This window comes from Micromonospora sp. NPDC050784 (assembly GCF_044456765.1).
GTDB classification, from domain to species: Bacteria; Actinomycetota; Actinomycetes; order Mycobacteriales; family Micromonosporaceae; genus Micromonospora; species Micromonospora foliorum.
In genome coordinates this window covers 305,257-362,927 of record NZ_JBITGG010000003.1, presented here as the reverse complement: position 1 = coordinate 362,927, position 57,671 = coordinate 305,257, and the positions used below count along the sequence as shown (strand labels likewise).

The following is a 57,671-nucleotide window of genomic DNA, read 5'->3' as shown; positions in this document are numbered from 1 at the left end:
CCGGGGCGATGTTCACCGGAACCGCGGTCTTCGACCTGCTGCTGCCGGGCGACTCCAGGTCGCTCAAAGCCAAGAGATCATATGTACGGCCGATCGTGGCGGCGCTACGCCGCTTCGAGGTGTCGGCCGCCGAGGTGGGTGCGCTCGACCTGCACGGTCGAGCGCAGCTCGCGGTGGCCGTCGTGGCCGCCGAGACGGCGCACGTCCGCGAGGTGCTCGACTCCTGTGAGCGCCTGGTGGCCGGTCGCCCCGAGGTCGAGTTGCTGTCGGTTCGGCGCCGGCTCTACGGCGTGGACGACGACTGAGCACGGTGCCGGCTGGTGCCGGGCGACCGGAGCGGCCCCGAAGGTAATGTTCGAGATGTTGGCCGGTCGGCCGGCGGCCTCCGGGCCGCCGGCTCGACCGGAAGCAGGACGCCGTGGAGGTGGCGAGATGTCTGATCCGGCCAAGGTACGCCGGCACGCGGAACGGGTGCGTGAGCTGGTCGCGTCGGTGGTGCGGAGCCAGATCAAGGACCCGCGGCTCGGGATGATCACGATTACCGACGCCCGGATTACCGCTGACCTGCGTGACGCGACGGTTTTCTACACCGTGCTCGGTGACTCGGTGGCCCAGGCGGACACCGCGGCGGCGCTGGAGAGCGCCAAGGGGCTGCTGCGCAGCACGGTCGGCAAGGCCCTCGGGCTGCGCCACTCGCCGACCCTCACGTTCGTCCTCGACGACGTGCAGGATCAGGTCAAGCACATCGACGACCTGCTCGCCGCCGCCCGCAACGCCGACGCCGAGGTGCAGCGGCTCGCCGCCCAGGCGAAGTACGCGGGCGAGGCCCAGCCGTACCGGGTGGATGACGAGGACGACGAGACGGACGAGGCCGACGAGGCCACCGACGTCAAGGAGACCCCGCGGGGTGGGGAATCGCGGTGACCAGCACCGCCAGTGCCCCGCCCGCCGGGGCAGCCGGGCTCGGTCCCGCCGAGGCGGACTGGGCCGCGGCCGAGGCGTTGGTGCGGGCTCTCCCGCCGACCGCCCGGACGCTGCTGATCTGCCACATCAACCCGGACGGCGACGCGCTGGGCAGCATGCTCGGCTTCGGTCTGGGCCTGCGGCAGTTCGGCGTACGCGACGTGCAGGCGACCTTTCCCGGGCCGCCGGAGGTGCCGGAGCCGTTCCGGGGGCTGCCCGGGCTGGACCTGCTGGTCCCGGCGGACGCCGCCGACCCGGCGCCCGATCTGGTGATCTGCTTCGACGCGGCCAGCGAGTCCCGCCTTGGCGAGTTGGCCGGGCGGCTGTCGTCGGCGGGTGCGGCGCTGGTGCTCGACCACCACGCCTCCAACCCCGGTTTCGGCACGGTCAACCTGGTCGACCCGGGCGCGGCGGCCACCTCGGTGGTGGCCGAACAGCTGCTGGCCCGGCTCGGGGTGGTGGTGGATCCGGCCATCGCCGAGTGCCTCTACGTGGCGCTGACCACGGATACCGGCTCGTTCCGGTTCGAGGCGACCACTCCGGCGGTGCACCAGATGGCCGCCCGGTTGCTGGCGACCGGCATCTCGCCCGGTGACATCTCCCGGCGGGTCTTCGACACCCGACCCTTCGGCGCGGTCCGCCTCTTCGGTGAGGTGCTCGGTCGGGCCCGGCTGGAGCCGGCCGCCGCCGGGGGCCGAGGGCTGGTCTGGACCTTCGCCACCCTGGACGACCTGGCCCGGCACGACCAGCGGCCGTACGTGCTGGAGGCGCTGATCGACTCGGTGCGCTGCACCGCCGAGGCGGATGTGAGCTGTATGGTGAAGCAGACCAGGCCCGCCGAGTGGGCCGTGTCGATGCGCAGCAAGGGTGCGGTGGACGTCAGTCGGGTCGCGGTCGCGCTGGGCGGTGGCGGGCACACGTTCGCGGCCGGGTTCACCGGTCGGGGCACCGTCGAGCAGGTGGTCGAGTCGATCCGCGGTCAGCTGGACGCCGCGCTGATCGGCTGACGTCGCCCTTCGAGCGCTATCGATCGGTCGGTCCGGAAGATCAGGGTCAGCTCCGGGGAGTGTTGGTCTTCCCGCGTTCCGTGATACCGGGAAGAATTGCGGGATGGAGCAGCCGCACGACCTCACCGTGGAGGCCCCCCGCGCCTGGGACCGGCCCGCCGTCTCCGTTCCCGTCCTCGTCTGCCTGTCGCTCGTCGGCGGCCGGTTCGCGTCCTTCTCCACCGAGGCGAATCTGCTCACAATCGGCACCGGTGGGGTGCTGATCTGGCTCGGTCTGAGCAACCGGGTGCCCCGCCGGCCGGCACCGCGCCGGCTGGGGGCGGGGGCGGCCTGGTGGGCGGTGCCGGTGGTGGTCTTCGGCGTCTTCGAGGGCGCGACCTTCGTGCTGGCCGCCGGCGATGACTTTCCCACCTTCTCCCGGTTGGCCGATCCTCTCCTGGAGGATCACCTGACCCGGTCGGCGGTCTGGTTCGCCTGGTTGGCCGCGTTCTGGGGCCTGGTGCGGCGATGATGCGAGCGCTCGCGATCGGCGGCTTCCTGGCCGCGCTGGTCCTCTTCGCGGTGGTCGAGTGGATGGCCCGGCGGGAGGGGTCCCGGATCCCCACCCTGGGCGAGGTCTGCGCCTACGTGATGCGCTACGAGGTCGGCCCGGTGCCGGTGGGCCGGATCGGTCTGTTCGGGTTCTGGTGGTGGCTGGGCTGGCACTTCCTGGCTCGCTGAGCCGGGTTGGCGACTGTCCAAATGGCGGGAACCGTAAGCAGTATGTGGACCTGAACGATAACTTGGGAGAAGGCCGGTGCCGCCTGGCGGTGCAGGTCATGGGCGGTGGCGCCACACCCCGTGCCGCCTCCCTCCAGGGTCGGATCGACCCGGGCTCACGCTGCCCAGTCGGCTGCTCCGGTAATCCCGGACCGCCGTGGGGCGCTCAGCACGACCGCCCGTGAGGGTCGCCGCGTGTCGGCGACTCGCGCCCTGGGAAGAGGAGCGCCACCATGCCGAACAAGCCCAAGCCCGAGACCACCACCGACGACGCCCGCGAGCAGGCCCGCCGCGCGCTGCAGACGTCGATGGACACCCGGCAGTGATCCGACCCGTCCGGCGGTAGGCACAGCGCGGGGCCGCGAGGACCCCCGCGTGCCACCCGCCGATGGGTAAGCGGTCTGCGGGATTGCGATCCTTACCGCAGCCGTGCCAGGATCGGCGGCGATGAGCCAGACCGCCGCCACCGCCCACCGACCCGCCTCGCCCCGGCGGATCGCCGGCCTCGCCCTGCCGGCCCTCGTGGTCCTCGCCGCCGAGCCGCTCTACGTCCTTGTCGACACCGCCGTGGTCGGTCACCTCGGTCGGGTGCCGCTCGCCGCGCTCGCCGTCGGCGGCACGGTGATGACGCTCACCGCCTGGGTGGGCACCGTGGTCGCCTACGGCACCACCGGGCGCGCGGCCCGCCGCTTCGGCGCGGGTGACCGGGCAGCCGCGGTCGCCGAGGGCGTCCAGTCGTCCTGGTTGGCGTTCGGTGTCGGTCTGCTGATCGCGATCGGCATGCAGGTCGGCGGCGGCGCGCTCGCGCGTACCCTCGCCGGTGGCGGTGGCGAGGTGGCCGACGCCGCCGCGCAGTGGCTGCGGATCGCGGCCCTCGGCGCTCCTGGCCTGCTGCTCGCCGCCGCCGGCAACGGCTGGCTGCGCGGTGTACAGGACACTCGCCGCCCGTTGTTCTTCGTGCTCGGTCCCAACCTGCTCTCCGCGCTGCTCTGCCCGCTGCTGGTCTACCCCGGCGGGCTGGGTCTGGTCGGCTCGGCGGTGGCGAACGTCGTCGCGCAGACGCTCTGCGGGGTGCTCTTCGCCGCGGCCCTGGTCGGCGAGCGGGTGTCGCTGCGGCCCCAGCCCCGCGTGATCCGCCAGCAACTGGTGCTCAGCCGGGACCTGCTGATCCGTGGGCTGGCGTTCCAGGCCAGCTTCCTGTCCGCGACCGCCGTCGCCGCCCGCTTCGGCGCCGCCGCCGTCGGCGCCCACCAGATCGCCCTGCAACTCTGGTTCTTCACCGCGCTGGTGCTCGATGCCCTCGCCATCGCCGCGCAGTCCCTGGTCGGTGCCGCGCTCGGCGCCGGCGACGACGCGGGGGCGCGGGCGCTCGCCCGCCGGATCGGGCTGCTCGGCGGCGTCTGCGGCGTGGGCTTCGCGCTGCTCGTCGCCGCCGGCGCCGGCGTCGTGCCGTCGTGGTTCAGCTCCGACGCGGGGGTACGCGAGCAGGCCATGGTGGCCTGGCCGTGGTTCGTCGTCATGCTGCCGCTGGCCGGGGTGGTGTTCGCCCTCGACGGCGTACTGATCGGCGCCGGCGACGTGCGTTACCTGCGCAACCTCACCATCGTGGCGGCGCTCGGCGGCTTTCTGCCGGCCATCTGGCTGGCGTACGCGCTCGATCTCGGGCTGGGCGGCATCTGGGCCGGGCTCACCCTGTTCGTGGTGATCCGGCTGGTCGCCCTGCTGCTGCGACTGCGCAACGGCAGTTGGGCGGTGACCGGCGCGGTCCGCTGACCGGGTCGCCGGGCCCGCCGGTCAGCAGCGTGTGGTGGTCGGCACGGGGGCGTCGAGGTCGAAGATGGTGCCCGGGTCGCCCGCGGGTATCCGCTTCCCGTGCAGGTCAGCCAACCAGTACTGCTCCCGGACCCAGCCCTCCCGCAGCTGACCGCAGTCCGCGTTCCAGGTGATGGCCTCCGCCGAACCGATCCACAGGCCCGTGGAGGATGCCTGCACGTCGCCCGGGTGCGGCACCTGCCACACCACGCGGTCGCGCAATGCCACGACGCTGGCGCCGGCGGGCGCCCGCAGGTCCACTTTGAAGGGGTACGCCCACACGAACTCCGTGGACACCTCCAGCAACCGGATGCCGTTCTCCTTGGTGGCCCGGTAACTAACCCGACCGTCGGCTCGGGCGCCCGGCTCCCACTCCGACGGCGATGCCATTCGGGTCGCGTACCGCAGGAAGGTGTTGCTGGTGAAGTCCGACCGGAGCCGCTCGCGAGCGTCCGGGGCGAGCAGCGCCAGGAACGGTTCGGGATCACCCATGAACATCGAGGTGTCGAGCCGGCTCTTGATCAATGCCTTGCGCACCGACTCCAGCGCCGTCCGCACCTGGGTCGCGGTGAACGGGCCGGTGCCCTTGGCCGCCGGCATCCGCACGGCCTCCTCACCCGGCGCGAAGGAGGCCGCGGGCGACCCGGCGAATAGGTCGCGTGGCTCGCCGACTCTGCTGAGCGGCGGTGTGGGGCTCGCCGTGGGGGTGGCCGCGGCGTCTGCTTGGACGCCATCGGCTACCCGACCGACCAACACCACCCCGCCGATGACCATCAGCAGTGCCAGCACCAGCCCGAGGCCGAGCAGGAGCGCCCCGTTGTGCCGGGCCGAGAAGAAACGGACCCGGTCCCATCCGGTGGGTTGGTGCTCGGTCTGCGATGCCCGTAGCCACTCCGGTAGTTGCACCGGGTTGACCTCCGCGACCGCCGCGGGCGGCGGTGGTGGGTCGACCGGCTCCGGCGACGTGTGCTCCATGGTTCCTCCATCAGTATTCGCTGCTGGTGGCCAGCGCGAGCAGGTAGTAGGTGCCGGTCACCAACGTGGTCCCGAGGACGACGGCCACGACGAACGACAGCACGGCGACGAGGTGCGGGTGCGACTCGCTCCATCTGGTCCGGCCGAGCCAGTGCCACACCGCCCGGCGGGCGGTCCGTAGCGCAGTCCTGGTCTCGAGGCGACGGCAACGGGCGGATGATCTTCGCATCCGGGAGGTCGGTCAGCTGTCCCCGCCTGACAAACCGCCGAATGGACGCCTCGTCCCGACAAACCGGCTCAGCCCTCGCTGCGGAGGCTGGGGTCACGCCGGGCGTGCCCACGCACTGCGGAGTACGGGCCATCTGGCAGGCTTGGCCGACGTGAGCACCGATGGTCTGATCGTGGTCGACAAGCCCGGCGGCATGACGTCGCACGACGTGGTGGCACGCATCCGCCGACTGGCGAAGACCCGACGGGTCGGGCACGGCGGCACCCTCGACCCGATGGCGACCGGCGTGCTGGTGATCGGTGTCGGCCGGGCCACCCGGCTGCTGACCTACGTGATCGGCGCGGGCAAGAGCTACGCCGGCACCATCCGGCTCGGCCAGACCACCGTCACCGACGACGCCGAGGGCGACGTGACCGCCACCGTGCCGGCCGGGCAGGTCACCGACGACGCGATCCGGTCCGCGCTGGCCGGGCTGAGGGGCGAGGTCGACCAGGTGCCGAGCGCGGTCAGCGCCATCAAGATCGACGGGCAGCGGGCGTACAAGCGGGTCCGCGACGGGGAGAGCGTTGAGCTGCCGGCGCGGCGGGTCACCATCTCCCGGTTGGAGGTGCTCGCGATCCGCCGCACCGAGCCGGACGTGGTGGACGTGGACGTGGACGTGACCTGCTCCTCCGGCACGTACATCCGGGCCATCGCCCGGGACGCGGGCCTGGCGCTCGGCGTCGGCGGGCACCTCACGGCGCTGCGGCGCACCGCGGTGGGTGGTTTCACCCTGGCCGAGGCGGCGACCCTCGACGAGTTGGAGCAACGCGCCCCGGACGTGGTGAACCTGCCGCTGGACGCGGCGGCCGACCGGTTCTTCGCGCGCCGGGAGGCCACCCCCGACGAGGCCCGGGTGCTCGCCCACGGCGGGCCACTGGACCCGGCCGGCCTCACCGGGCCGTACGCCGTCTTCGGGCCGGCCGGCGGCCTGATCGCTATCGTCAGCGAGCGGGACGGACGGGCTCGGGCGGAGATCGTGCTCGCCCCGGCCTGACAGCGGGGCGCAGGTCCGCCGGCCCGCAGCCGGCGGTGTCGACCCGCCGGCCGGCGGGACAGCAGAGAGGAACGGCATGCAGCGGTGGCGGGGCTACGACGCGGCGCCCGGCGGGTGGGGACGCTCGGTGGTCACCATCGGCGTCTTCGACGGCGTGCACAAGGGGCACCAGGCGACGATAGGGCACGCCGTGGCCCGGGCCCGCGAGCTGGGCGTGCAGTCGGTGGTGGTCACCTTCGACCCGCACCCGGCCGAGGTGGTCCGCCCCGGTTCGCACCCGGCGGTGCTCACCGAGCCGGCCCGTAAGGCCGAGCTGATCGAGGCGCTCGGCGTGGACGTGCTCTGCGTGGTGCCCTTCACCCCGGAGTTCTCCCGGGTGCCGGCCGAACAGTTCGTGCACGACGTCCTGGTGGAGCACCTGCACGCGGCGTTGGTGGTGGTCGGCAGCAACTTCCGCTTCGGGCACCGGGCCGCCGGCGACGTGGAGTTGCTGGAACGACTGGGTCAGACGTTCGGCTTCGGCGTGGAGGGCGGTCCGCTGGTCGCCGAGGCCGGCACCGTCTTCTCCTCCACGTACATCCGGTCCTGCGTCGACGCGGGCGACGTGGGCGCGGCGGCCGCCGCGCTGGGCCGCCCACACCGGGTGGAGGGCGTCGTGGTCCGCGGTGACCAGCGGGGCCGGGAGCTGGGCTTCCCCACCGCCAACCTGCTCTGCCACCGGTACGCGGCGGTGCCCGCCGACGGCGTGTACGCGGCCCGGCTGATCCGCCGCGGCCAGCACGAGCCGCTGTTGGCGGCGGTGTCCGTGGGCACCAACCCGACCTTCTCCGGCCGGGAGCGGCGGGTGGAGGCGTACGCGCTGGACTTCTCCGGCGACCTGTACGGCGAGCGACTGGCCCTGGACTTCGTGGCGCACCTGCGTGGTCAGATCCGGTACGACTCGATCGAGCCGTTGATCGCCCAGATGAATCAGGACGTCGAGCGCACCCGGCGCGTACTGGCCTGATCGTGGTGGGGTGACCGGCCGCCACCGAGGCCCTTCGCCGGGCGTTACCGGCGAGTGCTGGTAGTCTTGCCGGGACGTCGGGTGACCGGCGTGGGGCCTCGCGTGCCTGCTCGACGCCGCGGGTGCGAGGTACCGGTCCGTTCCCGGTCCATCGGGACGACGGACACCCACTTGATCAACCCATCGAAACAGGGAGAACATGGCGCTCGATCAGGAAGCCAAGGCCAGCATCCGCGCGGAGTACGCGACCGCCGAGGGCGACACCGGTTCGCCGGAGGTCCAGGTAGCGGTCCTCACCAAGCGGATCGCCGAGCTGACCGAGCACCTGAAGGTGCACAAGCACGACCACCACAGCCGCCGTGGGCTGCTGCTGCTGGTCGGCCGGCGCCGTCGGTTGCTCAACTACGTCCAGAAGAAGGACATTGCCCGATACCGGTCGCTCATCGAGCGGCTCGGTCTGCGCCGGTGACGTGACGGGGGAGTGGCCGGACGGCCGCTCCCCCGTACCGCGTCCCACCTGAGGAAACACGGGCCGCGCGACCACACGAGAGGGAGCCGGTCAGCGTACCGGTCTCCGGTAGTGGCCCCCGGGAACCCGGCATCATGCCGGCCACCCGGGCGCTTCGATCGAAGACCGGCCGGCTGAGCAGCTCCCCGATGTCGTGGGCCCACGACGCGAAGGAGCACGACAGCACATGACCGAGACCAAACTCGGCACCGAATCCCGCACCGCCGTGATCGACAACGGGTCCTTCGGCACCCGCGAGATCACCTTCTCCACCGGTCGGCTGGCTCGCCAGGCCGCCGGTTCCGTCATCGCCCAGCTGGGCGAGACGGTCGTTCTCTCCGCCACGACCGCCGGTAAGCACCCGAAGGAGCAGTTCGACTTCTTCCCGCTGACCGTCGACGTCGAGGAGCGGATGTACGCCGCGGGCCGCATTCCCGGCTCGTTCTTCCGCCGTGAGGGTCGGCCCAGCGAGGACGCGATCCTCACCTGCCGGCTGATCGACCGGCCGCTGCGCCCGTCCTTCGTCAAGGGCCTGCGCAACGAGGTCCAGGTCGTCGAGACCATCCTCGCGCTCGACCCGCAGCACCCGTACGACGTCGTGGCGATCAACGCCGCCTCGATGTCGACCAAGCTCTCCGGCCTGCCGTTCTCCGGCCCGATCGGTGCGACCCGCGTCGCCCACATCGACGGCCAGTGGGTCGCCTTCCCGACCCTGGAGGAGCTGGCCCGCGCCACCTTCGACATGGTCGTGGCGGGCCGCACGCTCGAAGACGGCGACGTCGCGATCATGATGGTCGAGGCCGAGGCCACCCCGAACGCCGTCGCCCTGATCTCGGCCGGTGCCACCGCCCCGACCGAGGAGGTCGTCGCCAGCGGTCTGGAGGCCGCCAAGCCGGCGATCCGTGAGCTGTGCCGCGCGCAGAGCGAGCTGGCCGAGGTCGCCGCGAAGCCGGTCACCGAGTTCCCGGTCTTCCTGGACTACCAGGACGACGTGTACGACGCCGTCGCCGAGCTGGCTCGCGCCGACGTGGCCGAGGCGATCACGATCGCCGGCAAGGCCGACCGCGAGGAGGCCCTGGACCGGGTCAAGGCCCGGGTCGCCGAGGAGCTGGGCGCTCGGTTCGAGGGTCGGGAGAAGGAGCTCAGCGCTGCCTTCCGGTCGCTGACCAAGTCCGAGGTGCGCAACCGCGTGCTGCGCGAGCAGGTCCGCATGGACGGGCGTGGCCCGCGCGACATCCGGGCGCTGACCGCCGAGGTCGGCGTGCTGCCCCGGGTGCACGGTTCGGCGCTGTTCGAGCGGGGCGAGACCCAGATCCTGGGCGTCACCACGCTGAACATGCTCCGCATGGAGCAGATGGTGGACACGCTGTCCCCCGAGAACCGCAAGCGCTACATGCACAACTACAACTTCCCGCCGTACTCGACCGGTGAGACCGGCCGGGTCGGCTCGCCGAAGCGTCGCGAGATCGGCCACGGCGCCCTTGCCGAGCGCGCGCTGATTCCGGTGCTGCCGTCGCGCGAGGAGTTCCCGTACGCCATCCGGCAGGTGTCGGAGGCGCTCGGCTCCAACGGCTCCACCTCGATGGGTTCGGTCTGCGCCTCGACGCTGGGCCTGCTCTCCGCGGGTGTCCCGCTGAAGGCGCCGGTCGCCGGCATCGCCATGGGCCTCATCTCCGACGAGGTCGACGGCAAGACCCAGTACGTGACGCTTACCGACATCCTCGGTGCCGAGGACGCGTTCGGTGACATGGACTTCAAGGTCGCCGGCACCCCGGAGTTCGTCACCGCGCTCCAGCTCGACACCAAGCTCAACGGCATCCCGTCGGACGTGCTGGCCGCCGCGCTGCAGCAGGCCAACGAGGCCCGGCAGGTCATCCTCGGGGTCATGAAGGCGGCGATCGAGGCTCCGGCCGAGATGTCCGACTACGCGCCGCGGGTCACCACCGTCAAGATCCCGGTCGACAAGATCGGCATGGTGATCGGCCCGAAGGGGCAGACCATCAACGCGATCCAGGACGAGACCGGCGCCGAGATCTCCATCGAGGACGACGGCACGATCTACGTCGGCGCCACCAACGGCCCGTCGGCCCAGGCGGCCGTCGACCGGATCAACGGCATCGCCAACCCGACGTTGCCGAAGCAGGGCGAGCGGTTCCTCGGCACGGTGGTCAAGACCGCCGCGTTCGGCGCGTTCATCTCGCTCCTGCCGGGCCGTGACGGCCTGCTGCACATCTCCAAGGTGGGCGACGGCAAGCGGGTCGAGCGCGTTGAGGACTTCCTCAACGTCGGTGACCGGGTCGAGGTCGAGATCGCGGACATCGACGCCCGCGGCAAGATCTACCTCGACAAGGTCCGCCCGGAGGGCACCGAGGCTCCGGCCGCCGGTGAGGCCGCCGCAGGCGACCGGCCGGCTGGTCGGGACCGGGGCGACCGGGCTCCGCGTGACCGCGGCGACCGTGAGCGTGGCGGCGACCGTGGCGGGCGTGGCCCGGAGCGCGGCGGCGAGGGCGGCAACGGCGGCGGCGGCGAGGGTGGCGAGGGCGGCGAGCGTCCGCGTCGTCGGACCCGGCACAGCTGACCGTCGTACACAGCATCACCCACCCCTCGTCGAACCGGGAGCAAGTCGTGAGTCGGGCCATCAGCGCGCCGTTTCCACCGGATCGACGGGGGGTGGCCTCTCGGGACACCGGGGCGGGCCGCTCCGGCGGCACCGCCCGCGCGGTGACCCGGACGCTCAGCGACGACCCGCTGGGCGGCACGGTACGACGTACCGTGCTGCCCAGCGGTCTGCGCGTCCTCACCGAGGCGATCCCGGCGATGCGCAGCGTCTCGTTCGGCATCTGGGTGGCGGTCGGCTCGCGTGACGAGACCGGCCCGCAGGCCGGTGCCGCGCACTTCCTCGAGCACCTGCTCTTCAAGGGCACCCACAAGCGCACCGCACTGGAGATCTCCTCGCAGATCGAGGCGGTGGGTGGCGAGACGAACGCCTTCACCACGAAGGAATACACCTGCTACTACGCCCGCGTGCTGGACGAGGACCTGCCGCTGGCGATCGACGTGATGTGCGATCTGGTCGCCGACTCGCTGCTGGAGCCGGCCGACGTCGAGACCGAGCGTGGCGTGATCCTGGAGGAGATCGCCATGCACGACGACGAGCCGGGTGACGAGGTGCACGACCTCTTCGTCCAGGCCGTCTACGGCGATCACCCGCTGGGTCGGCTGATCTCCGGCACCGCGGAGACCGTCACGCCGATGACCCGCCGGCAGATCCAGAGCTTCTACCGGGGCCGCTACACCGCGCCGCAGATCGTCATCGCCGCCGCCGGCAACCTCGACCACGCCGCGGTGGTCAAGCTGGTCCGGCAGGCGGTGCGCGGTACCCCACTGGACAGCGACCCGGCCAGCCCGGCGCCGCACCGGGCGGCGACCCCGGCGGTACGCACCAAGCCGGCGACCACCCTGGTGGAGCCGAAGGAGACCGAGCAGGCGCACGTCATCATCGGCTGCCCCGGCATCGACCGGCTCGACGATCGACGGTTCGCCCTCGGGGTGCTCAACAACGTGCTCGGCGGCGGCATGTCCAGCCGCCTGTTCCAGGAGATCCGCGAGCAGCGCGGTCTCGCGTACTCGGTCTACTCCTACGCCAGCCAGTACGCCGACAGCGGCCTGTTCGCCGTCTACGCGGGCTGCGCGCCGGGCAAGGTGGACGAGGTGCTCGCCCTGACCCGCGCCGAGCTGGCCCGGGTGGCCGCCGAAGGGTTGACCGAGGCCGAGGTGGCCCGGGGCAAGGGGATGAGCAAGGGCTCCTTCGTGCTCGGCCTGGAGGACACCGGCTCCCGGATGAGCCGGCTGGCCAAGGGTGAGCTGCTCTACGGCGACCTGATGCCGGTCGACGAGCTGCTCCGCCGGGTCGACGAGGTCACTGTGGAAGACGTGAACGTTCTCGCCGCCGAGCTGCTCAGCCGCCCGATGTCGCTGGCCGTGGTGGGCCCGTTCGGCGCCGGCGACTTCGCGGTCTGACCCGCTCGACGGGCCGCCGCCCGTGTCGACTCATCGACGTCGTTGCTCGCCTTCGATAGGCTGCGACGCGTCGAGACGAGCTGCGGGGGCTGGCGTGGACGTACGAATCGTGGTGTCTGGTGAGGACCAGCTGGCCGCACTCGAGTCACTCCAGGAGTGGCTCGTCGACAACGGCGAACTCCGCGGCCGGGTCACCGGGCACGAGTCTCCGCCGCCCCCCGGCGCCCTGGGCCCGGTGCTCGACTCGCTCCTGTTGGCGCTGGCCCCGGGCACCGTGGCGACGGCCCTGGCCACCACGCTGATCTCCTGGATCCGGCACCGCGGTGGCGCCGTACGTGTCGAGATCGAACTGCCTGACGGTCGGCGGGTGAAGCTCGAAGCGGACCGGGTCCGCGAGCTGACCGATGCCCAGGTGCGCGCCCACGTGGTCGATCTGGTCGCCGTGCTGACGTCCGACGCGGAGGTCCCGGTGCCTTCCAGCCCCGCCACGGTCCCGGTGGGCACCGACGCGGTCGCACCCCCGGCCAGCCGGGCCGGCGTCGACGGGCCGCCCGTGACGCATGGGTGATCTCACCGGCCGGGGCGTACGGGTCCTGGTGATCGGCACCGAAACCCACCACGGGGACGGGCTGCCCTCGGTGCCGGTGGTGGGTCGTACCTTCACCGCGTTGGTTGAGCGCCTGCGCACGCGGTGCGGGGTGCCGGCAGGGCAACTGCGTGCGGTGCACGACCCACCGGACGCGGTCACCATCGCCCGGGAAGTCACCACGGCCGCGCAGCAGGCCACCACCATCCTGCTGATCTACTTCGTCGGCCACGGTCTGCGTGGGCCCGGCGGCGAGCTGTACCTGGCGGCCAGCGGCACCGACCGACTCACCCCCGGTCTCGCGGCGCACCAGGCGTACCCGGTCTCGGACCTGCGCGAGGCACTGACGGCGTGCCAGGCGCCGTCCGTGGTCGTGGTGCTGGACTGTTGCTTCTCCGGGCGGGCCCGCCTGGATCCGCCAGTCGCCGATCCGCTCGCCGGGCTTCCCCCGGTGCACGGTGTCTACCTGCTGAGTTCCGCCGAGCAACTCGCGTCGGCCGACCCGGAACGCGAGCACACCGCCTTCACTGGCGAGCTGATCGGGTTCCTCGACCAGGGCGACCCGTCCGCCGGACCGCAGCTGACCCTTGACGACGCGTACCACCATCTCTTCGACGTGCTGCGGGCGCGGGGCGAACCGCTGCCCCGGCGTCAGGAGGCCGGGCACTCCGGTCGGCTCGTCCTCGCCGACAATCCGGCGTACCGCCCGGTCACCGACCCCGATGGCGTTCCCGTCGCACAGTCCAGCGGGCCGAGTCCCTACCGGAGCCTGGATTCGTTCCGGGAGAGCGACGCGGACGTGTTCTTCGGGCGGGAGTCGGCGACTGCCGCGCTGGTTAACGCGGCGGCGCGGCGGCTGACCGACCCGGGCACGCTGCTGGTGCTCGGGCCGTCGGGGAGCGGCAAGACGTCACTCCTGCACGCGGGTCTGCTGGCCCGCGTACGGCGGGACGGGCTGGCCACCGACGACGGTGAGTCGCCGGTGTGGCCGTTGATCCTGCCGGTCCTGACGCCGGGCGCCCGGCCGCTCGTGGCGCTTGCGCGAGCCCTCGGTGACGATCACCCGAATGCGGGTGGCTCGTTGGCGGAGCGGCCGGCGGCCGGCGTCGAACTGATCGAGGCCACGGCGCAGCGACGGACGGTGCTGCTCCTCGTCGACCAACTGGAGGAGTTGTTCACCCTCGACGTCGGCGACGAGGCCCGGGCGGCCTTCGCCGGCTGCCTCGCGGCGCTGGCCGCGCCACGCCCCGACGGCACCCCCCACGCCGTCGTGGTGGCCGTCCTGCGGGCCGACTTCTACGGTGTGGCCAGCGAGGATCCGGCTTTCGCCGGGCTGCTGGCCGGTGCGCGGGTGGTGGTCGGGCCGTTGACGGGCACCGAGCTGCGCCGGGCGATCGACGGCCCGGCCGCCCAGACCGGTCTGGAGATCGGCGACGGCCTGGCCGAGCTGGTGCTGCACGAGCTGGGCGCCGGTCGGCCCCGGGGCCCGGAGCCGGGCGCGCTGCCGTTGCTGTCCCACGTGCTCTGGGAAACGTGGCGGCGGCGCACCGGCAACCGGTTGAGCGTCGCCGGCTACCGGGACAGCGGCGGGCTCAACGGGGCGATTGCCAAGACCGCGGAGGACACGTACGACGGACTTGACGCGCCGCAACAGGCTGCCGCCCGCACGCTGCTGTTGCGTCTGACCCGGGTGGGGGAGGGCGGCACGGACACGGCCCGGCCGGTGCCGCGTACCGAACTGCTGCACGGGCTGGGCGCCGCCGGTCCGCTGGTGCTGGAGCGGCTCGCCACTCGCCGGTTGGTCGGCATCGACCCGGAGGGCGTGGTCCGGGTCAGCCACGAGACGCTCCTGCACGCCTGGCCCCGACTGCGGTCCTGGATCAACGAGGATCGGGCCCGGTTGGTGGCCCGGCAGCAGCTCTCCGACGCCGCCCAGGTGTGGCAGACCGGCGGACGTGACCGGGGAGACCTCCTGTCCGGGGCGCGGCTGACGGTCACCCGCAGGTTCCTTCCCGAGGACGAGGCCGACCGGTTGAGCCCGGTGGAGCGGTCCTTTCTGGCGCGAAGCCTGCGCCTGCGGTGGTTGCGGCGCGCCGCGGTCGGGGTGATCGCCGTCCTGGTGCTGCTCCTGGGCTCGGGCGCGCTGGTGGCGGTGCAGCAGCGAGCCCGGGCGGAGCGGCTGGACGCGCAGATCGCCTCCCGCCGACTGGCCGCCCAGGCGAACGCGATGCGGTCGAGCAGGCCGGAGACGGCGCTCGCCCTGAGCCTGACCGCGTACCGCACCGCTGTCACGCCGGAGGCCCGGCAGGCGTTGTACGCCTCCTACGCCGAGCCTCGTCCGGAGCTGCTGACCGGCCACGAGAAGCACGTCTTCAACCTGGCCTACACGCCGGACGGTCGTACGCTGGTCAGCTCGTCCCACGACTGGAGCATCCGGCTGTGGGACGTCGCGGATCCCCGGCATCCCGCCCCGAAGGGCGTCATCCCGCGTTCGGGCAGCACAGCCATCGGGCTGACCCCCGACGGCCGGCTGGTGGTCGGCGGGTCACCAGAGAGACTGAGCCTGTGGGACATCACCGATTCGGCCCGACCGGTCGAGGTGGCCAGCGTGCCCACCCCGCGGTCTCCCACCTACTCGGTGGCCGTCGCGCCGGACGGCCACACGGTGGCTACCGGCGGCGACAACGGAACGCTCCGACTCTGGGACATTCGGGATCCGACCCGACCGACAGTGATCGGCAGCCGCACGATGGGTGCGTCCGGGCTCCGCGGGGTGGCGTTCAGCCCCGATGGCCGGACCCTGGCCGTCGCCCACCTGATCGCCGACGACAGGGAGCGGGGCAGCACGGTGTCCCTGTGGGACGTCCGTGATCCTCGACGGCTCTCGCAGTTGGTCGAGTTGCCGGTGCTGACGGCCGACGCGGTCGCCTTCAGCCCGGTGGGCACGGTGCTGGCCGCCGGTGGCGCCCAGGGAGTGGTCAACGCGTGGAACGTGGCCGATCCCCGCCATCCCCGTTCGCTTCAGGACCAGACGCTCGGCAACCCCGCGCACGACGGCTCGATCTTCTCGCTCTCCTTCCGGTCCGACGGCACGGTGTTCGCCACCGCCAGCACCACCGGCGAGGTGAACCTGTGGCGGATCGATCGCGGCAGCGCCAGCGGCTCCGTCAACCGGTGGGCGACCCTGCCGGGTGTCGATCCCAGCGGGTCGGTGGCCTTTCGACCGGATGGGCGCGGCCTCGCCAACGGCACCGACGGTGGCGCGATCCGGGTCTGGTCACCCACCGCGCCGGTGCTCACCGGCGACCTCAACCCGGTGGGGGCTCCGGTGCCGGGCAGAGCATTCGGGTTCGCGGGTCGATACGTGCTCACCAACGTCGAGCCTGACGGGCCGGCGGGGGCACGACTCTGGGACGTGGGGGTCCGGCCACCCGTCCTGGCCGGCCAACTGCCCAAGGGTTGGAACGCGGCCCTGTTCCTGCCCGACGACCGGACGGTGATCAGCCGAAACGCGGACGGCAGCGGCTTCCGACTCTGGGACGTCACCGACCCGCACCGACCGATACCCGCCGCCGACCTGCCCCGGCCGACCCTCACCAGCGGCGAGTTCACGCTGGTTGCCAGCCCGGACGGGCACCACCTCGCCGCGGGTGACAGCCACGGCCGGACGATCCGGTTGCTGGATGTCCGCGACCCGCGGGCGCCGGTCGAGGCCGCCCGCTTCGACAACACCGAGGTCGCCCAGCACCTGTGGTTCCTCGACGATGGTGTGCTGGCGGTGTGGGGCGCCAAGGACATCCAGCTGTGGGACGTGCGCGACAGGTCCCATCCGGTGCCGGCCGGTGTGCTGAACGACGCCGCCGGTGCGGGCGGTCTGCTCTACGAACGTCGCAGGAAGGTCGCGTTCGTCGACGACCGCGACACGAACAACCAGGCGGTCAGCCGGCTGTGGGACCTGAGCGACCCGTACCACCCCAACCGCCGGGACGGCACCATCCCTCTGGACGATGCCGACGCCGGCCTCATGGTCACCGACCCGAACACGGTGGTCGTCGACACGGAGACCGGCACCGTGCAGACCTGGGACATCACCGACCTCGACCACCCGGTCGTCGGGCCGGCCCTCGCCAGCGATGTCGGTCTGCGCGAACTGGACATCAGCCCGGACCGGAAGACCCTCGTCGGCGCCTCCACCTCCAGCTACACCGGTAGCGACTTCGAGGTCTGGCGACGCGAGGATCCGGATGGCCTGTTCAGCCGGTTCGCCGTGGTGCCCGGCGACTTCGCGGAGTTCACCCCGGACGGGCGGTCGGTGCTGGGACAACTGCCGGACGCGGGACCGTACAGCGTCTTCACCCGGGACGGTGGGGTCGCCCTGTGGGACCTGGAGCCGGACAGGATCCAACGGGAGCTGTGCGAGTCGCCACCCACCACGCTGTCCGTCGTCGAGTGGCGGCGGTATTTCCCCGGCCTGTCGTGGCGGTCCCCGTGCCCCTGATCGGGCCCCTCCTCGTCGTGCCCGGGACGGGTGACCGTCGGGTGCCCGACGAGCCGGCCCGGGGATGGGACACGTCCCGATTGGGATAGGTTGTGCCCGTGACTGACGAGCAGGAGAAGACCCCGGCCCAGCAGCTGCGGGTCGGCGTGCTGGGTGCCCGCGGCCGGATGGGCATCGAGGTCTGCAAGGCGGTCGACGCCGCCGACGATCTCGAACTGGCGGCGGCGATCGACCAGGGTGACAGCCGCTCCGCGGTCTCCGGTGCGGAGGTGGTCGTCGACTTCACCACGCCGGACGTCGTCATGGACAACCTCCAGTGGTGCATCGAGCAGGGCATCAGCGCGGTGGTCGGCACGACGGGCTTCACCGAGCAGCGGCTGGAGCAGGTGCGCGGCTGGCTGGCCGACAAGCCCGAGGTGGGCGTCGTCATCGCCCCCAACTTCGGCATCGGCGCGGTGCTGATGATGCAGTTCGCCGCACGCGCCGCCCGACACTTCGAGTCCGTCGAGATCATCGAGCAGCACCACCCGCGCAAGCTGGACGCGCCGAGCGGCACCGCCACCCACACCGCCCGGCAGATCGCCCGGGCCCGGGCGGAGGCCGGCCTCGGCCCGGTGCCGGACGCCACCAAGGACGAGGTGCCGGGCGCGCGCGGTGCCGAGATCGACGGGGTACGCGTGCACGCGGTGCGCGCCACCGGCCTCGTCGCCCACCAGGAGGTGCTCTTCGGCGGCACCGGCGAGACGCTGACCATCCGGCACGACTCGTACGACCGGGTGTCGTTCATGCCGGGCGTGCTGCTGGCCGTCCGCGCGGTGCGCAACCGCCCCGGCCTCACCGTCGGCCTGGACGCCCTGCTCGACTGACCGGTCTGGGTTCTTCCGGGGCCGAAACCTGGTCGCAGGTCGGGTCCGGCCGCCCCTAGGCTGCCCCGATGATCGATGGTGGACATGGTGACCGGGCCGGGCGGCGAGTGACGCTGCGGCCGGTCGACGACCACAACTGGCGGGCGGTGGCCGACGTCGCCCCGCGCGACGACCAGCGCCGCTTCGTGGCCGCGCTGGGGGCCCGTTACCTGCTGCTCAGCGCGCGCTCCGAGGTGTGGAACTCGCTCGCGGTGTACGCCGACGAGACCGTCGTCGGCCACGTCATGTGGGGCGTGGACGACGACGGTTCGCACTGGATCGGCGGAATGCTGATCGACGCCGCCGAGCAGGGCCGGGGCGTCGGCCGGGCCACCGTGCAGACGCTGGCCCCCTGGCTGGCGGCGCGCGACGGCAACCCCCCGGTCCGCCTGTCGTACCACCCCGACAACACTCCAGCGGCAGCCCTCTACACCTCCCTGGGCTTCCACCCCACCGGCGCGCTGGACGACGACGAGGTAATCGCCGAACGAACCCCCTGAGCCCCGCGATCTTGCACTTCCTGCAGCGACATAACGAACATTCGACCCATTCGGACAGTCGAAACTGCAAGATCGCCGGGGCGTCCGGCCTGGCCTGTGTCGATCATGGAGTTGTGGTGCCCCGCATAAGGGGCGCATATGGAGCTACCGCCCACCACAACTCCATGATCGACGGGCGAGACGAGGCGGGGTTGGGGCGGGGCGGGGCGGGGTTGGGGATTAGTGGGGGAGAGGGGTTGGGGGGCGGCGTTGGGTGGGGAGGGTTGGGGTTGGGGTCAGCGGGGCGGGGAGGCCGGTGACGGTGGCTTCGCCGGTGCGGTCGACCGTGACGTGCACCGGATTGCCAGCCACGCGGAGGTTGTCGACCGCTACGGCACCCAACTCTGCTCCCGCCAGGGGCGCCAGTCGGACCGTGCCGCCCGGTACGTCCGGGTAGAGACCCGTGGCGGCCTGGAGCAGCAGCACCGCGCCCGCCGCGGCCCAAGCCTGCGGCCGGCACGAGGCCGGGTACGGCACCGGGCGGTTCACCGCTGCCCGGTCGTCGCCGCCGTACAGCTCCGGCATCCGGTAGTCGAACGCCTCGGCGGCGCTGAGCAGCCCGTCGGCCAGGCCGAGCGCGGCCTCGCGGTGCCCGGCGCGGGCCAGCCCACCGAGCACGATCGCGGTGTCGTGGGTCCAGATCGAGCCACAGTGGTACGACAGTGGGCTGAAGCCGGCGTCGTCGGTGGACATGGTCCGTAGCCCGAACCCGGCGGCCATGCTGTCGGTGGTGAGCAGGTGGGCGACCTGGGCCTCTTCGTCGCGGTCGAGCAGGCCGGTGCCGAGCAGGTGGCCGATGTTGCTGGTCAGTGAGTCGACCGGGCGCTTGTCGCGGTCGAGGGCCAGCGCGGGTTGCGGTCCGTGGCGACCGTCGACCCAGAAGCTCTTGCGGAACCGGCCCACCAGCGCGGCGGCGTGCTCGCGCCAGCGGTCGGCGCCCGGTCGGCCGAAGGCGTCCAGCAGGGCGGCGCCGTTCACGGCGGCCTCGTGCGCGTACCCCTGCACCTCGGCCAGCACGATCGGCGCGGTGGCCAGGGTGCCGTCGCGGAATCGGACGGCGTCACCGGAGTCCTTCCAACCCTGGTTGGACAGTCCGTGCCCGGTGGTGTCGACGTACTCGACCAGGCCGTCACCGTCCGGGTCGGCGTGTTCGCCGAGCCAGCGCAGTGCTGCCTCCAGGTGCGGCAGCAGGGGTTCGATCTGCTCGGCGGGCATTCCCCACCGCCACGCGTCGTGCAGCAGGTTGACCCAGAGCATGGTGGCGTCGACGGTGCCGTAGTACGCCGGTGGAAGGCGCAGGCCGTTGTCGGGCAGGGCGAACGCGTGGCGGCGCAGCTCGTGCAGGATCTTGCCGGGGGCCTCGCCGGTCGTCGGGTCGATCCGGGTGCCCTGCCGGCGGGCGAGCACCCGCAGGGTGCCGGCGGCCAGGTCGGTGCCGAGCGGCAGCATCATCCGGGCGGCCCAGAGGCTGTCCCGGCCGAACAGGGTGAGGAACCAGGGCACCCCCGCGCCGAGGAACACGTCGCCGGGTGCGCCGGTCTCGGCCAGTCGGAGGCCGCGCAGGTCGTCCAGGCCGCGGTCGAGCAGTCGGACCAGCCGTCGGTCGTCGGCGGTCACCTCGGGTCGGGACCACTCGGGCTCGCCGGCCGGGCCGACGACGACGGCGCGCGGGTCGTCGACTGTCAACTGCCAACGCAGCACGGTCTCGCCGCCGGGGGGCAGGTCGACCGGCCAGACCAGCCGGGGCGCGGTGGCCCGCTCGCCCTCGGCGCGTACGTCGGCGCCGGGCGCGGTGACGGTGACGGTGATCCCGGTGCCCGACCAGGTGAGCGTGCCCGGCTGGCCGGTCCTGGCCGCCAGCGCGTCGGTGGCGCCACCGGACTTGACGACCTCGATGGGTGCCAGGTCGCAGCCGAGGTCGACGGAGACGGTGGCCCGTACGCCGACCGTGGCGGTGGAGACGATCCGCAGTTCCTCGGTGAGGCCGTTGCGGGTGGCCCGGCGGACCCGGTCGACGCGGACGGTGGGGTCGGGCGTGGGGTCACCGAGCCAGCGGGCCAGGCTCACGAAGTGTGCGCCGTGCGGGCCGTCGTCGGTGTGGGTCAGCCCTTCCAGCTCCCGCTTGTCGACCCGCAGCTCGGCGCGGGAGAGCACCCGGGCATCGGCGTGGAAGACGCCCTGGACGCCGGTCGGGCGGATCTGCCCGGTCGCGTCCCCCAGCGCGCTGGTCGGGGCGAAGAGCACCCCGACCAACTCGTGCAGGAGGGGTTGCAGCTGGCGTTCGATCACGGTGTGGCTCCAGATCCTCGGGGTGCGGGGCGGACGTCTTGACAACGCGCCCCTGGCGGTGCAAAGTGCGAAACATTCCAGAAACTTGAACGATCCAATCCTGCCTTATCCAAATTGGATCGTTCAAGATGGCGAGAGGGATTAAGTGGCCGAAAAGGTGACCATCGCGACGGTGGCCCGGCACGCCCGAGTCAGCCGGCAGACGGTGTCCAACGTGCTCAACAGCCCGCACATCGTGCGGCAGGAGACCCGTCAGCGGGTCGAGGACGCGATCAACGCGCTCGGCTACCGGGCCAACCAGGCCGCCCGACAGATGCGCACCGGCCGGTCCCGCCTCATCGCCGCCCGGATCGACCCGACCCGCGACGGCATCAACGGCTCCGTGCTCGACCGCTTCCTGCACGGCCTCACCGAGACCGCCGACGCCGCCGGCTACCGGGTGCTGCTCTACACCGCCACCGACGACGACCGGGAGATCGCCACCTACGGTGACCTGCTCGGCACCTACGAGTTGGACGCGTTCGTGTTGGTGGGCACCAAGTACGGCGACCCGCGTACCGAATGGCTCGCCGATCGGGACGTACCGTTCGTGACCTTCGGTCGCCCATGGGACGCGCTCGACGCCCACCCCTGGGTGGACGTGGACGGCGCCGCCGGCACCGCCCAGGCCACCCGGCGTCTGCTGGACGCCGGCCACCGGCGGATCGCCTTCATCGGCTGGCCGGTCGGCTCCGGTGTCGGCGACGACCGGCGTGCCGGCTGGCGCGACGCGCTGCACGCGGCCGGCGTCGACCCGACCGGGCTGCACCGGGAGACCGAGGACGGCATCGCCGAGGGCGAACGCCTGATGCGTGACCTGCTCGCCACCGACGCGCCGAGCGCCGTGGTCTGCGCCAGCGACTCGCTCGCCCTCGGGGCCCTCCAGGCGATCCGCGGCGTGGACCCGCCCGTGTCGGTGATCGGCTTCGACGACACGCCGGTGGCCGCAGCGGTCGGGCTGACCAGCGTCAGCCAACCGCTCGGCGAGGCCGCCGCCCGCTGCGTGGACCTGCTCACCGGGGTCCTCGACGGCGACCACGAGACCCCCACCCCCGTGCTGCTCCAGCCCTCGTTGGCACTGCGGCACACCGCGTAGTCCCACCCCCCACCAGGAGAAACCCATGGCACCCCGAACAATCACCCGGGCAGCGGTGGCCGGCCTCGCCGCCGTCGCCCTCCTCGGCTCCGCCGCCTGCGGCAGCGGCTTCGACGACTCCTCCGGCGACACCGCCCAGTCCAGCGGCCCGGCCAGCCTGCAGATCCTGATCGGCTCGTCCGGTGAGGCCGAGACCAAGGCCGTCCAGGACGCCGCCGCGAAGTGGGCCGGCAGCTCCGGCAACACCGCTACGGTCACCCCGGCACAGGACCTCACCCAGCAACTCGGCCAGGCCCTCGCCGGCGGCACCCCGCCGGACGTCTTCTACGTGGACGCCGCCCAGTTCGCCAACTACGCCAGCGTCGGCGCCCTCGAGCCGTACGGCGACAAGGTCAGCAACTCGGGCGACTTCTACGAGAGCCTGCGCACCACCTTCACGTACGACGGCAAGCTCTACTGCGCGCCCAAGGACTTCTCCACCCTGGCCCTGCAGATCAACACCGACCTGTGGACCAGGGCCGGGCTGACCGACGCCGACGTGCCGACGACCTGGGAGCAGCTCACCGCCACCGCCCAGAAGATCAAGGCCAAGGGGCAGGTGCCGCTGGCCCTCGGTGACACCCGGGACCGGATCGGCGCCTTCATGGTGCAGAACGGCGGCTGGCTGGTGAGCAAGGACGGCAAGCAGCCCACCGCCGACACCCCGGAGAACCTCGCCGCCCTGCAGTACGTCAAGACCATGCTCAGCACCGGCCTGGCCAAGTACCCGAAGCAGCTCGACGCCGGCTGGTCCGGTGAGGCGTTCGGCAAGGGCAAGGCCGTGATGACCATCGAGGGCAACTGGATCAAGGGTGCCCTGCAGAACGACTTCCCGAACGTGAAGTACAAGGTCGTGGCGCTGCCGGCCGGCCCCAAGGGGCAGGGCACGCTCTCCTTCACCCAGTGCTGGGGCATCGCCGCGAAGAGCAAGTACAAGGATCAGGCGATCAAGTTCGTCGAGGCGATGACCAGCGGCGAGCAGCAGATGACCTTCGCGAAGGCGTTCGGTGTCATGCCGTCCCGCCAGTCGGCGCGCGACCAGTACACCGCCGCCTTCCCGGCCGACAAGGTGTTCATCGACGGCGTCGCGTACGCCCAGGGCCCGGTGAACGCCCCGAAGATGGACAGCGTCCTCAAGGACCTCGACACCGGTCTGCAGGGGCTGGCCAACGGCGACCCGAAGACCGTGCTGCAGAACTTCGACAAGAACGCCAAGGCGGCGCTCGGCGGCAGCTGAGGTGATGGCGGGGGCCCCGACGACCACCGGGGCCCCCGCCGCACGTCGGCCGGAGAGAGGAAGGGAGGGAAGATGGCAACCGAGACACTGACCGCCCCGGCGACCGCCCGCGGGGCCGGCCCCCGTCGAGGCCGGGGCGGCATCCGGAGCAACGAGAACCTCGCCGGCTGGCTCTTCGTCGCGCCGGTGATCGTCATTCTGGGGCTGTTCCTGCTGCTGCCGATCCTGATGGCGCTCTGGGTCAGCCTGACCGACTGGAACGGTCAGGGCAGCCCGTTCACCGGCGACGTCCCGTTCGTCGGCGCGCACAACTACACCCAGTTGTTCACCGAGGACGGACTGGCCCGCCGCGACTTCATGACCAGCATCCGCAACAACATCTACTACGTGGCGATCGTGGTGCCGGCGCAGACCGTGCTCGCGCTCGGACTCGCGTTGGTCGTCAACAACCGGATGCTCAAGGGCAAGAGCTTCTTCCGCAGCGCCTTCTACTTCCCCTCGGTGACCAGCTCCGTCGCGATCAGCGTGGTGTTCCTGTTCCTCTTCGCCAACTCCGGCGCCGTCAACGCGCTGCTCGGCGTCGTCGGGATCGACGGCCCGGAGTGGTTCGCCGATTCCCGGGGCGTGCTGCACCTGCTGTTCGGCGCGGTCGGCGTCGACTCGCCACCGGCGGCACTGGCCGACGGCGGCCCGTTCGGGCTGAGCTGGTGGGACTGGCTGGCCGGCCCGAGCGTGGCGATGGTCTCGATCATCACGCTGGTCGTCTGGACCACCTCCGGCACCTTCATGCTGATGTTCCTGGCCGGGCTGCAGAACGTGCCGGTCACCCTGGACGAGGCGAGCACCCTCGACGGCGCGTCCCGGTGGCAGCGCTTCCGGTACGTCACCCTGCCGATGATCAGGCCCACCACCTTCCTGGTGCTCACCCTCGGCATGATCGGCTCCTGGCAGGTCTTCGACCAGGTGTACGTGATGAGCCAGGGCGACCCGGCCAAGACCACGCTCACCCCGGCGTACCTGTCCTACCGGACCGCCTTCCGGGACTTCGACTACGGCTCCGGCGCCGCGATCTCGTTCGTCCTGTTCCTGATCATCATCGTGCTCACCCTGATCCAGCGCCGGGCGCTGGCCGAGCGGGACACCGACCGGCCGCGGCGCGGCCGGTGGCGTCGGCGCGTACCGGAAAGGTCCTGAGATGGCCGTGCTCACCGAGCGCCCGGCGGCGGCGCCCGAGCGGCGTCGCCAGCGCGCGGCCCGCACCCTGGCCACCCGTTTCCTGGGGTACGCCACGCTTGTCTTCTTCGGGTTGGTGTTCCTCTACCCGTTCGTCATCCAGCTCGGCAACGCGCTCAAGACCGAACCCGACGCGGCGGCGAACCCGCTGTCACCGTTTCCGGACCCGCTCACGCTGGCCGGCTTCGAACGGATCTTCGCCGGCACCAACTTCCCCCTGTGGCTGGGCAACTCGCTGCTGGTGACGGTGCTGGTCACCATCGGCCGGGTCTTCTTCGACTCGCTCGCCGGGTACGCGCTGGCCCGGCTGCGGTTCCGGGGTCGTGGCGGCCTGTTCGCCGCCGTCATCGCGGTGATGGCGGTGCCCGGAGTGGTGCTGCTGATCCCGAAGTTCCTGGTACTCAACCAGCTCGGCCTCTACAACAGCTACGCCGGTCTGGTGGTGCCGCTGCTGGCCGACGCGGCGGGCGTGTTCATCATGAAGCAGTTCTTCGAGTCGATCCCGGTGAGTGTCGAGGAGGCCGCCCGGATCGACGGGGCGAGCATCTTCCGTACCTTCTGGTCGGTGGTGCTGCCGATGGCGAAACCGGCGCTGATCACCCTCACCATCCTGTCGTTCCAGGGCTCCTGGAACGAGTTCCCGCACAGCCTGGTGTCGGTGCAGGACCCCGACCTGTTCACCCTGCCGCGCGGGTTGGCCGACCTGGTCAGCGGCTCGCTCGGCAAGGGCACCCAGTACCCGCTCAAGCTGGGCGCAGCGCTGCTGGCCACCATCCCGGTGGCGATCATCTTCGTGGTGTTCCAGCGGTACTTCGTCCGCGACGCGAACGACGGCTCGGACAAGGGCTGACCGGCCCGGTGTGGCGGCCCGGCTGGGGCCGCCACACCGGTTCACTCGGCCGGCACCTTCTCGGTCGGCACGCCCACGTGCAGGCGCACCTGCGGCACCAACATGTCGTCGACGTCCAGCGCGCGGGCCGCGCCGTCGGGCTCCCACCCGGTGCTGGTGAGGAACTTGCGGGTCGCCTCGTCACCGTCGAACGCCCAGGCCACCGCCCGACTCATTCCGTCCTCCCGCCACAGGTCGACGGTGGCGGCGAGCAGCCGACTGCCGTGCCCCCGCCGGCCCCAGCGGGGCTCCACCAGCAGGTCGGTCACCGCGGCCACGTCCGGGCCGAGCGCGTCGGCCGGCTCGCCCGGGGCCAACGCCTCGCCGTCGGCCGGGCCGGAGGCGGCGAACCCCACCAGATACGATTGCTCGGCCTGTTCGACGGCGACCAGCACCCGGTGCGCGCCCGAGGGCGGCTCCAGCACCGCGGCGCTCCACCGCCGGGCGAGGAACGCCTCGTCCAGGTTGTCGAGCACATGCCGAGGCAGGATCCGGCGGTACGCGACCCGCCAGGTCGCGAGCTGGATGCGTGCGATCTCGCCGGCGTCCTCGGGACGCGCCGGGCGGACGTACCCGAGAGCCATGGGACGGAAGCCTACGCAGGGCGGGGGAGACGACGGTGGCGCAGGGTGCCAACAGGACGGTCGGGCAGGTATCCAGCGTGGTCGGGCTCGCGGCCGCGGTCACGATCTTTCTCTCGATGGCGGCCGTCCGGCATGGCTTCTTCGACCTGAAGGTCTACTACGGCGCGTTGACGTGGTGGGTGCACGACGGCGGGGAGATCTACGACTACCTCAAGCCGGGCACCCAGTACGGCTTCACCTACCCGCCGTTCGCCGCGCTGGTCATGCTGCCGATGGCATACCTGCCCTGGTCGGCCGCGATCGTGGTGAGCGTGCTCGCCAGCGTGGCCACCACCACGGTGCTGATCTGGTGGCTTGTCGACCCGATCGCCCGCCGCGCCGGCTGGACCCGGTGGTACGCCCTCGCGGTGGCGCTCTGCCTGGCCGCCGCGTTCGAGCCGATGCGGGAGACGGTCAACTTCGGCCAGGTCAACACGTTGCTGCTCTTCCTGGTGGCGGTGGACCTGCTGCGGCTGCTGCCGGCCGGCAACCAGTGGACCGGGGTGGGCATCGGCCTCGCCACGGCGATCAAACTGACCCCGGGCGTGTTCATCGTCTACCTGCTGGTGACCAGGCGGTGGCGGGCGGCGCTCACCGCCAGCGGCACGGCCGCCGGGGTGTCACTGCTGGCCGCCGCGCTCTTCCCGGACGCGTCTCGGGAGTTCTGGACCGAGGCGCTGTGGAACACCGGGCGGGTGGGCGAGCTGGCCTTCGTCTCCAACCAGTCGCTGCGCGGGGTGGTCGCCCGGCTCGATCCGGAGCACCCGAACACCCTGCTGTGGCTGTTGCTGGTGCTCGGCACCCTGGCGCTCTGGGCCTGGCGGTCGAGGACGGCCGTCGCGGCCGGTGACGAGGCGACCGGCCTGGCGCTGACCGGCGCGGTGATGTGCCTGGTCAGCCCGGTCACCTGGGTGCACCACCTGGTCTGGCTGCTCCCCGCGTTGATCCTGCTGGTCGACAACGCGATGGCCGCGCCGGCCGGCCGCCGCCGGCGGGTCCTGCTGGTCGCCGCGATCATCGGGTACGCGCTGCTGATCAGCCGGACCGTCTGGTTCTGGGAGAAGGACTTCACCGGGGTCGACGGCTTCCTGGGCAGCAACGCCTACGTGTGGGTCAGTCTGGCGCTGCTGGCCTTCCTGCCGATCCGCCGGTGGCTGACCCCGGGCGGGTCAGCGGTCGAGGCGTCCGGCGTACCGCAGCTCGACCAGCCCGACCGGCGGGCCCCCGCCGGCCAGCGGCACCTGGTAGGTCGACCGCTCACCGTCCGGTGACAGCCCGACCCGCTCGTAGAACCGGCGGGCCCGCCGGTTGTCCGCCAGCACCCACAGCCGGTAGTCGGTCCAGCCTCGCTCGGTGAGCCCGGCACGAGCGGCGTCGAGCAGGACTCTGGCCGTCCCGTCACCCCAGAACGCCGGCTCCACGTAGAGCGCCAGCACCTCGCCGACCGTCGGGTCCAGGTCGTCGCGGTCCTGGTTGCGGCGGTACGGCCCGAACGTGGTGAAGCCGATGACCGACCCGTCCACCTCGCCCAGCAGGGTGGTGAACGGGTGCTCCGGATCGGCGGTGCCGAGGTCGCGACGACGCTGCGCCCAGGCCACCACGTTGAGCCGCCCCAGCACCTCGTCCGGCATGACGCCGGCGTAGCCGGCCTGCCAGCCGTGCACGTGTACCCGGGCGACCGCCTCGGCGTCGTCCGGCTCCTCCCGACGGATGGTCAGCATTGCACCGTTCTATGCCCCGTTGGTCGTCACGTCCAGCTTCCCGCACCGGCGTCGTACCGATGAATTAAGGTCGCCGACGATGACCGCACCGGAATCACTCTCGCTCGCCCAGGCCCGCCGCGTCGCGCTCGCCGCCCAGGGCTTCGCCGACCCGGCGCCGACGGGCGTGCCCACCCGCCGGCACCTGCGTCGGGTGCTGGGCCGGGTCGGGCTGATCCAGATGGACTCGGTCAACGTGCTGCAACGCGCGCACTACCTGCCGCTCTACAGCCGGCTCGGGCCCTATCCGACCACCCTGCTCGACCAGGCCGCCTACCGGCGCCCACGCGAGCTTTTCGAATACTGGGGCCACGAGGCGTCGCTCGTCCCGGTCGAGCTGCACCCGATGCTGCGCTGGCGGATGGCCCGCGCGCACAGCGAATCCTGGGGCGGCATGCGACGGATCGCCCAGGAACAGCCGGAGCTGGTCGCCTGGGTCCGGGACGAGGTGGCCGCCTGCGGGCCGCTGACCGCCGCCGAGATCGAGCACGACGCGCCCCGGGAAACCGGCAACTGGGGGTGGAACTGGTCGGCGGTCAAGCGGGCGTTGGAGTTCCTGTTCTGGGCCGGGGAGGTGGCCGCCGCCGAGCGCAGCACCTCCTTCGCCCGCCGCTACGACCTGCCCGAGCGGGTGCTGCCCGCCGCAGTGCTGTCCGCGCCCACCCCGACCGACGCCGAGGCGTACCGCACGCTGGTGGCCCTCGCCGCGCGGTCGCTCGGGGTGGCCGCCGAGCCGGAGCTACGCGACTACTTCCGGTTACCGCTGGCCGGCGCCCGGCAGGCCGTCGCCGAGCTGGCCGAGGCCGGTGAGCTGGTCCCGGTCACCGTGGCGGGCTGGCGACAGCCGGCGTGGCTGCACGCGTCCGCCCGGTTGCCCCGCTGGGTGCGGGGCAACACACTGGTCAGCCCCTTCGATCCGCTGATCTGGGAACGTGCCCGCACCGAGCGGTTGTTCGACTTCAGCTACCGGATCGAGATCTACGTCCCGGCGCCACAGCGGGTCTACGGCTACTACGTGTTGCCGTTCCTGCAGGGCGACCGGTTCACCGCCCGGGTCGACCTGAAGGCCGATCGGAAGGCCGGGGTGCTGCTGGTCCCGGCCGCCTGGCTCGAACCCGGCGCCGACCCGGGGGAGACCGCGGTGGCACTCGCCGCCGAGCTGTACCGGCTCGCCGGCTGGCTCGGCCTGGACGCGGTGGCACCGCCCGCGGCCGGCGACCTGGCCGGTCCGCTCACCGCCGCGTTGGCCGGCGTGTCCGGTGTACCGTGAGCGCGTGACGAGCGCTCCCGGACCGGTCGACCAGCCGCAGCCCACCCCCGTGGTGCTCCACACGGCGTCGGCCGAGGGTGCGCCCGGCGGCGCGGGTCCCGACGACTTCGGTCCCGGTGGCGCGGCTCCCGGCGGGTTCGGTCCTGCTGGCGTGGCTCCCAGCGGGTTCGGTCCCGGTGGCGCGGGCCCCGGCGGGTTCGGTCCCGGTAGCGCGGGTCCCGGCGGGTTTGGTCCCGGTGGCGCGGGCCCCGACGGGTTTGGTCCCGGTGGCGCGGCTCTTGGTGGCGCGGCTCCCGGCGGCTCGGGTCCGGAAGGTTGGCCGACGGCCCCGCCGGGTGGCTACGCGGCGCCTGAGCCAGACCGGCTCACCCGGTTCGTGCTGCGGCTCTACGAACGTTCCCCGCGCTGGGCGGTGCCGCTGGCCGCGCTCGGGTGCGTCGCCATCGGCATGAGCTACGCGCTGCTCAGCAACCCCACCCATGCCGACCCGGACGCCGCGCCCACCTGTCTGCTCAAGTTGACCACCGGGCTGGACTGCCCGGGCTGTGGTGGCACCCGAGCACTCTGGTACGTGCTACACGGCGACCTCCCGGCTGCCGCCCGGCACCACTTCGTCTTCATCTTCGCGTTGCCGTTCCTCGCGTACCTCTTCGTGGCCTGGGCGGGAAGCCAGGCGTTCGGTTGGCGCCTGCCCGAGCTGCGGATCAGCTCGAAGGTCATCGGCGGTTTCCTGGCCGCGTGGCTGGCCTTCTCGGTGTTGCGCAACCTGCCCTGGGCGCCGTTCACCTCGCTCTACGTCTGACCCCCGCCGCGCCGCTCGGCGGAAGGGCGCCTCGGCGGGAGTGCGTGTTCGGGCGTGCGGTGTTCCGGCGTGCCGCTCGTGCCGCTCGGCGGGCGTGCCGCTCGGCGGGCGTGCGGTGTTCGGGCGTGCCGCTCGGCGGGCCTGCCGCTCGGCCGGCATGCGGTGTTCGGGCGTCCTCTCGAGCTGACTCGTTTGCGACATCACCAGGCTCCTCCGCCGACCGCTGCCGGTGCACCGTCCCCTGCTCGGGGCTGCTCTCGTCACGCGACGGCGCGCCAGGCCTCGGCCGTAGCTGCCGAAAGTCCTGCGACGCCCGCCACCCCCAAGATCGACTCGGTTTTCAGGAAACCGGGTCGTCCGGCCGCCCCGGACACCCCGACTTCCAGGAACCCGAGTCGATCAACCCAGCGAGTGGCCGCGCGCCCGCGCCCTCGGCGCACGACGGCCGGCGCGCCTCGCCCCAAGATCGTGCTCGATCCTGGATGTAGTGGTGTCGGGCTTGGCGGATGCCACTACATCCAGGATGTTGCGCGATCTTGCGGGCGGAAGCGGCTGACGGGTCGTTCGGACGCGTGAACGCGTGGACGCCCCGGGGCGGGGGCGACGCTCCGCTGCCTGAGTGATCGACATTGCACGGGGCGCGCCTGAGTTGGGCCGGGCGGTGCCGCACTACTACAGTCCCAGGAATGCCGGACATGGTGCAGCCCCAGGTCAAGTTGATCGCGTGGACCCAATTCGCGGCCCCGGACGACGTGCCGTGGTCGACCGACGCGGAGGGTGGCCAGGCGCTCGCCGAGTTCGCCGGCCGGGCCTGCTACCAGTCGTGGAAGAAGCCGAACCCGGCGACCGCCACCAACGCCGGCTACCTGGCGCACATCCTCGAAGTGGGCCACCTGAGCGTGCTGGAGCACGGGTCGGTCACCTTCTACTTCACCGGGGTGTCCCGCTCCTTCACCCACGAGCTGATCCGGCACCGGCACTTCTCGTACTCCCAGCTGTCCCAGCGCTACGTCCCCGAGCGGGACGCGGCCATGGTCGAGCCGGCGGTCATCGCCGACGACCCGGAACTGCACAAGAAGTTCGTCGAGGCCGCCGAGGCGAGCGTTCGGGCGTACACCGAGTTGCTGGAGGGCCTGGAGCAGCGCTTCTCCGACGAGCCGAACCCGACGCTGCGCCGCAAGCAGGCTCGGCAGGCGGCCCGGGCGGTGCTGCCCAACGCCACCGAGACCCGGATCGTGGTCTCCGGCAACTACCGGGCCTGGCGGCACTTCGTCGCCATGCGGGCCACCGAGCACGCCGACGTGGAGATCCGTGAGCTGGCCGTGGAGTGCCTGCGCCAGCTCCAGGGTGTCGCCCCGAACGTGTTCGCCGACTTCGTGATCTCCACGCTGCCGGACGGCACCGAAGTGGCGGCCAGCCCGCACGAGGCGTCCTGAGCCCTTCCCCGGCAGGCCCCGGCTGGTCGTCCGCTAGGTTGGAGGGTATGACGCACGACCACCTCGACGCCGCGGCCCGACCGGCGTCCCGCCCCTTCGGCCGGCTGCTCACAGCCATGGTGAGCCCGTTCACCCCCGACGGTTCCCTCGATCTCGACGGCGCCGCCCGGCTGGCGAGCCACCTGGTCGACGAGCAGGGCAACGACGCGCTGGTGGTCAACGGCACCACCGGCGAGTCGCCGACCACCAGCGAGGCGGAGAAGGAGCAGCTGATCCGGGCCGTGGTGGAGGCCGTCGGTGACCGCGCCAAGGTGGTCGCGGGCGTCGGCACCAACGACACCCGGCACACCATCGAGCTGGCCGCCGCCGCCGAGAAGGCGGGTGCGCACGGCCTGCTGGTGGTCACCCCGTACTACAACAAGCCGCCGCAGAGCGGGTTGCTGCGCCACTTCACCGCGGTGGCCGACGCCACCGGCCTGCCGGTGATGCTGTACGACATCCCGCACCGCTCGGGCGTGCCGATCGACACCGAGACGTTGGTCCGGCTCGCCGAACACGGCCGGATCGTCGCGGTCAAGGACGCCAAGGGCGACCTGACCGCCACCAGCTGGGTCACCAGCCGGACCAGCCTCGCCTTCTACTGCGGCGAGGACGCCCTCACCCTGCCGGCGCTGGCCGTCGGCTCCGTGGGCGTGGTCGGCACCTCGACGCACTTCACCGGGGCGCTGACCGCACAGATGATCGAGGCGTACGACGCGGGGGACATGCCGACCGCGCTGACCCTGCACCGGCGGCTGCTGCCGCTGTTCACCGGCATCTTCCGTACCCAGGGCACCATCCTGGTGAAGGCGGGCCTGGCGTCGCTGGGCCTGCCGGCCGGCCCGGTGCGACCCCCGCTCGTGGACGCCACCGACGACGAGATCGCCCAGCTGCGCGCGGACTTCGCGGCAGCGGGCCTGGAGCTGCCCGAATGAACGAACGACACGATGGACGTCGAGTAACGGCGTCGCAGAATGAGGTGGACGCGTGACCGAGGCGCACATCGAGGCGGAACTACCCCCGCCGCTGCCGGAAGGTGGCCTGCGGATCATCCCGCTCGGCGGGCTCGGCGCCATCGGTCGGAACATGACCGTCTTCGAGTACGACGGCAAGCTGCTGATCGTCGACTGCGGGGTTCTGTTCCCCGACGTCGAGCAGCCGGGTGTGGACCTGATCCTGCCCGACTTCGGTCCGATCCTGGACCGGCTGGCCGACGTCCAGGCGATCGTGCTGACGCACGGCCACGAGGATCACATCGGCGCGGTGCCGTACCTGCTCGCCCACAAGCCCGACATCCCCCTGGTCGGCTCACAGTTCACCCTCGCCCTGGTCGAGGCCAAGTTGGCCGAGCGGCGCATCCAGCCGTACACGCTGACCGTGCGGGAGGGCGGCCGCGAGCGGCTCGGCCCGTTCGAGTGTGAGTTCTTCGCGGTCAACCACTCGATCCCGGACGCCCTCGCGGTGGCCATCCGCACCCCCGCCGGCCTGGTGCTGCACACCGGCGACTTCAAGATGGACCAGCTGCCGCTGGACGGCCGGATCACCGACCTGGCCGGTTTCGCCCGGCTCGGCGCCGAAGGCGTCGACCTGCTGCTGTCCGACTCCACCAACGCGGAGATCCCCGGCTTCGTCACCCCGGAGCGGGAAATCGGGCCGGTGCTCGACTCCATCTTCGCGAAGGCCAAGGGCCGGATCATCGTGGCCTCGTTCGCCTCGCACGTGCACCGCGTGCAGCAGGTCTTCGACTCCGCCGCCGAACACGGCCGCAAGGTCGCGCTGATCGGCCGGTCCATGGTCCGCAACATGGGCATCGCCCGGGACCTCGGCCTGCTCAACATCCCGGCCGGCCTGGTCATCGGGATCGAGGAGGCGACCACGCTGCCGCCGGAGCAGATCGTGTTGATGTCCACCGGTTCCCAGGGTGAGCCGATGAGCGCGCTGGGCCGGATGGCCAGCGGCGACCACCGGCACATCACCATCGCCCCCGGTGACACCGTCGTGCTGGCCTCCTCACTGGTGCCCGGCAACGAGACCTCGGTCTACCGGGTGATCAACCGGCTCGCCCGCGCCGGCGCCGTGGTCGTGCACAAGGACGTGGCCAAGGTGCACGTCTCCGGGCACGCCCCCGCCGGGGAACTGCTCTACCTGCTCAACGTGGTCCGGCCCAGCAACCTGATGCCCGTGCACGGCGAGTGGCGTCACCTGCGCGCCCACGCCCGGCTCGGCATCGAGTCCGGGGTCGCCGCCGACCGCGTGGTGATCTGCGAGGACGGCGACGTGGTCGACCTGGTCGAGGGCCGCGCCAGCCTGGTCGGGCACGTGAAGAGCCGGTACGTCTACGTGGACGGCCTCGCCGTCGGTGACGTCAGCGAGTCGCTGCTCACCGAACGGCGGATCCTCGGTGACGGCGGTTTCATCGCCACCACCGTGGTCGTCGACTCGGTCACCGGCAAGGTGGTCGCCGGCCCGACGCTCTCCGCGAAGGGTTTCTCCGAGGACCCGGAGGCGTTCAACCCGGTGGTACCGCTGGTCACCGAGGCGCTCAACCGGGCCGCGGCGGACGGCATCACCGACCCGCACCAGCTCCAGCAGATCGTCCGGCGGACCGTGGGGCGCTGGGTCAACGACAAGTACCGTCGTCGACCGATGATCGTGCCCACCGTCGTCGAGGTCTGAGCAACGTCCGCTGACGCCGGTCCACCCGAACGGGGGTGGGCCGGCGTCCGCCGTACCCGGGAGGTCAGGGCAGCGCGGCGACGGCCTCGGCGTACGCGACGCCGGTCGCGATGGCGGCGTCCATGAGGACCCGCAGCTGCGCCGGGGCGACCCCGTGCGCCAGGTCGGTGGCCACGTCGCCGGCCAGCACCAACTCGTCGCCGAGGTCGTGTGCGTACGCCTTGGGTAGCAGCCGGTCGTGGTTCCACGCGTTGCAGAAGGCGTACGCCTCGGCGCGGCGGGCCGCCGGCAGCCGGCGGTTGGCCATGGCGCGCGCGTGCAGCACCTCACCGCGCTCACCGGCCCGCCGGAACTGGATCACCGCGCCCTCCCAGTGGCCGACCACGGTCTCGCCCTCGTCCACCAGGTACCGGTCGCCGCGCCCGTCCAGGATCGCGGTGATCATGGTGAGGGAGAGCGCGGACAACTCGCGTTCGCCCAGCTCGGCCTCGGCGTCGGAGCGGTAGGTGTCAGGTTCGTCGAGCCCGGGTTCGTCGGCTTCGTCGTCGTCGGTGGGCAGCGCAACCGACGCCGCGAGCGGCCGCTCGGCCAGCCAGGCGGCCATCCGCCCGGAGTGGTGCCCGGTGCCGTTGCGCGCGTCGAAGCTGCCGGCCAGCTCGCTGGCCACCCCAAGCAGCAGCGCCCCGAGCGCGGCGACGTCCACCTCGGTGGCGGTCCGCTCGCCGTACGCCGGGCGGGGCATCGTCCGCCCGCCCAGCCCGGCCTCCACGGCCAGCCCGCAGACCAGTGCCCCGGCGGCGGCGAACTCCATGGCGGCGAGATCGTCGGTCGGCCGGTCCAGCCGGGGCAGCTGCTCGGCCAGGATGGCCAGCCCGCGTTCCAGGTGCCCGCCCAGCGCGCAGAACCGCAGGTGCGCGGCGAGGTGCGGGAACGCCGCCCGTTCGCGCCGGTGCCGGCGGTATGCCCGTACGTGTGCCGCCGCCGCCCGCGCCGGATCGCCGGTGCGCAGTGCCGGCAGCAGACCGGCGACCAGGTCCCGCTCGGGTTGGTCGGTGCAGGACTGCGGGTCGCCGTCGGATCCGGCCAGCTCGGTGAGCGCGGCGGCCCACTCGCCCCAGCCGGCCAGCACCTCGGCGCGCCGGGCCGAGACGCAGCCCGGGCAGCCGCCGGCCGGGCCGGGCCGTTGTCCGGACCATCGCTCGTACCAGTGCCGGGCGGTGGGCTCGTCGCCCAGGTGATCGGCGATCCGGCAGTGCAGCTCCGCGACGGTGGGTGTGTCCGGGCCATCGGTGCCGACCCGGTGGGCCAGGTCGTGCAGCAGGGACCGGGTCTGGTCCAGGCCGACCCGGGGGGTGCCGAGCAGCGCCTCCACCGCGTACCGCTGGTAGCGCAGCAGCAGCCCGGTCTCCGTGTCGGTGAGCAGGTCGGGCCGGTGGTCGGCGGCGGCCCGGCAGCGCCGGACCGGCTCGACCAGACGCCACCGCTCCCCGTGCAGCAGGTACGCCTCGATCAGCGCGAACCGCGCGTCCATCCCGGACCGCACGTCGCCGGCCGCGTCGGCGCGCTCGGCGAGGCGTTCCAGGGCCACCTGCCGGGCCGGGCCGTCGGGGAGGTCCCGGGCCTCGGCGAGCGCGGCCTCCAACGCCGGTACGCGGCCGCGCGCGAGGCGGTCACCGGGACCGGCCGGTGGCGTGCCGGTGCGGCTGGCGGTGAACTCGTCCCGGCCGGTCACGATGGCACCGCGCCGGGCAGTCGACGGACCGCCACGGCCAGCTGGCAGCCGGTGGAGATGCCACAGTCGAGCAGTTGGTCGAGCTGGTGTGGGGTCACGCCGCGTTCCAGGTCGGTGATCACCTCTCCGTACACCCGGGCCCGACCGTCGTCGTCGACGTGCACGAACGCCTTCGGCCAGAGCCGGTCATGGTTCCAGGAGTTGCAGAACGCGTACAGGTCGGGCACCCGTTCGATGCCGAAGGTCGGATCGACCATGGTGCGGATCTGCAGCAGCTCCCCGTCGCCGCCGACGCGGAGGAACCAGATCAGGTTGTCGTCGAAGTGGCCCACCAACTCGTCGTCCGGGGTCAGGCCGACGGACCGGCCGCGGGCAGCGAGCACCGCGGCGACCAGTTCGCCGGTCAGTGGACGCAGTGCGCCAGGGTGCCCGGCCAGCGGATCGTCCGGATCGCCCTCGATTTCCGGCGACGCCATGGGGCATCCCTTCTGAGGCGGATATCACGACCGGCGGTGGGGTTCGTGTTACGACGCGCGGACACGACCCGGAAAAGCGGGGATCTGCCCGGCCCCACCGTTACCGTGACTCTATGGCGGGCCGTACCTCTCAGGCGAGCCGGCGGCGCGGCGCGTCGCCGCGCGGTGGCACCAACAGTCGTGCCCGCCAACCGGCGAAGAAGACCACCCGGGCACCGGTCCGACGTCGCACCACGCCGTCCCGGCCCGGCCCGGCGGTCTACGTCGGTCGCGCGGTCGGTGCACTGTGGATGGGGCTGGCGCACGGGATGGGCTGGGCCGTGCGTGCCGCCGGTCGGCAGGCCGCCTCGGCCCGTGACCTCGACCCGGAGCACCGTCGCGACGGTGCTGGGCTGCTCATGTTCGGGCTCGCACTGCTCTCCGCCGTGGCGCTCTGGCTGTCCGGAGCGGGGCCGGTGGGCGCGCGACTGGCCGACACGATCCGGCTGTTCCTGGGTGCGATCTCGGTGGTCGTACCGGTGCTGTTGATGATCGGGGCGTGGCGGTTGATGCGTCAGCCGGCCGATCCGGAGCACCGGGGCCGCGGGCTGATCGGCTGGGGCTCGCTGCTCGTGTCGACCGCGGCGCTGCTCCAGATCGGTCAGGACCCGGCCGACCCGCTGCAACGTGACTTCGCCGGCGGCCTGGTCGGCGCGGGCGTCGGCGGGCTGCTGGAGCGGGCGGTGACCGCCTGGGTGGCGGTGCCGCTGCTCATCCTGTTGCTGCTCTTCGGCCTGCTCGTGGTGACCGCGACGCCGATCAACAAGATCCCCGAGCGGCTGGGCCTGCTGGCCGGTGGGCTGGTCGGCGCACCGGAGGCCGACGAGGAGGTCGACGAGCCGGCGGCCAAGCCGGCGCGCAAGCGACCGGCGAAGCGGATGCCGGCGCCACTGGACCCGGACGACTTCGAGGACCTGGACGGCGCGGACCTCCAGGAGACCATGGTGCTGCCGCGCAAGTCCCCGGCGAAGGTGCCGGCGAGCCGCAAGCCGCCGGTCGAGCCGCCGGAGCACTCGCCCGCCCCGACCCGCGCCGAGCAGCTCGCGTTGACCGGGCTGGCCGGGGACTACACCCTGCCGCCGGCCAACATGCTCAGCGCCGGGGCCGCCGCGAAGACCCGCAGCAAGGCCAACGACGAGGTGATCGCCGCGCTGACCGGCGTGTTCGACCAGTTCGATGTGGACGCCGCGGTCACCGGTTTCACCCGTGGCCCGACCGTCACCCGCTACGAGGTGGAGCTGGGGCACGGCGTCAAGGTCGAGCGGATCACCCAGCTGTCCCGCAACATCGCGTACGCGGTGAAGTCGCCGGACGTACGGATCCTCAGTCCGATCCCGGGCAAGAGCGCTGTCGGTGTGGAGATCCCGAACGCCGACCCGGAGAACGTCGCCCTCGGCGACGTGCTGCGCTCGCGGGCGGCGACCAGCGACCACCACCCGATGGTGGTGGCGCTCGGCAAGGACATCGAGGGTGGCTACGTGGTGGCCAACCTCGCCAAGATGCCGCACATCCTGATCGCCGGTGCCACCGGCGCGGGCAAGTCGAGCTGCCTCAACACCCTGCTGGTGTCCATCCTCACCCGGGCCACCCCGGACGAGGTGCGGCTGCTGCTGATCGACCCGAAGCGGGTCGAGATGACCGGCTACGAGGGCATCCCCCACCTGGTCACCCCGATCGTGACCAACGCCAAGAAGGCGGCCGACTCGCTGGACTGGGTGGTCCGCGAGATGGACATGCGCTACGACGACCTCGCCGCCAACGGGGTCCGGCACATCGACGACTTCAACCGCAAGGTCCGCAACGGCGAGATCAAGGCTCCGCCGGGCAGCGAACGCGAGATGCGTCCGTACCCGTACCTGTTGGTGATCGTGGACGAGCTGGCCGACCTGATGATGGTCGCGCCGCGCGACGTGGAGGACTCGGTCGTCCGGATCACCCAGCTGGCCCGGGCCGCCGGCATCCACCTGGTGCTGGCCACCCAGCGCCCCTCGGTCGACGTGGTGACCGGTCTGATCAAGGCGAACGTGCCGTCCCGGCTGGCGTTCGCCACCTCCTCCCTCGCGGACTCCCGGGTCATCCTCGACCAGCCGGGCGCGGAGAAGCTGCTCGGCCGTGGTGACGGCCTCTTCCTGCCGATGGGCGCCTCGAAGCCGGTCCGCATCCAGGGCGCCTGGGTCACCGAGCGCGAGATCGCCGATGTGGTGAAGTTCTGCAAGGACCAGCGTGAGCCGGAGTTCCGCAAGGACGTGCTTGCCCCGGCACAGGAGAGCAAGAAGAAGATCGACGAGGACATCGGTGACGACCTGGACCTGTTGGTGCAGGCGGTCGAGCTGGTGGTCACCTCGCAGTTCGGCTCGACCTCGATGCTGCAGCGCAAGCTGCGGGTCGGTTTCGCCAAGGCGGGCCGCCTGATGGACCTGATGGAGACCCGGGGAGTGGTCGGGCCGTCCGAGGGGTCGAAGGCGCGCGACGTGCTGGTCAAGCCGGACGAGCTGGACGAGGTTCTGGTCGGGCTGCGCGGCGACGGGGACTGACCACCGCCGACCCCGGACGCACGACGGGCCCGCCGTTATCCGGCGGGCCCGCGACGAGGGGAGTGGTCAGTTGTTGATCAGCGCGCCGATGATCACCAGGCTGATGATCGCGGCGACGACGCTCGCCGCGGCGGCGTACCACCCCAGCGGCTTGTCACCGAGCACCGCGCCGACGACGCCCGCGATGACGCCGAGCACGCCGAAGATGATCGGGTTGAGCAGCAGGGCCAGGACCGCGAAGACGAAGCCCACGATGGTGAGGATGCGCGCGGCGTTGCTGCGGGGACGGGCGGTGCTCGGCATGTCGGCCATGTCTTCCTCCGGGTGAGAGCCTGTCGTGACGAATCGATCACTACCCACTGTGGGCGCTGGTCACGCCTGCCGACGGGGCATCTCAGTGGAAGATCTTCAACCCGATCACGCCCGCGACCACCAGCAGGAGGCAGAGGATTCGGGGCAGGCTCGCCGGCTCGCCGAGCGCCAGCATCCCGACCAGTGCGGTGCCGACCGCGCCGATGCCGACCCAGACCGCGTAGCCGGTGCCGACGGGGATGTTCCGCAGCGCGTACGACAGGCCGGCCATGCTCAGGAGCAGGGTCACCACGAACACCACGGACGGGACCAGCCGGCTGAAACCGGCGCTGCGGTCCAGGGCGATCGCCCAGGCCGTCTCCAGCAGTCCCGAGATCACCAGTACGAGCCAGGCCATCAGTCACCTCACCGGAAGCGCCCGGGGCCGCCGCGCCGGGACGAGTCGAGTCTGCACGTCACGCGGGGCGTCTTGGCCTGACCGGGTACGCCCACCACTCGTCCGGAGCGGCCACGAGCATCCGGCCACCGGTGCCGACGCTAGCACCGAGCCCGGCGGCGGGGCGGTGACCACCGCCACGGTCCGTTGACCTCTACCTGACTTCAACTTGCAGTATCGCCAGCATGACCATGCTCTACGCCGACCCCGAGGTCGCAGCCGCGCTGGACGCCGCCACGACGGTCGACGCCATGCGCGCCGCCCTCCTGGCCGCGTACGAGGGACGGCTGATCGCGCCGCCCCGGGCCGCCGCACCGCTGAGCGGCGGGCGGATGGTGCTCACCGCCGGGCACCTGGTCGGCGAGTGGTACGGCTTCCGCTCGTACGACACCTTCGGCCACCCGCAGGGCGACCAGCTGGTGGTGCTGCACGACGCCCGGACCGGGGCGGTCCGGGCGGTCGCGGTCGGAGAGGAGCTGGGTTCCCGTCGTACCGGAGGGTTGGGGGGTGTCGCGGTCGACGCGCTGGCCCGTCCGGACGCCGCCACCCTCGGGGTGATCGGCTCCGGCCGGCAGGCGTGGACCCAGGTCTGGGCCGCCGCCGCGGTCCGCCCGTTGCGCGAGGTGGTGGTGCACAGCCGCTCCGCCGCTCGCCGCGAGGCCTTCGCCGCCCGGGTCCGGGCCGAACTGGGCGTGCCGGCCCGCGCCGTGGCCGACCCGGGCTCGGCCGTCGCCGGGCGGGACGTGGTGGTGCTGGCGACCACCAGCCCGACCCCGGTGCTCCGCGCCGCCGACCTCAGCCCCGGCACGCACGTCAACGCGGTCGGCTTCAAGCAGCGCGACCGCAGCGAGTTCGGCACCGACCTGCTGGACGTCGCCGACCTGTTGGTCACCGATTCGTCGGCCCAGGCGGCGGACTACCAGCCGCCGATGCTCGCGGCCACGCCCCCGTACGCCGGGCGGTTGGGCGACCTGGGCGGCATCCTGGCCGGCGCGATTCCCGGCCGGACCACCGCGGACCAGATCTCCGTCTTCTGCTCCACTGGCCTGGCCGGCACCGAGGTGTTCCTGCTCGACGCGCTGACCCGGGTGGCCGCCGCGGCGCGCTGACCCGAATGACGTTCGGCCGCGTGTCCACCGTCTCCGCAGCCCGCGTGCGTGGGCTTACCCGGCCGGCCCGGTACCCTCGGATGGTGTCTGCCACCTCTCCTTCTCCCGCTGACCACGCCGAGGGCCGTCGCGTCGCCCTGCTGACCCTGGGCTGCGCCCGCAACGAGGTCGACTCGGAGGAGCTGGCCGCCCGCCTGCACGCCGACGGCTGGCAGGTGACCACCGACGGCGAGGGCGCCGACGTGGTGGTCGTCAACACTTGCGGTTTCGTGGAGAAGGCCAAGCAGGACTCCATCCAGACTCTGCTCGCCGCCGCCGGAACGGGCGCCAAGGTGGTCGCCGCGGGCTGCATGGCCGAGCGGTACGGCCGGGAGTTGGCCGACAGCCTGCCCGAGGCGCAGGCGGTGCTGAGCTTCGACGACTACCCCGACATCGCCGCCCGGCTGAACGCCGTCGTCGCCGGCGAGCAGATCACCGCGCACACCCCGCGCGACCGGCGCGAGCTGCTGCCGCTGACCCCGGTGCAGCGGCGCGACAGCACAGTGTCGCTGCCCGGCCACGGCACCGTGACCCGCACCGTCGTCGACACCGACGAGCACACCCCGGCGCACCTGCGCCAGGTGCTGCGCCGGCGGCTCGACACCGGCCCGGTGGCCTCGTTGAAGCTGGCCAGCGGCTGCGACCGCCGCTGCGCGTTCTGCGCCATCCCGGCCTTCCGGGGGGCCTTCGTCTCGCGTACCCCGGACGAGCTGCTCGCCGAGGCGGAGTGGCTGGCCAAGACCGGCGTACGGGAGCTGGTGCTGGTCAGCGAGAACTCCACCTCGTACGGCAAGGACCTGGGCGACCCGCGCGCCCTGGAGAAGCTGCTGCCGCAGCTCGCCGCGGTGACCGGCATCGTCCGGGTGCGGGCCAGCTACCTTCAGCCGGCCGAGACCCGGCCGGGGCTGGTCGAGGCGATCGCCACCACCCCGGGCGTGGCACCGTACTTCGACCTGTCGTTCCAGCACTCCAGCGAGCCGGTGCTGCGCCGGATGCGGCGTTTCGGCTCCACCGACCGGTTCCTGGAGCTGCTGGCGAGTGCCCGCGCCCTGGCCCCGGACGCGGGCGCCCGGAGCAATTTCATCGTCGGTTTCCCCGGCGAGACCCGCGCCGACGTCGACGAGCTGGTCCGGTTCCTGACCGAGGCCCGGCTCGACGCGATCGGCATGTTCGACTACAGCGACGAGGACGGCACCGAGGCCGCCGGCCTGCCCGGCAAGGTCTCCGCCGCGACCATCAAGCGGCGCTACGACCGGCTCAGCGCGCTCGCCGACGAGCTTTGCTCGCAGCGGGCCGAGGACCGGCTCGGCTCGACCGTCGAGGTGCTTGTCGACTCGATCGAGGACGGCGTGGTGGAGGGCCGGGCGGCCCACCAGGCGCCGGAGGTGGACGGTTCCACCACCCTGGTCGCCCCGGCCGAGGGCGGGGTCGACCTGGCCGCGCTGCGCCCGGGCGACCTGGTGCGCGCGACGGTGACCGGCACCGAAGGGGTGGACCTGCTCGCTGTGCCGGATGAGATGATCTCGGCGGCGCCCGGCGCGGCACGGTGACGGCGGGCCCGAGCGGAGCGGGGGACCCAGGTGGTGCGGTGCCGGGAACGCCACGGCGGCCCGAGCGGAGTGCGGCGGTGACCGGGGCGACGGAGTCGACGCCGGGCCGGGTGGTGGCCGTGGTGCCGGTGGTCAACGCGGCCAACGCGCTGACCGCCCTGCGGCTGGTGCTGGTGCCGGTCTTCGCCGCCTCGGTGATCATGTCGGGGATGACCCACGCCGGTTGGCGGATGGCGGCCTGCCTGATCTTCGCGGTGGCCTCGGCGACCGACCTGGTGGACGGCTGGATCGCCCGCCGCTTCGGGCTGGTCACCTCGGTCGGCAAGGTGGCCGACCCGATCGCCGACAAGGCGCTCACCGGCGCCGCGCTGGTGCTTCTCTCCTGGTACGACCGACTGCCCTGGTGGGTGACGGCGCTGATCCTCGTCCGCGAGCTGGGCATCACCGGGCTGCGGTTCTGGGTGATCCGGCACGGCGTGATCGCCGCGAGCCGCGGCGGCAAGGTCAAGACCGCGCTCCAGATCCTGGCCATCGCCTGGTACCTGTGGCCTATGCCGGCCGGGCTCGCCGCCGTCGGCCCCTGGATCATGGCCGCCGCCGTCCTGGTGACGGTCGCCACCGGCTTCGACTACATAGCCCAAGCCCTACGCCTCCGCCGCCCCCGCTAACCCCACCCCTCTCGACCCCGGCCCTCCGGGCCCCGGGGGTCTCCTGCCGTTGATCATGAAGTTATTGCCATCCGGGGCGGCGTGTCGTGACGCCAACTTCATGATCAACGCGATTGGGGTCGGAGGGTCGGGGGCAGTTGGGTTGGGGATTGCTGGGTGGGGAAGGACTGGTTTGTGCGGGGGCGGGGTGTTGGCGGACGGTGCTGAGGCGGGTGGTGCTGAGGTGGGCGGTGTCGGTGTGGGTGGCGCGGTGAATGGTGCGGAGGTGGGCGGTGCCGAGGTGGGCAGTGCGGCGGCGGCGGTCGTGCACCGGCTGGCCGAGCGGCACGAGACCCTGGCCACCGTCGAATCGCTCACCGGCGGGTCGCTGGCCGCTTCGATCGTGAACATCGCCGGGGTCAGCGGGGTCTACCGGGGTGGCCTCGTGGTCTACGCCACCGAGTTGAAGGCGACCCTGGCTGGCGTACCCGCTGACCTGCTGTCCGAGCGGGGGCCGGTGGACCCGGAGGTGGCGGCGGCGCTCGCCGAGGGTGGTCGGCAGCGGTGCGGCGCGGACTGGGGGCTGGCCACCACCGGGGTCGCCGGCCCGGAGCCGCAGGACGGAAAGCCCGTTGGTCTGGTCTACGTCGCGGTCGCCGGCCCGAACGGCGGTGAGGTCCGCCAACTCGACCTGGGCGAGGGGCGGGACCACGTCCGCGCGGCGGCGGTGGTCGAGGCGCTGCGGCTGCTCACCGAGCGGCTCGTCGCCGCGACATCGTGAACGCCAAAGCCACGCCACTGCGCCACGACGACCACGGCCAAAAGCCACCCGAGCCGCCGCCACACGGGCGGCGGCGCGCCCCGGTGAGCCCGTCCCGGCGAACCGACGGGCGGGGCGGGATGTCGCCCGGGCCCGCAACGGGTACGGTTGCGGGAAGGCTCCGACGTTCGGGGTCGGCGCGGCCAGCCGCGACCGGCTGCCCAGCGGCGGGCGCGAGGTATCCCTCAGGGGGAGGTGCGATGATCCTGCTACGCCGGGTGATCGGTGACGCACTGCGAGCGCGCCGGCAGGGCCAGCAGCGCACGCTGCGTGAGGTCTCCACCGCCGCCAACGTCAGCCTCGGCTACCTCTCCGAGATCGAGCGGGGGCACAAGGAGCCGTCGAGCGAGCTGCTCGCCGCGATCTGCGACGCCCTCGGGGCCCGCCTGTCCGAGCTGCTGCGTGAGGTGAGCGACACCGTGGCGCTCGCCGAGCAGATGCCCGGGGTGCTCGTCTCGATGCAGGACGAGCCGGCCGACGCCGCAGCCAAGAGCACCAACCGGGGGGTCCGTCAGGTCACCTCCGACGGCAAGGTCGCTGTCTCGGTCCGTCAGGACTCGCCGCTCAAGGCCACGCTGCGCAGCACCCGGGTTCGCCCGAGCGAGCGCGACCGGGACGTGGTCTGCGCCGCCTGAGCCGCCCATCCGGTTGACCATGGGCGGTCTGGCCCCGGCCGCGTAGGGTTGCTCGCAGGAGCCGCCGGTGCTGTCGACCGCCCGGTACGGATGCCTCGTTGGCGTTCGGCTGGGACGATGGAGACCGGCCGGTCACGGTCGGTCGGTTCAGCCGGCCCGGCCGTGGTGGAGCGACGCTACTGAGGGGATACCACGGAGATGGCGAACCCGTTCGTCAAGGGTTGGAACTACCTGATGGCGCTCTTCGGTGCGAAGATCGACGAGCATGCCGATCCCAAGGTGCAGATCCAGCAGGCCATCGAGGATGCCCAGCGGCAGCACCAGGCGCTGGTTCAGCAGGCTGCCGCGGTGATCGGCAACCAGCGTCAGCTGGAGATGAAGCTTTCCCGGCAGATGTCCGAGGTCGAGCGGTTGCAGGGCAACGCCCGGCAGGCCCTGGTCCTCTCCGACCAGGCCCGGGCCAAGGGCGACGAGGCCGAGGCGGCGCGGTTCGAGCAGTCCGCGCAGACGCTGGCCAGCCAGCTCGTCTCCGCCGAGCAGGCCACCGAGGACCTGAAGACCCTGCACGACCAGGCGCTGGGCGCCGCCGCCCAGGCCCGCCGAGCGGTCGAGAACAATTCGATGATCCTCCAGCAGAAGCTCGCCGAGCGCACCAAGCTGCTCAGTCAGCTGGAGCAGGCCAAGATGCAGGAGACGGTGGCCCGCTCGCTGGAGTCGATGTCGTCGCTGACCGCGCCGGGCACCACCCCGTCGCTGGACGAGGTGCGTGACCGCATCGAGCGGCGGTACGCCAACGCGATGGGTCGCGCCGAACTGGCCGGCAACTCCGTCGAGGGCCGTATGTTGGAGATTCAGAAGGCCACGATCGACTCGGCCGGCTCGGCCCGGCTGGAGCAGATCCGGTCCAGCATGGCGGGGGAGCAGCTCGGCGGCGCGGCCCAGCGACCGGCCGTGCCGCAGGCCGAGAAGACCGGCCCGGCCAACGACCCGACGGCCGCCGCCCGGCTGGACGAGCTGCGCGCCAGCATGGCCCGCGAGCGGGGCACCGGCGACCCGACCGCCGCCGGCTGAACGACCGGATCGAGGGGGTCACGGTGGCAGACGAACGGACACGGTACTTCCGGAGGCTGGGTCGGCTTCGCCGGTCGGCCCGACGGTGGAGCGTGCTGGCCGGTGGGCTCGGCGGCGCGGCGGTGGTGCTGACTCCGTACGCCGGCCTTGGTCTGCCCGACGCGGCCTGGGCCGGCGCCGCGGGCAGTGCGGTGGCGCTCGCCGCCTGGCGTTGGATCGACGTGCGCGCCCTGGCCGCCCAGCCGGCGCCAGCCGCGCTCGACCCGGCCGAGGCGGCGGCGCGTTCGCGGGCCCGGTTGATCGCCGCCGTCGAGCGGCTGCCGGTCGGCCCGGGTGTGCTGGCCGAGGTGCGCCGGGTCCGTTCCCGGATCGCGCTACGTGGCACCAGTGCCGGGGAGCAGTGGGCCCGCCTGGACCGGGCGGCGCTCACCCTGGCCGGGATGGCCCCCCGGCTCACCGGGCTGGCCGAGCCAGCGGTGCTGGAGGCCGCCGCCGCCGACCGCTCGCTGCGCGACCTGGCCGCCCGGGTGGCCAGCGTCGAACGCGCGCTGCGGCTGGCCCCGACCGACGCCCGGCCGCCGCTGGCCGAGGCGCACGCCGCGCTGACCGCCCAACTGGAGGGCGGGGTGGCGGCGTACGAACGGCTGGTGGTCGCCGCCGCCGGCTACCTGGCCGAGGACGCCCGACCGGAGACCGCCCACCCGGCCGCCGACCGGCTCACCGAGGCGACCGACCTGCTGCACGGCGTCGCCGGGGCCCTTGCCGAGCTGCGCGCCGTCGGCACCCCCCTGCGCGCGCCGACGCGCTGACCGCGCGCCTGGCGGCGCTCAGACGGCGCACCCGCCGACGCGCGGACCGCGCGCCCGCCGAGACCGCGCCGCGGCCGGCCGGTCACGGCGGTGTCGTCACCAGGACCGGACCGGTGTACGCCGAGGTGCCCACGACGTTGAACGACCGGATCCGGTAGTGGTAGGTCACGCCCCGGGCCAGCCCCGTGTTGGTGAAGCCGCGGCCCGTCACCGTGAAGGTGGCCACCTCCCGGTCGAAGGCAGGGTCGAGCGCCCGCTGCACCGTGAACCCGGCCCCCGGGCCACCGGGTGTGCTCGCCACCCAGGCCAGGGTCACCGTGGCGGTGTCCGGTCCCGGTGCGCTGGCGGTGGCGCTCACCCCGCTCGGGGTGTCGGGTGCGGGTGGCGAGGTCACCGCGGCGACCGTCGACCACGCCGAGGCGGCGCCCAGGTAGGTGGTCCGCACCCGGTAGTAGTACGTGGTGTCCGGTGCGACCGCCGCGTCCAGGTGGTTGTCGCCGACCCCGATCGCCGTGGTGCCCGGGCCGCTGGTGAACGTCGGGTTGGTGGCCCGCTGCACGTCGATGCCGGTGGCGAACGACCGGTTCGTCCAGCGCAGCGCCACGCGCAGCGGCGCGGCCGGTGGGAGCGTCGCGACCAGACCGCTCGGCGCGGCCAGGTGCACCGCGGCGGGCACGCCGTTCGACCAGGACGAGTAGCTGACCGCGTTCTCCGCCCGGATCCGGTAGTGGTAGGTCACCCCGGGGGTGACGGTCGCGTCCGTGTAGCGGGTGGCGGCGGCCGCGACGGTGATCGTGGTGACCTCGCCGCCGAAGGTCGCGTCGGTGGCCCGTTGCAACAGGTGGCTGGTGGCGGGTGGCCGCCCGCCGTTGCTGGTCCACGCCAGCGTGATGGCGGGCAGCGCGGTGGCCGAGCCGGACGCCGGTGTGGCGGTCAGTCCGGTCGGCGCCTTCGGTGCCACCCGCAGCACCAGCGGCCGGGACATCCCGCCGTCGCGGTGGCCGGCGAGCTGACTGTGCCAGCGGTACTCCCAGCCCAGGTTGACCAGTTGGTTGACCACCGTGGCGGGTCGCCCGTCGGCCGGGCTGACCGGAGTCGACCCGGTCCGCGCTCCAGCCGGGCGACCCGGGTCGAGCAGCCGGACGCTGTCACCCAGCTTGAACGGCAGCACCGGCGCGACCGGGCGCAGCGCCACCACCACGTCCTCCCGGGGGTTGACCCGGATGATCTCCTTCCAGCCCAGCTCCGTGCCGTGCGGAAGGCGCAGCGTGCCGTCCCAGCCAACCCGGTTGATCACCTGCACGTCGCAGCCGCCGACGTGCAACGGCTCGGTCTGCCGGACGTTGCCGCTGATCCGCCAGAGCTGCGTGCCGTCGGTGGGGGCGCCCACCGGCACGGCGGGATCGGTGGCGAAGAGCACCTCGGTGGCCGGGTCGGTCGCACCGAGCGGCAGCGTCGGCGGGTTGAGCGGCCCGGCGTGCGGGTGCCCGACACCGAGCCGGCCCGCCAGCCGACCGTGGTCCGGCTCGAAGATCTGCTGGGCGGCCTTGACCGCGATCGGCAGGGTCACCGGGCCGGTACCGGCCGTCGGCGTGAACGTCACAGTGCTGGCGTGCACCGGCACCGTCGTCTGCGCCGGAGTCCGGGTGCCGAACGCCGGGTCGTACGCCGGCTGCGGGACGATCGGCGGGCGCTGGCTGGCCGCGTACGCCAGGGGTAGCCGTTCGCGCAGCCGGCTCAGGTCGTACGGCGGCGCGGGCGTCCCGGTGACCCGGAACTGGAGCAGGGTCCGGGTGTTCGGGCCGTACCCCGGTTCGGTCGGGGGCGGGCCACCCTCGGCGCTGCGGTCCGGGGCGTCGGTGTGCTGGTCGTAGCGGGGGTCGAAGCCGGGCAGCGGGGCCGGAGCGTCGTTGTACAGGATCAGCGTGCTGCCCGGCGGCACGGCGGAGAAGTCGACGAGCACGTCGGCCCGTTCGCCCGGGGCGAGCAGCAGGGTGTGCCCGTCGACGTTCAGCACCGTCGGGTCGAGCCGGTCGTAGCGGTAGCCGATCGGTCGGTTCGGCAGCACCACCGGCGCGGGCAGGAGGCCGGTCTCGTTGCCGATCTGGACGAACTCCGGGCCGGCGGCGCGCGGGTCCGGCACACCGCCGTCGCGTCCGTCGGTCGGCCACCCCGCCGGATGGTCCGCCGCCCGTGCGGCGGGCACCATCGGCACCTCACCGGCGTCCGGGTCGGCGAGTGCCCCGTCGGCCGTCCACATCGGCGCGTCGGAGCAGGCGCGGTAGAGCTGGAGGTTGAGGCTGCGGTCCAGGCAGGCGTTGAGGACCCGGAACCGGTACGCGCGCGGCCGCACCTCCAGGTACGGGTAGGCGACGCCGTTGACGAGCGGGGTGTCGCCGTACGCCGCGGGGACGGCGGACGGGTGCGGCACGCCGGGACTCGACGGCGGCTCGTCCGGCGCGCCGACCGGGTCGTGGTACGGGTTCGGCACCCAGCCGTCGGTGCGGGCGTCGTCCGGGGTGGAGCTGCGGGACCAGGGGCCGTAGTCCCACCGGCCGGTCGGGTTGCGTCCGCCGGACCGGTACGGGTTCTGCCGGGGTTGGTATACGTGCGGGTGCCAGAGGCTGCCCCGGGCGCCCCAGCGTTCCCGGTCCCAGGTCGGGTCCTCGGCGGCGAGTTGGGTGTCGTCCGGGACGAACGTCTTGTCCTCGATCACCAGGGGCACCTGGTCGGCCGGCAGCACCGCGTCGGCGACGAGCTGGTCCTCGGCCGGGTCGGTGAGCAGGTAGAGCCCGAGCTGTCCGCCGTAGACGGTGAGCCGGGCCAGGCCGAGGGTGTTGTCGTGGAACCACAGCAGCCGGCCGCTCTGCTCGTTCGGGAAGTAGAGAGTGGTGGCCCCGGCACCGGGCGCCGGCATGTCCGGCACGTGGGCCAGGCCGGGCCCGTTCGGGTACGGGGTGATCTCCCCGGCCGGGGTGACCCACTGCCCCGGGTTACCCGCGCTGGTCCAGCCGGTCTGCGCCCCGGCCAGGTGCAGCACGGCCCGGTTCTGCGGGTACGGCGCCGGCCCGTCCAGCGGGCCCAGGCCGGCCCCCTCGATGGTGTCGTCGACAGGCAGGAACAGCTCGCCGGCTCGACCGGTGGGGAGCTGGTTGATGAACTTCACCCGGACCGGTCGACCCCGACGGGCAAGGATCATCGGCCCGAGGTGCCAGGGCCGCTCCGGGGGCACCACCGTGTTGTGTCCGGCCGGGTCGGTGCCCAGGTTGAGCTGCCGGTAGCCGCGCAGCCGGGTGGCCGGCAGGTCCCGGTGCAGCCGCTGGGCGTACTCCTGGAGGCCGATCTCGTAGTAGTCGCAGCCCGGGTAGCTGATCGTGTCCGGCGCTGCCACCGGTAGGTGGCTGCCGAGATCCTCGCGGCCCGGTCGGCCGGGCAGGGGCAGCGGGTCGACGAACTTGCGCAGCCCGGTCCCGGCTGCCACCTGCCCGTCGGGGTCCCGCGTCGGACGTGGGCTGTGGGCGAAGTTCGGCACCGGACCGAAGTAGCGGGGCACGACGGCCGGGTCCAGGCTCGGCGTGACAACGGCCTCCTCGGCGGTACGCGCGGCCGGCACGGACACCGCCCGGCCGTTGGCGCTGGCGTCGGTGTGGCGGGTGGTCCGCTCGAAGAAGGTGGAGCGGAGTCTGCGGAACATCGCCATGACTCTCCCCGGTTCGGGGCGCGAGGTCCGCCACCCCGGCGTGGGAACCTCGGCACTCTGCTGACGGTCGGTGAGCGCTCAACCGCAGCATGCGACTCCGGCGGCCGGTTAGGAATTACCCAATCGTCCGTTTCTGCGATGGGTCTCGTTCGGCGAGCGCCTGCTCAGCCGGATGGCGGCGGGCCTGAGCGCTCGGGCTGGCAGACCGGGCACCAGTAGGTGACCCGTTCACCCAGTTCCTCCTTGCGGATGGCGGTGCCGCACCGACGGCAGGGCTGGGCGCGGCGGCCGTACACGTAGCTGGTCTGCCCCCGGTGCAGCGAGCCGGTGCTGCTCTGCGTCCACCGACCCCGGTTGGCGGCGAGCAGCCGCTGGGCGAGGGCCACCAGGCCCGGCAGGTCGGGCACCCCGCCGACCGGGGTCCATGGCGACACGCCGCGCAGGAACAGCACCTCGCACTTGTAGAGGTTGCCCACGCCGGCCAGGTTGCGCTGGTCGAGCAGCGCCTCGCCGATGGTCTGCTCCGGGTGGTCGGCGAGTCGACGGACCGCCTCCGCCGGATCCCAGTCCGCACCGAGCAGGTCGGGGCCGAGGTGGCCGACCAGTTGGTCCTCCTCGTTGGTCGGCACCAGGGCCAGGTCGTGCAGGTGGTAGCCGACCGCGACGGCGCCGGGGCTGCGCAGCACCACCCGGATCAGGTGCGCGGGTCGGCCGCTCCAGCGTTCCCCCGGGGCGTACGCCCGCCAGGCGCCGTCCATCCGCAGGTGGGAGTGCAGGGTCCAGTGCTCCCCGGTCGGGGCACCGAGCCGCAGCAGCAGGTGCTTGCCCCGGCTGGCCGACTCGCGGACGGTCCAGCCGGTGAGGTCCGTGGTCGCCAGCTGCGGCACCCGGAAGTCACTGCCGGAGATCCGCGCGCCGGCCAGCGCGCGGTGCAGCACGCGCGCGGTGTTCCAGACGGTGTCGCCTTCGGGCACCCTGCCATCCTCCCTCTTTCGAGCAAGATTCGCATGTGTCGCTATTTGTACACAGGTTCCTCATGATCTCCTGACATGCGAAGGTCAGGGGGTTCTGAGGAGAATGCCCATGACGCGACCGCGTTGTCGTATCCCATTCGTCGCCCTCATCGCCACCCTCTCCCTCCTGCTCGCCGCAGCGCTCCTGCCCGTCACCGGCACTGTCCCGGCCGCACCCGGCGGCGCCCCGATCGCCCTCGTCGCCGCCGCACCCGGCGACGAACGGTGGAGCGCCGACCTCACCATCGTCGACCGCGACGATGTCAACGTGCGGCGCACCGCCGCCGGCCTACGCCTGCGGGAGGCCCGGCCCTCCGGGCGGGGCGCCCGCAGCCCGCACAGCGCGGTCGCCGAGGGGATGCTGTTGACCGCTCCCCGCACCCTCGCCCGACCGGCCACCCGGGTCCGCGCCGAGATCAGGGCCGCGATCCCGACGGGGGCGACCGTGGAGGCGCAGGTCCGCGGCTGGCGGGCCGCTGGCTGGACGGAGTGGCGGGCGGCCACCGCCGGCGTGGTCTTCGACCGGCCCGTCACCCGGGTGCAGACCCGGGTGGTGCTCACCGCCCCCGAGCGCGGCGCCACGGCGACGGTACGGGGCGTGCAGCTCACCGCCGACGCGAACGCCGCCGTGTCCGCCGCCACACCGGGCCGCACCTACCGGGTGTACGCCACCCGCATCGGGCTCGTCGGTGAGGTGACCGCCAACGGCCGCACCGTGCAACCCCGCGACCACTTCGCGGCGCTGCCGTCGCGGCGGGGTCTCTCCCCCCTCAACACCGGCGACTACACCGTGCGGGTCTGCACGACCAGCGGCTCCCGCTGCGAGTACGCCCCGGTCTGGGACGTCGGGCCGTGGAACACCCGCGACGACTACTGGAACCTCTCGTCGGTCCGGGAGAACTGGAAGAACCTGCCGCAGGGCCGGCCCGAGGCGCAGGCCGCGTACCAGTCCGGCTACAACGGCGGCCGGGACCAGTTCGGGCGGACCGTGCTCAACCCGGCCGGCATCGACCTGGCCGACGGCACGTTCTGGGACGGGCTGCGGCTGACCACCAACGCCTGGGTGGACGTCGCCTATCTGTGGACCGGAGCCGGGCCGCGCGGCGTGGTCGGTGACGGGCCGCTCAACATCCGCACCGGGGCCAGCACGTCGTACGCGACGCGTGGCCTCGCCGCCCGGCTCGCCCACGTGCCGATCCAGTGCTACGTCACCGGTCAGTCGGTCGCCGGCCCCTACCGCACCACCACCCGCTGGAACCGCCTGGCCAGCGGCCAGTACGTCAGCCACGCGTACATCTCCAGCGTGTACGGCGGCAGCGTGCCGGCCTGCTGAGCCACGCTTGCCCCGTCGGGCGTCGCCTCAGCGTCAGGGGCGCTCGTCGGGGCGAGCCGTGCGCACCATGTCCTGGTAGCGCGGGTGGCTGGCACCGTAGACGGCGTAGTTGAGGCGGGCGTGCGTGAGGCTCAGGTCGCCGTTGGGGCCACCCCGCACGGCGTCGGCGTCGGCGTCGGTCTGGCCGTCGTCGGTCCAGAAACAGACGGGGCAGGTCCCCCCGCCGGTCCGGGATGCACAGCAGGGACAGCCCACAGGAACCACATGCTCACCCACCGGAGAAGCATTCCACAGTCGAACATCAGCCCGATACCCGCAGGAGGTCCCCCGGGGACACCGCGAGGAGGTCCGCGGCCCGCCCGCCGTTGACCGCGACCGCGACCAGACCGGCCGAGTCGACGTACGCCACCAGGCCACCGGCCGGGGCGTCGCCGAAGGTCCGCCCGTGCAGCACCGCACGGGCCGGCGCCGGTCCCGGCGCACCCACCCGGAGCGTGGCCGGCAGCGGATCGAGCAGCTCGGCCGGTGCGGCCAGTTGGACGTTGCCGAAGTGGTCCACGGTCAGCACCTCGGCGGTGAAGCCCTCGGCGTCCCGGGTCACCGTCGGCGTCGGTAGCCGCACCAGCCCGGCCGGGTTGACCGGTGGGCCAGCCTCGGCCAGCGGCGCGCCGAGCGCCAGCCGGGCCGCCACCGGCGCGAAGACGTCCCGGCCGTGGAACGTGGTGGACACCCGGGCGGCCAGCCAACCCGGCTCGGTCAGCTCGACCGCGTCGGTCACCCCACCGAGCGCGGTCGCCGCGTCCAGCAGCAACCCGTTGTCCGGACCGACCAGCAACCCGCCCGGCGTGGCCAGCGCGACTCCGCGTCGGGCGGTGCCCACGCCCGGGTCGACCACCGCCACGTGCACTCCCACCGGCAGGTACGGCACGGTCTGCGCCAGCACGGCGGCACCCCGCCGGACGTCCGCCGGTGGCACCAGATGGGTCACGTCGATGACCCGGGCGGCCGGCGCGATCCGGGCGATGACCCCGTGACAGGCGGCCACGAAGCCGTCGGTGAGGCCGTAGTCGGTGGTCAGCGAGATCCAGGGCACGGCGGACATGCCCGCAGGCTAGTGGAACCGCGGGCTGCTGGCAGATACGGGACAGCGCAGTGGCCGACCGGCCCCTCCCGCCGCTGGGAGACGTTGGGCAGACTGCCCTGGTGACAACTCGGAACCTCCCCGCGCTCGGAATCCTGCTGGTCGCCGTCGCCCTGACCGCCGGCTGTGGCAGTGACGACGACGGCCGCCCGAACGCGACCCCATCCGTCTCGTCCGAGGCGGCCCCGACCGACCTGCCGACGCCCCCGGCCTCGCCCGGCGTCGACGGTGCGACCCCGCCCTCCGCCGCGGCGCAGGGCACGACGCAGCGGCGACCGGCCAGCCCGCCGCCGGTGGTGCTGCCCAAGCGTCCGGCCAGTGCTCCCGCGGCGAAGCAGGTCGTCGACGCCTTCCGGGCCGCCGGCCTGAAGGTGCCGCACCCGAAGGACCGCTCGGTCGACTGTGGGCCGGACGGCCTCGGCCTGGGCTGTTCCGAGCTGATCGCCACGGACGCCGTCACGGTCTACGTGTTCCCGGACGAGACCAGCGCCAGCGACATCGCCGAGACCTGGGGCGGCCAGTCGTACCAGCGTGGCGCGGTGGTGCTGAACTACCTGGAGGCGAAGACCCCGGCCGCCGACCGCCCGCGCTACGAGAAGGTGCTCAACGGCCTGCGCTGAGCACCGGCCCCGCTGAGGAGTGGAAGGGCGCGGGCAGGAAGGGCGGGTCAGCCGCGCAGGCGTAGGCCGCGGGGGGTGGCCCGGAAGCCGGCGGCGGTCAGCGCCTCCCGCAGCGGCGACGAGTGCACCGCCTCGCCGTCGGCCCGTTCCACCGACATCGCGCCCAACGCTCCGGAGTGGACGGCGTCGGCGAGCGCCTTGCCGGCCGCGGCGAGCGTGTCGGTGTCGTCGCTGAAGGAGAGCAGCGTTCGACCGCCGCGTTCGACGTAGAGAACGAGGTCACCGCCGACCTGCACCACCAGGGCGCCGGCCTTGCGGCCGGCCCGGTGACCGGTCGCCGGGGTGGCCCCGTCGCCGGAGTCGACCACCCGTTCCGGCCAGGGCAACGCCGCGCCGTACGGGTTGGCCGGGTCGGTCGCGGCGAGCACGGTGGCCACCGCACCCCGACCCCGGGCACCGTCGGACGGCTCGGCCAGCGCGCGCAGCCGGTCCACCGCACCGGGTACGGCGAACTGCGCCGCGCCGAGCCCCTCGACGAAGTAGCCCCGGCGGGCCGCGCCGCGCTCCTCCAGCGCCGACAGCACCGGGTAGACCGCCGAGAACCCGCCGACCACCTGCTCGGCCATCACCGCGCCCCGAGTGACCACGCCGTGCCGTTCGAGCAGCAGGTCGGCGAGTGCGGCGGCCCGCCGGGTCGGGTCGAGGTCCCGCTCCGGGAGACGTGACCAGCGGCCGGCGACCGTCGGTGGGCCACCCCGGGTTGGCAGCGCCACCCGACCGGGCCGCCGGTAACGGGTGCGGGGCGCGGACGGCCGGGAGCGGTGCGCGCCGCCAGCGCCGAGCACCGCGCGCAGCGGGGCGAGGGTGTCGTTGCTGAGGTGCCCCGCCCAGACCAGATCCCAGATCACCCCGGTCAGCGCGGCGTCGTCGGTCGAGCCGACCCGGTCGGCCAGCGGGCGGAAGAACAGCGCCTGCCCGTCGCCGAGCGCGTCGAGCACCGCGTCGTGCAGCGGGGTGCGGGTCAACGCCTCGTCGGGAGGCGGAAGCAGCAACGGCGCGGCGTCCGCGTACGCCAACGTGACCCAGCCGTCGCCCCCGGAGATCGCACCCGACCCTGCCCAGAGCACCTCCCCGCTCGCGCACAGCTCGTCGAGCTGGGCGGGGGAGTAGTCCGCGACCCGTGCGGGCAGCACCAACCGCTCCAGGGCCGAGGCGGGCACCGCCGCGCCCTGCAACTGCTCCACGGTGGCGGCGAGCGCCTCCACACCTCGGGCGGACGAGCCTACCTGCTGCCAGCGGGGCAGGAACGTCGCCAGCGCCCGGGGCGGCACCGGCTCGATCTCCCGGCGCAGCGCCGCGAGCGAACGGCGGCGCAGCATCCGCAGCACCTCGGCGTCGCACCACTGGGCGCCGGCCGAATCCGGGGTGAACTCCCCGGAGACCACCCGCCCGGTGGCGCCGAGCCGGCGCAGCGCCTGCTCGACGACGAACACGCCGAGCCCGAACCGGGCCGCGCAACTGGTCGCCGCGAACGGCCCGTGGGTGCGGGCGTAACGGGCCACCAGGTCACCGAGCGGATCGGCCACCGGGGCGAGGTACGCCTCGGCCACCCCCATCGGCAGCGCCACGCCGAGGGCGTCGCGTAGGCGGGCGGCGTCCTCGACGCCCACCCAGCGCTGCTCGCCCGCGATCCGGACCCGCAGCACCCGGCGGGTCGCCTCCAGCTCGCTGAGCCACGCCTCCGGCACACCCCGCTCGGTCAGCTCGGCGTCGCTCAGGTCGCCGAGCACCCGCAGCAGCTCGACGACGTCCTCGGCGTCGCGGGGGCGGCGCTGCTCGGTCAGCCACCGCAGCTGTCGGTCGGTCTCGCTGAGCACCGCCGGGTCGAGCAACTCCCGCAGGTCGACCCGGCCGAGCAGCTCGCCGAGGAGGGTGGAGTCGAGGGCGAGCGCGGCGGCGCGGCGCTCGGCGAGCGGGGCGTCACCCTCGTAGAGGAAAGCGCCGACGTAGCCGAAGAGCAGCGACCGTGCGAACGGGGACGGCGCGCTGGTCTCCACCTCGACAAGCCGCACCTTGCGGGTGGCCAGGTCGCGCATCAGCCCGGCCAGGGCCGGCTGGTCGAAGACGTCCTGGAGGCACTCCCGGGCGGCCTCCAGGGTGACCGGGAAGTCCGCGTACTCGCGGGCGACGTCGAGCAGTTGCGCGGCGCGTTGCCGTTGCTGCCAGAGCGGTTGGCGGCGGCGCGGGTCGCGGCGCGGCAGTAGCAGGGACCGCGCGGCGCACTCCCGGAAACGGGCGGCGAAGAGGGCGGAGGTGCCGACCGACTCCTCCACGAGCTGGGTGATCTCGTCGGGCTCGAAGACCACCACATCGGCGCCGGGAGGCTCGTCGGCGGTGTCCGGAAGTCGTACCACGATGCCGTCGTCGGAGGGCATCACCTGGGCGTCGACCCCGTACCGCTCGGCGAGCCGGCGGCCCACCGCGAGGGCCCACGGCCCGTTGACCCGGGCACCGAGCACGCTGTGCACGGCCAGCCGCCAGTCACCCAGCTCGTCGCGGAACCGCTCGACGACGACCGTGCGGTCGTCGGGCAGCGAGCGGGTGGCCTCCCGCTGCTCGCGCAGGTAGGCCATCAGGTTGCCGGCGGCCCACTCGTCCAACCCGCCATCACGCAACGCGGCCAGTGCCGCCTCGTCGGTCTGTCGCAGCAGGGTGCGTACCCGGGCGCCGATGGCCCGGCCCAACTCCACCGGCCGACCGAGCTGGTCGCCCTTCCAGAACGGCATGCGCGCGGCCTGCCCCGGGGCGGGCGAGACCAGCACCCGGTCAGGAGTGATCTCCTCGATCCGCCAGGAGGACGAGCCGAGCAGGAAGACATCGCCGACCCGGGACTCGTAGACCATCTCCTCGTCCAGCTCGCCGACCCGGGCGGCCCGCTCGGCGCCGGCCAGGAAGACCCCGAACAGACCCCGGTCGGGGATGGTGCCGCCGCTGGTCACCGCGAGTCGCTGCGCGCCGGGGCGGCCGGTCAGCAGGTCGGTGGCCCGGTCCCAGACCAGGCGGGGGCGCAGCTCGGCGAAGGCGGTGGACGGGTAGCGGCCGGAGAGCATGTCGAGCACGGCGTGCAGCGCCGAGTCGGGCAGCTCGGCGAAGGGCGCGGCCCGGCGGACCAGCACGGCCAGGTCGCCGAGCGCCCACGGCTCCAACGCCACCATCGCGACGATCTGCTGCGCCAGCACGTCCAGCGGGTTGCGCGGGTAGTGCAGCTCCTCGATCGCGCCGTCGGTCATCCGCTCGGCGACCACCGCGCAGGAGAGCAGGTCGCCGCGGTGCTTGGGGAAGACCACCCCACGGGAGACGGCGCCCACCTGGTGCCCGGCACGG

At 72.9% G+C, this 57,671-nt stretch carries 48 protein-coding genes and 1 riboswitch (1 of these 49 running past the window's edge); of the genes, 35 read left to right on the top strand and 13 right to left on the bottom strand.

Going from position 1 to position 57,671, the window contains the following annotated elements:
- The first annotated feature begins 8 nt into the window (after positions 1-8).
- From ACIBD9_RS06135 to ACIBD9_RS06110, 6 genes are all read left to right on the top strand, one after another.
- Positions 9-305: a DUF503 domain-containing protein gene (locus ACIBD9_RS06135; protein WP_030489481.1), complete on the top strand. Its 297-nt coding sequence runs from the start codon at positions 9-11 to the stop codon at positions 303-305.
- A 127-nt stretch (positions 306-432) separates the two neighbouring features.
- Positions 433-924 carry a 30S ribosome-binding factor RbfA gene (gene rbfA, locus ACIBD9_RS06130; RefSeq protein ID WP_387174046.1) on the top strand — a complete coding sequence of 164 codons (492 nt, stop codon included), beginning with the start codon at positions 433-435 and terminating at the stop codon, positions 922-924.
- Complete coding sequence (locus tag ACIBD9_RS06125; protein WP_396714987.1) at positions 921-1,970, top strand: bifunctional oligoribonuclease/PAP phosphatase NrnA; 1,050 nt, start codon at positions 921-923, stop codon at positions 1,968-1,970. The genes rbfA and ACIBD9_RS06125 overlap by 4 nt, the downstream gene beginning before the upstream one ends.
- A 103-nt stretch (positions 1,971-2,073) precedes the next feature.
- Positions 2,074-2,481, top strand: coding sequence for a hypothetical protein (locus tag ACIBD9_RS06120; RefSeq protein WP_396714985.1), 408 nt, complete (start codon positions 2,074-2,076; stop codon positions 2,479-2,481).
- The gene (locus ACIBD9_RS06115) at positions 2,481-2,690 is read left to right on the top strand and encodes a DUF6186 family protein (protein WP_238686867.1); all 210 of its coding nucleotides are present in this window, start codon (positions 2,481-2,483) and stop codon (positions 2,688-2,690) included. Before ACIBD9_RS06120 ends, ACIBD9_RS06115 begins: the two co-directional genes overlap by 1 nt.
- A 486-nt stretch (positions 2,691-3,176) precedes the next feature.
- On the top strand, positions 3,177-4,502 hold the full coding sequence (locus tag ACIBD9_RS06110) for an MATE family efflux transporter (RefSeq protein ID WP_396714983.1): 1,326 nt from the start codon (positions 3,177-3,179) through the stop codon (positions 4,500-4,502).
- A 21-nt stretch (positions 4,503-4,523) separates the two neighbouring features.
- Here the strand turns inward: ACIBD9_RS06110 and ACIBD9_RS06105 are convergent, their stop codons facing one another.
- Complete coding sequence (locus tag ACIBD9_RS06105; protein WP_396714981.1) at positions 4,524-5,516, bottom strand: hypothetical protein; 993 nt, start codon at positions 5,514-5,516, stop codon at positions 4,524-4,526.
- Positions 5,517-5,896: 380 nt separating this feature from the next.
- Between ACIBD9_RS06105 and truB the strand changes: the two genes are divergently transcribed.
- From truB to ACIBD9_RS06060, 9 genes are all read left to right on the top strand, one after another.
- Positions 5,897-6,781 carry a tRNA pseudouridine(55) synthase TruB gene (gene truB, locus ACIBD9_RS06100; RefSeq protein ID WP_396714979.1) on the top strand — a complete coding sequence of 295 codons (885 nt, stop codon included), beginning with the start codon at positions 5,897-5,899 and terminating at the stop codon, positions 6,779-6,781.
- A 76-nt stretch (positions 6,782-6,857) separates the two neighbouring features.
- Positions 6,858-7,787, top strand: coding sequence for a bifunctional riboflavin kinase/FAD synthetase (locus ACIBD9_RS06095; RefSeq protein ID WP_396714977.1), 930 nt, complete (start codon positions 6,858-6,860; stop codon positions 7,785-7,787).
- 199 nt (positions 7,788-7,986) lie between these two features.
- The gene (gene rpsO / locus ACIBD9_RS06090) at positions 7,987-8,256 is read left to right on the top strand and encodes a 30S ribosomal protein S15 (RefSeq protein ID WP_030337594.1); all 270 of its coding nucleotides are present in this window, start codon (positions 7,987-7,989) and stop codon (positions 8,254-8,256) included.
- A gap of 226 nt (positions 8,257-8,482) precedes the next feature.
- Positions 8,483-10,873 carry a polyribonucleotide nucleotidyltransferase gene (locus ACIBD9_RS06085; RefSeq protein ID WP_396714975.1) on the top strand — a complete coding sequence of 797 codons (2,391 nt, stop codon included), beginning with the start codon at positions 8,483-8,485 and terminating at the stop codon, positions 10,871-10,873.
- A gap of 47 nt (positions 10,874-10,920) precedes the next feature.
- Positions 10,921-12,315: a M16 family metallopeptidase gene (locus ACIBD9_RS06080; protein WP_396714973.1), complete on the top strand. Its 1,395-nt coding sequence runs from the start codon at positions 10,921-10,923 to the stop codon at positions 12,313-12,315.
- A gap of 94 nt (positions 12,316-12,409) precedes the next feature.
- The gene (locus ACIBD9_RS06075; RefSeq protein WP_396714971.1) at positions 12,410-12,883 is read left to right on the top strand and encodes a hypothetical protein; all 474 of its coding nucleotides are present in this window, start codon (positions 12,410-12,412) and stop codon (positions 12,881-12,883) included.
- Positions 12,876-17,399, top strand: a complete 4,524-nt coding sequence (locus tag ACIBD9_RS06070; RefSeq protein WP_396714969.1) for a hypothetical protein — start codon at positions 12,876-12,878, stop codon at positions 17,397-17,399. Before ACIBD9_RS06075 ends, ACIBD9_RS06070 begins: the two co-directional genes overlap by 8 nt.
- A gap of 98 nt (positions 17,400-17,497) precedes the next feature.
- Positions 17,498-18,265 carry a 4-hydroxy-tetrahydrodipicolinate reductase gene (gene dapB, locus ACIBD9_RS06065; protein WP_355420472.1) on the top strand — a complete coding sequence of 256 codons (768 nt, stop codon included), beginning with the start codon at positions 17,498-17,500 and terminating at the stop codon, positions 18,263-18,265.
- A 68-nt stretch (positions 18,266-18,333) separates the two neighbouring features.
- Positions 18,334-18,804: a GNAT family N-acetyltransferase gene (locus ACIBD9_RS06060; RefSeq protein ID WP_396714966.1), complete on the top strand. Its 471-nt coding sequence runs from the start codon at positions 18,334-18,336 to the stop codon at positions 18,802-18,804.
- 219 nt (positions 18,805-19,023) lie between these two features.
- Here the strand turns inward: ACIBD9_RS06060 and ACIBD9_RS06055 are convergent, their stop codons facing one another.
- Positions 19,024-21,132, bottom strand: coding sequence for a glycogen debranching N-terminal domain-containing protein (locus tag ACIBD9_RS06055; RefSeq protein WP_396714964.1), 2,109 nt, complete (start codon positions 21,130-21,132; stop codon positions 19,024-19,026).
- A 145-nt stretch (positions 21,133-21,277) separates the two neighbouring features.
- Between ACIBD9_RS06055 and ACIBD9_RS06050 the strand changes: the two genes are divergently transcribed.
- The 4 genes from ACIBD9_RS06050 (at position 21,278) to ACIBD9_RS06035 (ending at position 25,626) form a co-directional block, all read left to right on the top strand.
- Entirely contained in the window at positions 21,278-22,267 is a 990-nt protein-coding gene (locus tag ACIBD9_RS06050; RefSeq protein WP_396714962.1) for a LacI family DNA-binding transcriptional regulator, read from the top strand.
- A 25-nt stretch (positions 22,268-22,292) separates the two neighbouring features.
- A complete protein-coding gene (locus ACIBD9_RS06045) occupies positions 22,293-23,543 on the top strand; it encodes an extracellular solute-binding protein (RefSeq protein ID WP_396714960.1) in 1,251 nt (416 codons plus the stop codon).
- 72 nt (positions 23,544-23,615) lie between these two features.
- Positions 23,616-24,737, top strand: a complete 1,122-nt coding sequence (locus tag ACIBD9_RS06040; RefSeq protein ID WP_396714958.1) for a carbohydrate ABC transporter permease — start codon at positions 23,616-23,618, stop codon at positions 24,735-24,737.
- Between the two features lies 1 nt (position 24,738).
- Positions 24,739-25,626, top strand: a complete 888-nt coding sequence (locus tag ACIBD9_RS06035; protein ID WP_396714956.1) for a carbohydrate ABC transporter permease — start codon at positions 24,739-24,741, stop codon at positions 25,624-25,626.
- A 41-nt stretch (positions 25,627-25,667) separates the two neighbouring features.
- On the opposite strand, the gene ACIBD9_RS06030 is transcribed toward ACIBD9_RS06035, so the two are convergent.
- The gene (locus ACIBD9_RS06030; protein WP_396714954.1) at positions 25,668-26,249 is read right to left on the bottom strand and encodes a GNAT family N-acetyltransferase; all 582 of its coding nucleotides are present in this window, start codon (positions 26,247-26,249) and stop codon (positions 25,668-25,670) included.
- Between the two features lie 35 nt (positions 26,250-26,284).
- Here ACIBD9_RS06030 and ACIBD9_RS06025 point away from each other — a divergent pair, with 35 nt between their 5' ends.
- A complete protein-coding gene (locus ACIBD9_RS06025; RefSeq protein WP_396714952.1) occupies positions 26,285-27,559 on the top strand; it encodes a glycosyltransferase 87 family protein in 1,275 nt (424 codons plus the stop codon).
- On the opposite strand, the gene ACIBD9_RS06020 is transcribed toward ACIBD9_RS06025, so the two are convergent.
- On the bottom strand, positions 27,458-28,009 hold the full coding sequence (locus ACIBD9_RS06020; protein ID WP_396714950.1) for a GNAT family N-acetyltransferase: 552 nt from the start codon (positions 28,007-28,009) through the stop codon (positions 27,458-27,460). The genes ACIBD9_RS06025 and ACIBD9_RS06020 overlap by 102 nt on opposite strands.
- A 79-nt stretch (positions 28,010-28,088) precedes the next feature.
- On the opposite strand from ACIBD9_RS06020, the gene ACIBD9_RS06015 reads away from it, so the two are divergent.
- From ACIBD9_RS06015 to ACIBD9_RS05995, 5 genes are all read left to right on the top strand, one after another.
- Entirely contained in the window at positions 28,089-29,318 is a 1,230-nt protein-coding gene (locus ACIBD9_RS06015) for a winged helix-turn-helix domain-containing protein (protein ID WP_396714948.1), read from the top strand.
- A 151-nt stretch (positions 29,319-29,469) separates the two neighbouring features.
- Entirely contained in the window at positions 29,470-30,120 is a 651-nt protein-coding gene (locus tag ACIBD9_RS06010) for a DUF2752 domain-containing protein (protein ID WP_396715079.1), read from the top strand.
- 695 nt (positions 30,121-30,815) lie between these two features.
- Positions 30,816-31,556, top strand: a complete 741-nt coding sequence (thyX, locus tag ACIBD9_RS06005; RefSeq protein WP_030336847.1) for an FAD-dependent thymidylate synthase — start codon at positions 30,816-30,818, stop codon at positions 31,554-31,556.
- Between the two features lie 47 nt (positions 31,557-31,603).
- Positions 31,604-32,530, top strand: a complete 927-nt coding sequence (gene dapA / locus ACIBD9_RS06000) for a 4-hydroxy-tetrahydrodipicolinate synthase (RefSeq protein WP_396714946.1) — start codon at positions 31,604-31,606, stop codon at positions 32,528-32,530.
- Between the two features lie 52 nt (positions 32,531-32,582).
- Positions 32,583-34,271: a ribonuclease J gene (locus ACIBD9_RS05995; protein ID WP_124854118.1), complete on the top strand. Its 1,689-nt coding sequence runs from the start codon at positions 32,583-32,585 to the stop codon at positions 34,269-34,271.
- A 64-nt stretch (positions 34,272-34,335) separates the two neighbouring features.
- Here the strand turns inward: ACIBD9_RS05995 and ACIBD9_RS05990 are convergent, their stop codons facing one another.
- Positions 34,336-36,003: a YbjN domain-containing protein gene (locus ACIBD9_RS05990; RefSeq protein WP_396714943.1), complete on the bottom strand. Its 1,668-nt coding sequence runs from the start codon at positions 36,001-36,003 to the stop codon at positions 34,336-34,338.
- Complete coding sequence (locus ACIBD9_RS05985; RefSeq protein WP_387174009.1) at positions 36,000-36,479, bottom strand: YbjN domain-containing protein; 480 nt, start codon at positions 36,477-36,479, stop codon at positions 36,000-36,002. The genes ACIBD9_RS05990 and ACIBD9_RS05985 overlap by 4 nt, the downstream gene beginning before the upstream one ends.
- A gap of 113 nt (positions 36,480-36,592) precedes the next feature.
- Here ACIBD9_RS05985 and ACIBD9_RS05980 point away from each other — a divergent pair, with 113 nt between their 5' ends.
- Positions 36,593-39,052 (top strand): DNA translocase FtsK, encoded by a 2,460-nt coding sequence (locus tag ACIBD9_RS05980; protein WP_396714941.1) that lies wholly within the window; start codon positions 36,593-36,595, stop codon positions 39,050-39,052.
- Between the two features lie 66 nt (positions 39,053-39,118).
- Here ACIBD9_RS05980 and ACIBD9_RS05975 read toward each other — a convergent pair whose 3' ends face one another.
- Together ACIBD9_RS05975 and ACIBD9_RS05970 are read right to left on the bottom strand one after the other, a co-directional pair.
- Positions 39,119-39,364, bottom strand: coding sequence for a hypothetical protein (locus tag ACIBD9_RS05975; protein WP_238659633.1), 246 nt, complete (start codon positions 39,362-39,364; stop codon positions 39,119-39,121).
- A gap of 82 nt (positions 39,365-39,446) precedes the next feature.
- The gene (locus ACIBD9_RS05970) at positions 39,447-39,761 is read right to left on the bottom strand and encodes a DMT family transporter (RefSeq protein ID WP_396714939.1); all 315 of its coding nucleotides are present in this window, start codon (positions 39,759-39,761) and stop codon (positions 39,447-39,449) included.
- Between the two features lie 61 nt (positions 39,762-39,822).
- Positions 39,823-39,893: riboswitch (guanidine-III (ykkC-III) riboswitch) on the bottom strand.
- A gap of 92 nt (positions 39,894-39,985) precedes the next feature.
- Between ACIBD9_RS05970 and ACIBD9_RS05965 the strand changes: the two genes are divergently transcribed.
- The 7 genes from ACIBD9_RS05965 (at position 39,986) to ACIBD9_RS05935 (ending at position 46,480) form a co-directional block, all read left to right on the top strand.
- Complete coding sequence (locus ACIBD9_RS05965; RefSeq protein WP_396714937.1) at positions 39,986-40,909, top strand: ornithine cyclodeaminase family protein; 924 nt, start codon at positions 39,986-39,988, stop codon at positions 40,907-40,909.
- Between the two features lie 80 nt (positions 40,910-40,989).
- A complete protein-coding gene (gene rimO / locus ACIBD9_RS05960) occupies positions 40,990-42,498 on the top strand; it encodes a 30S ribosomal protein S12 methylthiotransferase RimO (RefSeq protein ID WP_238659276.1) in 1,509 nt (502 codons plus the stop codon).
- A 77-nt stretch (positions 42,499-42,575) separates the two neighbouring features.
- Positions 42,576-43,166 (top strand): CDP-diacylglycerol--glycerol-3-phosphate 3-phosphatidyltransferase, encoded by a 591-nt coding sequence (pgsA, locus tag ACIBD9_RS05955; RefSeq protein WP_396714935.1) that lies wholly within the window; start codon positions 42,576-42,578, stop codon positions 43,164-43,166.
- Positions 43,167-43,416: 250 nt separating this feature from the next.
- On the top strand, positions 43,417-43,926 hold the full coding sequence (locus ACIBD9_RS05950; protein ID WP_396714933.1) for a CinA family protein: 510 nt from the start codon (positions 43,417-43,419) through the stop codon (positions 43,924-43,926).
- A 239-nt stretch (positions 43,927-44,165) separates the two neighbouring features.
- On the top strand, positions 44,166-44,600 hold the full coding sequence (locus ACIBD9_RS05945; RefSeq protein WP_396714931.1) for a helix-turn-helix domain-containing protein: 435 nt from the start codon (positions 44,166-44,168) through the stop codon (positions 44,598-44,600).
- Positions 44,601-44,798: 198 nt separating this feature from the next.
- Positions 44,799-45,671, top strand: coding sequence for a PspA/IM30 family protein (locus tag ACIBD9_RS05940; RefSeq protein ID WP_396714930.1), 873 nt, complete (start codon positions 44,799-44,801; stop codon positions 45,669-45,671).
- 23 nt (positions 45,672-45,694) lie between these two features.
- Complete coding sequence (locus ACIBD9_RS05935) at positions 45,695-46,480, top strand: hypothetical protein (RefSeq protein WP_396714928.1); 786 nt, start codon at positions 45,695-45,697, stop codon at positions 46,478-46,480.
- A gap of 82 nt (positions 46,481-46,562) precedes the next feature.
- Here the strand turns inward: ACIBD9_RS05935 and ACIBD9_RS05930 are convergent, their stop codons facing one another.
- Together ACIBD9_RS05930 and ACIBD9_RS05925 are read right to left on the bottom strand one after the other, a co-directional pair.
- A complete protein-coding gene (locus tag ACIBD9_RS05930; protein WP_396714926.1) occupies positions 46,563-50,180 on the bottom strand; it encodes a hypothetical protein in 3,618 nt (1,205 codons plus the stop codon).
- Between the two features lie 164 nt (positions 50,181-50,344).
- The gene (locus ACIBD9_RS05925; protein WP_396714924.1) at positions 50,345-51,154 is read right to left on the bottom strand and encodes a DNA-formamidopyrimidine glycosylase family protein; all 810 of its coding nucleotides are present in this window, start codon (positions 51,152-51,154) and stop codon (positions 50,345-50,347) included.
- 109 nt (positions 51,155-51,263) lie between these two features.
- Here ACIBD9_RS05925 and ACIBD9_RS05920 point away from each other — a divergent pair, with 109 nt between their 5' ends.
- The gene (locus ACIBD9_RS05920) at positions 51,264-52,526 is read left to right on the top strand and encodes a hypothetical protein (protein ID WP_396714922.1); all 1,263 of its coding nucleotides are present in this window, start codon (positions 51,264-51,266) and stop codon (positions 52,524-52,526) included.
- Between the two features lie 33 nt (positions 52,527-52,559).
- Here the strand turns inward: ACIBD9_RS05920 and ACIBD9_RS05915 are convergent, their stop codons facing one another.
- Positions 52,560-52,781, bottom strand: coding sequence for a CPCC family cysteine-rich protein (locus ACIBD9_RS05915; RefSeq protein WP_091400463.1), 222 nt, complete (start codon positions 52,779-52,781; stop codon positions 52,560-52,562).
- 46 nt (positions 52,782-52,827) lie between these two features.
- Positions 52,828-53,628 carry an S-adenosyl-l-methionine hydroxide adenosyltransferase family protein gene (locus tag ACIBD9_RS05910; protein ID WP_396714920.1) on the bottom strand — a complete coding sequence of 267 codons (801 nt, stop codon included), beginning with the start codon at positions 53,626-53,628 and terminating at the stop codon, positions 52,828-52,830.
- Between the two features lie 101 nt (positions 53,629-53,729).
- Between ACIBD9_RS05910 and ACIBD9_RS05905 the strand changes: the two genes are divergently transcribed.
- Positions 53,730-54,287 carry a hypothetical protein gene (locus ACIBD9_RS05905; RefSeq protein ID WP_396714918.1) on the top strand — a complete coding sequence of 186 codons (558 nt, stop codon included), beginning with the start codon at positions 53,730-53,732 and terminating at the stop codon, positions 54,285-54,287.
- Between the two features lie 47 nt (positions 54,288-54,334).
- Here ACIBD9_RS05905 and ACIBD9_RS05900 read toward each other — a convergent pair whose 3' ends face one another.
- Positions 54,335-57,671: the 3' portion of a DEAD/DEAH box helicase gene (locus ACIBD9_RS05900; RefSeq protein WP_396714916.1), read on the bottom strand. The gene runs 1,334 nt beyond the window's last position; only the last 3,337 of its 4,671 coding nucleotides appear in the window; the start codon falls outside the window, past its right edge; its stop codon occupies positions 54,335-54,337.

Bases quoted from the DNA above. Each gene is read 5' to 3' on its own strand.
- ACIBD9_RS06135 (WP_030489481.1), top strand. From the start codon at position 9: ATGTTCACCGGAACCGCGGTCTTCGACCTGCTGCTGCCGGGCGACTCC.
- rbfA (WP_387174046.1), top strand. From the start codon at position 433: ATGTCTGATCCGGCCAAGGTACGCCGGCACGCGGAACGGGTGCGTGAG.
- ACIBD9_RS06120 (WP_396714985.1), top strand. From the start codon at position 2,074: ATGGAGCAGCCGCACGACCTCACCGTGGAGGCCCCCCGCGCCTGGGAC.
- ACIBD9_RS06115 (WP_238686867.1), top strand. From the start codon at position 2,481: ATGCGAGCGCTCGCGATCGGCGGCTTCCTGGCCGCGCTGGTCCTCTTC.
- ACIBD9_RS06110 (WP_396714983.1), top strand. From the start codon at position 3,177: ATGAGCCAGACCGCCGCCACCGCCCACCGACCCGCCTCGCCCCGGCGG.
- ACIBD9_RS06105 (WP_396714981.1), bottom strand. From the start codon at position 5,516: ATGGAGCACACGTCGCCGGAGCCGGTCGACCCACCACCGCCGCCCGCG.
- ACIBD9_RS06095 (WP_396714977.1), top strand. From the start codon at position 6,858: ATGCAGCGGTGGCGGGGCTACGACGCGGCGCCCGGCGGGTGGGGACGC.
- rpsO (WP_030337594.1), top strand. From the start codon at position 7,987: ATGGCGCTCGATCAGGAAGCCAAGGCCAGCATCCGCGCGGAGTACGCG.
- ACIBD9_RS06085 (WP_396714975.1), top strand. From the start codon at position 8,483: ATGACCGAGACCAAACTCGGCACCGAATCCCGCACCGCCGTGATCGAC.
- ACIBD9_RS06070 (WP_396714969.1), top strand. From the start codon at position 12,876: ATGGGTGATCTCACCGGCCGGGGCGTACGGGTCCTGGTGATCGGCACC.
- ACIBD9_RS06060 (WP_396714966.1), top strand. From the start codon at position 18,334: ATGATCGATGGTGGACATGGTGACCGGGCCGGGCGGCGAGTGACGCTG.
- ACIBD9_RS06045 (WP_396714960.1), top strand. From the start codon at position 22,293: ATGGCACCCCGAACAATCACCCGGGCAGCGGTGGCCGGCCTCGCCGCC.
- ACIBD9_RS06040 (WP_396714958.1), top strand. From the start codon at position 23,616: ATGGCAACCGAGACACTGACCGCCCCGGCGACCGCCCGCGGGGCCGGC.
- ACIBD9_RS06035 (WP_396714956.1), top strand. From the start codon at position 24,739: ATGGCCGTGCTCACCGAGCGCCCGGCGGCGGCGCCCGAGCGGCGTCGC.
- ACIBD9_RS06030 (WP_396714954.1), bottom strand. From the start codon at position 26,249: ATGGCTCTCGGGTACGTCCGCCCGGCGCGTCCCGAGGACGCCGGCGAG.
- ACIBD9_RS06020 (WP_396714950.1), bottom strand. From the start codon at position 28,009: ATGCTGACCATCCGTCGGGAGGAGCCGGACGACGCCGAGGCGGTCGCC.
- ACIBD9_RS06015 (WP_396714948.1), top strand. From the start codon at position 28,089: ATGACCGCACCGGAATCACTCTCGCTCGCCCAGGCCCGCCGCGTCGCG.
- thyX (WP_030336847.1), top strand. From the start codon at position 30,816: ATGGTGCAGCCCCAGGTCAAGTTGATCGCGTGGACCCAATTCGCGGCC.
- dapA (WP_396714946.1), top strand. From the start codon at position 31,604: ATGACGCACGACCACCTCGACGCCGCGGCCCGACCGGCGTCCCGCCCC.
- ACIBD9_RS05985 (WP_387174009.1), bottom strand. From the start codon at position 36,479: ATGGCGTCGCCGGAAATCGAGGGCGATCCGGACGATCCGCTGGCCGGG.
- ACIBD9_RS05980 (WP_396714941.1), top strand. From the start codon at position 36,593: ATGGCGGGCCGTACCTCTCAGGCGAGCCGGCGGCGCGGCGCGTCGCCG.
- ACIBD9_RS05975 (WP_238659633.1), bottom strand. From the start codon at position 39,364: ATGGCCGACATGCCGAGCACCGCCCGTCCCCGCAGCAACGCCGCGCGC.
- ACIBD9_RS05970 (WP_396714939.1), bottom strand. From the start codon at position 39,761: ATGGCCTGGCTCGTACTGGTGATCTCGGGACTGCTGGAGACGGCCTGG.
- ACIBD9_RS05965 (WP_396714937.1), top strand. From the start codon at position 39,986: ATGACCATGCTCTACGCCGACCCCGAGGTCGCAGCCGCGCTGGACGCC.
- rimO (WP_238659276.1), top strand. From the start codon at position 40,990: ATGGTGTCTGCCACCTCTCCTTCTCCCGCTGACCACGCCGAGGGCCGT.
- ACIBD9_RS05945 (WP_396714931.1), top strand. From the start codon at position 44,166: ATGATCCTGCTACGCCGGGTGATCGGTGACGCACTGCGAGCGCGCCGG.
- ACIBD9_RS05940 (WP_396714930.1), top strand. From the start codon at position 44,799: ATGGCGAACCCGTTCGTCAAGGGTTGGAACTACCTGATGGCGCTCTTC.
- ACIBD9_RS05930 (WP_396714926.1), bottom strand. From the start codon at position 50,180: ATGGCGATGTTCCGCAGACTCCGCTCCACCTTCTTCGAGCGGACCACC.
- ACIBD9_RS05920 (WP_396714922.1), top strand. From the start codon at position 51,264: ATGACGCGACCGCGTTGTCGTATCCCATTCGTCGCCCTCATCGCCACC.
- ACIBD9_RS05910 (WP_396714920.1), bottom strand. From the start codon at position 53,628: ATGTCCGCCGTGCCCTGGATCTCGCTGACCACCGACTACGGCCTCACC.